Origin of the sequence: Candidatus Hamiltonella defensa 5AT (Acyrthosiphon pisum) (assembly GCF_000021705.1) — a bacterium.
Taxonomy (GTDB): domain Bacteria; phylum Pseudomonadota; class Gammaproteobacteria; order Enterobacterales; family Enterobacteriaceae; genus Hamiltonella; species Hamiltonella defendens.
In genome coordinates, this window is the sequence record NC_012752.1 from 1 (window position 1) to 48,457 (window position 48,457).

Below are 48,457 nucleotides of genomic sequence, written 5' to 3' on the forward strand. Positions count from 1 at the left end.
GTGACTAGAAAAAGTTACGTTTTTAACGCCTCTCCCGTTTTTACCCCGCCTGCTAGCGAGAAGCAACGTCCGGCTTTCATCCGTTATGCGATGCAGTGTGCATCTGATAAAGATGTCGCTCGCAGTGAACTGCTGTATATCTTGCAGGGGACTATCCCTACCCGCTCCCGTCGTCTTAACGAACACCGAGCACGTGCCCTGAGGGCGATGGCGTTAGCCATGCTCTACCATTTTAATATTGCCTCTGGTTTAGTGATGGCGTCGGTGGAGCAACTGTCGGATGAATGTGGTTTGTCGACAGTCTCAGACGCGGGCAATAAATCGATTACGCGCGCCTCCCGTTTACTCACCGATTTTCTAGAGCCCATGGGCTTTGTGCACTGTGAAAAGGTCTGGGATAGAATTATGGAAAGCTATATTCCCAAACTCATTACGCTGACCCCGTTGTTCTTTTTGTTATTTGATGTGTCGTCAGAAAAATTAGAGAAAGCCCAACATCAGCAAATGGGCTGGATTAACAAAGGTCTGATGGAAAAAGGAGAAGAGTCTATTACCTTAGTGGAAGCGCGTCGTCGAGCCAAAGAGCAGCACATTAAGCGCGCGTTTGAATATCGAAAATCTCTTCATGCCATGAATAAAAAACGCAAACTCGCCCGACGTATGGCCAAGCTAGACGAACAGACGGCAAAACAGACCCTTCTTCAAAAAATCATTCAGCGCTATTCCTTGGTTGAACTCAATGAGATGGGGCCTAAAGGGCTGAGAAATCAGGTCAACATGGAATATCACCATCTTCGAAAGGTCGCCAGTACGCCCACGCCGGACATTCCTGTGCATTAAACTGAGTTAATCTGTCCCTTCAAAAAAAATTATCTGCGCGTCTGCGTAGGCTTCCTGACGCTTTAATCCGCCTATTGATTACCATTTCCCCACATTCGGTCAAAAAATCACCTTCAAGAATGACCTCTGGTCATTCAAATTGAACATCAATTCGTTTAAAAACACTTTTTCCACACTTAGATGCAAGTCGATTTTGATGATGGATGCATTCTAAGAGATAAATGCAAAATCACAGTGAATTTTTTTAAAAAGAAAAAAGAAATAAAACGTGGAGAAAATTGTGGATAAGTTGACCTATGTTTTCTTTTTGATTGAAAAGGTAAAAACCCGTCTGGCAGCGAGCGCAAGCGCGGTTCCGTGGGATATAAACATTCAGTAGTTCGCTTCGCTCACGTCTCGGCGGCTGACCTACTGTGTTCCCTGTCACTACCGAGTGCCGCCTTCCAATGCCCTAAAGGGCATTCAACCAAAAAAACAAACCCGAAAGGGTTTTCCATTAAAAATTAAATTAATTATCAATGATTGATATGCCCTTTTTTCTGTCACCTTCCATAAACCCATTGAAATAAAAAACCTCAGCCGTTATATTCAATACGTTGCCTATTACAAATGGCAATCAGGTTTCGAAGCCTGAGTACGAAAGCGGACTACCGCTCAATGCGGTTTTTTTATGTCCGTCGTAAACCGAAGTTGCGTCTTCATTATGGTGGGGCGTAGCGGGGGAGCTGAAAAGCTCGCTGGTTTCTTTCGTACCAGTCTTCGAACCCTGTTACGTCTCGCCACCCGTTTCGAAGCGGCTTGGCGAGGTTTTTAAACCAACGAAAGAGGCCGAAACTATGGCTACCATTCAACTCCGATTTAAATTGACTGATATCGACTGGATTATCACAAGAAACTCCAATACCCCTTCCAGCACAGTCTTATTGACCCTCAATGAACGAAGCCCCTTTTACCTGATGTTCAAGGAAGACAGCCTTCTTTGGGCCGGCCGTAGGCCTATAATGGAGGGGGTCTTATGAGAACTTTTGACTTGAAGCAAATCAAAAAATTCCAAAAGGTCTTTCCAGAGCTGAACACGACAGAGCAGCTTGAAACGGCCATGCTTTTTTCTTTGGGATTAACTAAAAAAGAGATTGCTGCCATGCGGGATGTCAGCTACAGGACGGTAGAAGTGATGTTAGATAACATTAAAAAACGATGTCAGGCTCACTCTTTAAACACGATTATGACTCTATTTCAGGTGCGTTTGGTATTCTTTGCACTGTCTGGATGTACTGTAGAAGATCAATAATCTCTCATTCACTCATTCGAAGTCATAAAAACTCAGTTTTACCTGTTTTACTGGGTTTTTGTGACTATTTCCTGCCATAAAAAAACAACTGACCACTCGGGATTTTCCCGTATGTATTTCCCTCGCGTTATTCTCAATACTTCTTACTCTAATAAGCCGCTCTTTTCAAAAAAAAGAGGATGAGTACGATGAATTTCAATCCAAAAGACATTTTGAACAATCATCTTCATCCCTGCCACATCCGTGACAAAGCCTCTCGTTATGTTTATATGAATCTCGCCATGCGTGAATTATTCAATGTACCCACAGGGGTCCCTATTGAAGGGAAACGGTTATCTGAAATCAAACCGGACATATCGGAATTTTTTGAAAGTCTCCATCAGCAAGAGGAGAGGGTCATACAAAAAGAAACTTCCGTCTCTTTACTGATAACGGCGCATTTTGGAAAAGAAAACCGTCTTCAACCCACCATTGTTGACATTCATCCCTTCTTTGATGAAACAGGTCAGCTTGTGGGGACCCTCGCAGAAGCCAGACAATGTCAATTCTTTTCAGCTTTAGACTATCTCCAGGGCAAATCACCCAAAACATTAACCACTTCACTCCCTAATACGATTTTTACTCAAAATGAACTCCAGATAATTTTTTATGCTTATAATGCTTTAAGTAGCAAAGAAGTGGCCAAATCTTTACATCTTTCTCGTAGAGCTGCGGACAATAAATTGGAGGGAATTGATGAAAAAATGGGGATTCATCACCAGAAAGGATTCAGAAAATATATTCAAGATAGCGGACTGAATAAGTTTATTCCCCAACATCTATTGGCATCGAGTATTCAGGTCATTGATTGAATCAAGCATTCATTCTATCATGTTAAAAAAAGGGCCTGTATGCATGACGTCGCAGATTTCACACCATGATCATTTTTTTAACATACCGACCTGAATGAGGTCAATCCTTGTTGTAGAAGGAGCGGTTGCTCGATATTTCTGTGAATATCTCCGAGTAAAGAAGCCACTTTACGCCGAAACATCATAGCGTTTTTACCCGTGGTCGTTGGCTCTATGATGAAAATAGCCGAGTGGAAAATACTTTTATGATTTATTTTTAATGAGTTAGCCTAGCTAATGCGGGCTGAATATCTATCCATTGTAATAGTTTTTCAGAGGGCGCCTTAATGAATTCAGGACAACAACGCTCAAAATCCGTTAGTAATTGTACCGCCTGAGAGACAGTCCATTCATGAGGCAAAGACTGAAGTTGAGAAGCCACCCAATCAGCAAAATTTTCCAGCAACAGGGTGTCATGCGCTGACAAATAGAGCAATAACTTGGGAATGAGCTTTTGCATATTGTGAGCCCGTAATGCTAAAGAAATCCCCCTGAGCACGGTCGTATCTTTTTCTATGACTAACTCAATACCGATTAAAGTGAGTAAATGTTGATGCCGTTCACAAGCCATCATTTCCGCTTTTTCTAATGTAAATTTGACAGGAATAAGCAGAGGCTGTATTAGCGATTTTTCCGATGGGGGCGTCAACCCGACTTTTTTGAGCAAGCGATCTGCTTCAGGTAATGATAATAAAGCAATGTTGTTGCCATATTCTATCAGGGCATAGCAAGACGAAACAATACTGAGGACTCGCCAAAAATAATGCTCATTGACTTCTCCTAAAATATCTTTTTTTAAAGATGTCTCCTTGTGCTCTGTTCGACTGGTGTCATGAAAAGACAAAGAAGCTTCATCAGTTTGTTTTGTGATAATATCAGGTTCAACATAGGTGTTTCTCCCTGCAGAGGCCCGATTTTCTTTACATATTTTGGGGCTTTCTTTAACAACCGAGTCATTTTGCTCTATATCAGCAGAAGAGTCAGAAGAGGAACAGGCTGAATGACTTAAAGCGTTTGTAATGGCGTGATAAATAAAATCATGCACTAACCTCGTCTGATGAAAACGGACTTCTTGTTTGGTGGGATGCACATTCACATCGATTTGACGCGGATCGATATCTAAATAAAGAACGTAGCTCGGGTTTTTAGGCCCTGTTGAAATGGCTTCATAGGCTTGGCGAACGGCATGATTGACCACGCGATCACGAATAATCCGACGGTTAATAAAAAAATACTGGATCTCGTTCATTTTAGGCCCATTCGCCTCTGCTATCCAACCCTTTAGACTTAAGCCAGAGTGATCGAAAGACAGTGCGAGCGCCTGTTTTAAAAATGGGGCGCCACATAATCGAAGAAGACGCCGTTCCCTTTGTGAACCCGACTGGACCCTGACGTATTGACGTAATAATTTCCCGTTATGCGACAGCGAAATGGACACATCAAACCGAGAGAGGGCAAGACGCCTGACCACCTCATCAATATATTGCCATTCTGTTTTCTCTGTTCGCAGAAATTTTCTTCGAGCGGGCGTATTATAAAATAAATTTAACACCTCAATCGTACTGCCCACAGGATGTGAGGCCGGCTTTATCGTGACATTCATGTCACGCCCCTCTGTGTAGGCTTGCCAAGCGTCTTCTTGTTCAGCTGGGCGGGAAGTTAACTGTAATCGGGAAACAGAGCTGATGCTGGCCAGCGCTTCTCCACGAAATCCCATACTGAGAATGCTCTGTAAATCTTCCAGAGAAGCAATTTTATCGGTGGCATGACGTGCCAGTGCCAAGGGTAAATCTTCTTTACTGATCCCACAGCCGTTATCACAGATCTGGATCTGCTCGATTCCTCCCCGATGAATGTCAATCTCCATTTTTGTGGCCCCGGCATCCAGACTGTTTTCAACCAATTCTTTGACGACAGAAGCAGGCCTCTCTACTACTTCCCCTGCGGCAATTTGATTCGCCAATTCAGTCGGTAAAATTTTAATAGGCATAGACAATTCTCTGTTTGGCACTGTCAGCGTTGAAAGAGGTTTAAATGGTGACAGAGGCACTTTGCAAAATCACGGTGAATGTTTTTAGCAGCGGAGGCAAGCGCTGTCCTGAAGTGTATGAAAGTTCGGTCGCTCGGTTACGCTCACATCTGGGCGCGCCTCTATTAATCTTGCATTCTTAAATAGAAAAATTCCTTTGAAAGAAGGCCATTCATCCATGGCATCATTACTTTTTTTATGGTTAAAAATACCAATACCCTTTATTGATAATCAAGGTTAACTCTGCCAAAAAATCGGCCTCGTTGATGAATTTTATGAGCATGGGGCCCTCAATCGTTCTGTGTCGTGCCAGCACATTCCATGCGTCGGCATGATCTGAGTCAAGCGATTCGCCGTTGACAAAATAGCGGTTGCCGATGTGTAACATACGTAGCCCCATTAAACGGTTCAATCGACTGCCCTTTTGCAATAGGGTTTGAACCTGTGAAACGGAGTACACCTTAGCCGCAGGTGCCTTCGGTAACTCATAGGAGGTTTGAGACATCTCTTGAGCAAACCAGTTTTCCAGATGTTCTCTTTTTTTGAGTAAAAATTGGCTCATCATCTCTTGGAGGGCGGTGATGTCTTGAGGCAGAATTTCGGTGGGGTCGTCACGCAGGAGTAAGTCGGGCGAGGGGGCATACTCAATGCCTCGATGGTTTTCATCTGAAAGCGACTCAGTCCAGTTCCTTATCATGCGAAGACTGTTGTCTGTCCAGAAATTCAGGCAGTAACTCATGGCGGCTTCGGTCGAAGTCGCTTCATGGGGAAAGACCTTTGGGATGTACAACATATCCCCGGCGCTCAGCTCTTCATCCACCATCGCTTCAGAAAAGTCGTTCTGACCATAATCAAAAGCCGGCGATGCCCCTCGATCCCCGACACGCCATCGGCTGCTTCCCATCCCTTGTATCACCAACACGTCAGACGGTCTAGTCTGAGGGCCAATCCCACCGCCGGGTACTGAAAAAAATGTCGTCAATTCTTCTGTGTACCAATCGGGAAAAATACGAAACAGAGACAGAAATTCTTCAGCAGCTCTGTGACAATGGTGGAGTGCTTCCACCCGTAGTGACCAGTTCCTTTGGCCTAATGACCCATACCCATTAAAAGCTTGATACCCTAATTGACATTTTCCGTGACTTCTTTGAATGAGTTGGCATTCGAGCGCTTTTTTTATCACCAGTGTTTCCAGCTCTTCAGGCGAAATCGGGTTCACAAAATCAGAAATCGATTGTTTTAACAAAACAGGCCGCTTTTGCCAGTGGTGGTGTAAAAAATCTTCCCAGTTGATGATGAGATGCATGTACTACAATCTCCCTGTCGATTATAAAAATCAATAAAATACCTCTACCTTCAAAGGTTTTTCAACGGCATCGTATTTCATTTAAAATAATGATACCAAAGAAGAAAATGATTTTCATTTATTATTTATTAACGTCTTACTTAGCGTTACGGGAAATGAAAAAGTCTGTATTAACATCATCGGATGATGTCGCTATGTACCTATCGATTATTGATTCTATCAACCCTATCATTCTAAAATAGTCAAACTGAACTATACCCTATCCTGATGTCAGGCTCTCATCACAAAACTGTCAGAATAGAATCAAATTCTCTATTTATTGACACAAAGAAACAAAGGTTATAGAGTTATCTCTGACACTTTTGGGGATAATTAATGACGGGACAACGTATTGGCTATATTCGGGTCAGTACTTTTGACCAAAATTCAGAGCGGCAGCTCGAAGGCATCACAGTCGATCGCATTTTTACCGACAAAGCCTCGGGCAAGGATATCAAACGACCGGAACTGGAGGCATTGCTGAGTTTCGTCCGTAGTGGCGATACCGTGTTGGTGCATAGCATGGATCGTCTGGCCCGTAATCTTGATGATTTACACCGCCTCGTTCAACTGTTGACGCAACGCGGCGTCCGCATTGAGTTCTGCAAGGAACATCTGAGCTTTACCGGCGAAGACTCACCCATGGCCAATCTGATGTTATCTGTCATGGGCGCATTTGCTGAATTTGAGCGCTCCCTGATCAAAGAACGCCAGCGCGAAGGCATCGCATTAGCCAAACAGCGGGGCGCTTATCGTGGCCGCAAAAAATCACTCTCGGAGAGTGAAATGACCGAACTATATCGCCGCGTTGTTGCCGGCGACAAAAAAGCCCAGGTAGCACGCGACTTGGGTATCAGTCGGGAAACATTATATCAATATTTGAAGAGAGGAGAGTAGACCATGACGGTTTTTAAAGCAGTTGAGTCTATACATTAATTATTTAATGAGTATATTATGAATTTATCTAAATTTTTGATTTTGATTTTATTTCTTTTTTATTTTCGAAATATCAGCATCAACTCTTAAATAACCTACAAACGCTAGTGCTTCTTAAACACCTAAAAATCAGGAAATAAAAGTGATTTTTCCTCGAAATAACAACAAGCCTGAGTGTTGGAACCCCTGAGATATATTAAGAATAAACTTTCAATGAGTTTCTCTTGTCTGCCCCATGAATTGCCCACCTTAAAGATAAAATTGACAATAATAAAAAAACGTAATAACGTGTTATAACTTTATGTGCTGAGTTAAGGAACTTTTTATGTCGACATTTAATACGCGTCAATTTCGTGCAGGAAACTCACAAGCTGTACGTATCCCTGCTAAGATGGCTTTTCCGCCGCAAACAGAGTTAGTTGTTTATCGCGAAGGTAATCGTATTATCGTAGAGCCGAAAGAACGCACTCTCGGCGATATACCTCGAATATTACATACTTTAAATCAAAACTTTATAGGTAGGCGCCCTGAGTTTGAGGAAAATAAAAGGGACTGGTCATGAAAAAGTACATGTTAGATACGAATATCTGTATCTATCTCATTAAAAAATGTCCCCCCGAAATTGTGAAAAAATTCGATAATTATCGAAAGGGAGAAATCATAATTAGTGCAATCACTTGGGCTGAACTGTGTTGTGGAATTAAAAAAGAGGGTAGAGATACTGTTGAGAACTTACTATCGGTTTTGGATGTAGAACCATTTGGAATAAAACAAGCAGATAAATATGGAGAGTTAACCCATTTTTTCCCAAATCGAAAAGCAAACTTGGATAGAATGATCGCCGCTCACGCAATATCGTTGAATGTTACTCTTGTAACGAACAATATTGATGATTTTTGTTCTTATACTCGTGTGGGCCTAAGCATTGAAAACTGGGTTAGCTCTCATAAATAATTTAGCATCTGGAGTCATCAGGGGGGAAGCAAGCAGTAGCAGGCTATAAGACCCCATAGCCCGTACAGCTTTTCTCAGTCACCATTAATTCACAACGGTCAGCGCATTCATTGTGAAAGTCCCTTCGCCTCGACGAGGTAAATCTTGAATTTCAGGAGTAATAGGGATCTAACGCTCAGTGGAACGAAAACTCACGTTAGGCAAGAGTCTGTAAATTTTTTTGTGTAAATAGCCTTAACATCCCAATGATGAGAAATAGAGAACCAATGCAGACTTTTTTATCGATATAGGTTTTTTATTCGACATACCTGCGAGCAACTATAGTCAGTCACTTCAGCAGTTTCTTTAATGCTTGGTTTTTTACCTGTCTGTAGTATATACACTTTTTTGTGTCGTTCTTCGCCAGCTTGCTTACCTCGATATTTACCCAACTTATATGTGCCCGCTCAATTCCTTGATTTTGTCTCTATCGAGGGCTCAACCAGTTTTTATGTGACATTGCGGCCATCAGATCTATCAGCATATTGTTCATATCGGCAATCACGGCACGGGTGATCGGATCGTTCGGTGATGCTTCTAGATCAGACAAGGCTTGCCATGAAGTGGGGACATCCAGGCTGACAATTCGCAGCTCATGTTGCTCAATCTGCTTTTTCAGCGTCATCCCGTGTTGCTCAGTCGAGTCAAGCGGTCTATTTTTTCTACCAGTAAAATATCATTCCGATGACTGTCTATCAGTAATCGTCCTAGCTCCGGTCTGTCGAGTTTTATGCCGCTGACATTTTCCCTGTAATAGCAGGCGATTCTCTGGCCGCGTTCCTGAATAAATTACTCCAGCATCTCTTTTGCTCAATCAGCAAATTGATCTTTCGTTGATGCTCTTAAATAAGCTCTGATGAACATTTTTTCACCTTATTATCGCATTTAAGTTATTTCATAAAACATATCGCATATAGATTATGTCATTATGACCATTCATTCACTTTTTTAATTATTTCATCAGGATATACCCTTAGGCGATAACCTCTAAAGTAAATATCAATCGGCAAAATAATTAATAACGCTCATAATAGTCGTGTAAGGTCGATGTGATACTACTATAGTTGTAGTTTATGACACTTTTTATTATTTATTTAATTACATAAATATTTACTTATTTAAGTATATATTTATACATTAAGATGTAATGATGGATCATAGTTTTTTTGAAGAGTAAAGAATTTATGGTAGGGCAGTATTTTGGCCAACATTCCGCCTATTTCGGCCAATACGACGCTAGTACGTAAAAGGCAAACACGGGTTTGTTGACTTTCTGACATTGATGCCAATTTTTCCCAGAGCGCGCACATCTGATGGGTAAATTCATCGTGTGGAGGTGTTTTTTCAGTGACCAATACCTGTTTTTGATCTCCATAAAATCCGACTGCCGATCCCGAGATAAATACACCTGGTGGATGAATGCTGTTACTAATCAGTGTGCTTAATTGCTCGGTTATTTGCCACCGGCTTTGACATAACCGTTCTTTTTGTTGGGCTGTCCATAGTATGTATATATTTATTTTTTATAAAATTAATATATAATTAATTGCGTACGTACGTAATTACATGCAAAAGGAAGAATTAGTGGGGATTTCGATAGTTATGGAACTGTTAAAAAGGTAAATAAAGTCCTTAAGACACGCGATAGCGAAGAAAGAAAAGAAAGTGACATCAAGTTTATTAAAACTCAAAGCGAGTTTTTTATGTCCTTTTATCTTACAGAAAAAACGTTCAATGGCAGAGCGGGTTTTTTATTTTTCTTTCTTTTTTTTTCAGTCAGGCCAGACAGCTCTATCAGAGCACGGAATGATGGGTTCTTTTTCATTCCTAAGAATAAGGTTTTCTCATTTTGCTAAAATCAACTCCTTTGTCTGCTATCACTACTTTCACTTTTTTCCCAGTTTCCCAGTTTCCCAGTTTCCATAGCCGAGGAAAACCGTTCGTATTGGTCCTTTGACTTCAGGTAGACACTCACTTTTGAGAGCAGGTTGCCGGAAAGTCCAACGTGAATTTTAGTGATCATGGTCATTTAATGTTAACCAACAGTGCTGACCGAATAGGTCAAATTCTTTATGGGGAGAATGGCTCATTACTCTACCGAATAAAAAATCGTACCGAATTTTCAATACCTTTGACCCTTTCTTTAGTAAGAATAAGATATAAATATGTAATTACACATTTACTTGTTTACTTATGCATGTAAATTAGTATTTATTTTTTTGTAAAATTAATGTATATTTAATTACATGTGTACGTAATTACATGTAAAAGGAAAAATTAATGAGGGTTTCGATAGTTAACACGAAAGGTGGTGTTGGAAAAACTACTACTGCTGTTCATTTGGCTACTTATTTGTCCTCGTTGGCATCAACACTGTTGATAGATGGAGATCCTCAAGAAAGTGCGGCCACTTGGGCTGCTTGGCGAAGGGAAAGTTTAGTTAAACGGAGTCGTCACTTATCACTGACAACTACTTGTCTTCATGGTAAAGCCATTTACGATGAGGGGAAATCACTTTCAAAAGGTTTTGTACATACAGTAATTGATGCAGGTGGGAGGGATGCGCCTGGTCTTAGAAACGCGTTATTGCTATCGGAGATGGCGATTATACCTATTGGAGCCTCTAATCTTGATGCTGCAGCTATGACAGATTTATTAGAAGTTTTAGATTTGGCAACGGATTATAATCCAAAATTGAAGGTAAAAGTTTTGTTAAGTCGTATTGATCCTAGGACAAAAGATGCAAAAGAAATGCTTAAATTTTTAAACGAAAATAATTTAGAAGTCCTTTCGGCTCGTGTATGTGAAAGAGTCTCTTTTAGACGAGCCATTGGAGAGGGGAGTACTGTAGAAGAACTTGGTAAGGATAGTGTCGCTATTTCAGAAATGAGCGCCTTTTATAAAGAGGTTTTATTATGAAAAAAAAACCTTCTTTAGATGAATTTCGTAGCGGTGGCGGTGAAATAGTAAAAGAAAAAAGCAATGAAACTTATTCTGTTTCAGAAAGAATGAATAAAACTATTCGCCTCAGAAAAATTTTTGAAAAAAAACTTAAAGAGAATGCTTTTCATCGTTCGATGAAAGAAAATCGCAGAGTCACTGAGTCGGATATTATTGACGAAGCTTTAGAAAAATATTTTGACATTCTCTGAAAATACTACTGAAGTAATTAAAAATTTAAAAAACTCACATAACACTTCTTTTACTTTCTCCATTTTCAAAAAATATTTTCTGGGTTTAGTGAGTTTTATTACTTCAGATATACAGGCAACAAGTCACTGGTTGTTGCACTTCTACTATTAGGTGGAAGTCATTCAATATTAGATCATAAGACGGCTCTTAAGTTGGTTGTCTATTTTCTTAAGAATGATGATGAAGTGTTTTTAATTTTTGCATGAGTAAGTTAAAAATTTTATTAAAATCTGTGTACATTTTTTTCTAAATTATATTCAATGAAATATTGTTCATATGTAGATCATAATCAATTATTGCTAGGCCTTTATGATAGTTAAGCTCATTTAATATTAAAAAATGTAATTAAAATTACAATGTAAAAAAATTTATTTTTTTTAAAGCTTTATCATTTATAAAATGATAAATTTTAATGATTATTTTTCTTTTTTTTATCAGAAATTATTTTCTGGATAGCTTTCAATCCGACTTTTATCCCTGCACTCTCAAGAGCCGATTTAATGTCTTCTGAAACGTACCCTTTATTTAAGGCTAATTTAATGATTTGTGATTTTAAATTTTCTAAGACATCGTCTTTAGTGAATCTTATCTTTTTGAGGTCAGGTAATTCCTCTAGCATCTCTTTTGCTTTTTCAAGTTGTTCCACTGTGTAATATTTCTTAGAAGCCATTTCGTTTATTCCATATTCAAAAAATGTTTTTCATTTTTAGTTTATTTTATTTTTTTCTGCTAAAAATAAAACAATTTAACTGGATAAAAATTTTTATATTACCCGCTTATTTTTATCAATCAAATCATACTCATTTCCCGACTAATTATTTCAATTTCTTCGCTATAAATCTTTTTATTTTTAATGCAGTTTTATCTATTAAATTTAACATTTAAAATGTTTACATAAAACTGATTTAAACTCAATCATAACGACAAAAATTTCACCTGTACAGAAGATATATTTTATACCTTAATGACATTATAAAAAAATTAAGCCATAATATCAAAATTGCTATTTAACAGAAGGACAGGATATGTTTTGTTGAACCGCTTGCAAGCAAGCGTCCCAACAACCGTTCCCTTCGGTCACTAACAACCTGGTCAGGGCGGTGCCCCGACACCCCTGATTGGAAACTCCATGAGCCAAAGCGAAAAACGCCAAAGAACCCAATTATTATTGGGTATCCTATGTACTCCAGAAGAAAAAAAACTCATTCAAGAGAAGGCTGAAGCGTCTGGTTTAAGTGTGGGAGAATTTCTGCGCCGCTGTGCCCTGGGAAGACGCATTACTCCCAAAACTGATGTGAAACTTATCTCTGAATTATCAAAGACAGGACTGCTTCAAAAGCAGCTTTTTAACGAAGGAAAAGGGGTTCATAGCCAAGAGTACTCAGATATATTAGTGGCCTTAAAAAAGGCGATTTTGAAAATTGATTTTAAGGAATAAAGGATGGTCGTTGTCATTCCAAAAAAGCGCCGTGATGGAAAATCAAGTTTTCTTAAACTGGTGTTTTACCTCTCTTTCCGTGAAGATAATCCAGGTGATATTCCCGTGACCGCTGATGCTTTTTTTGACCGTCCTTCCACTTCTAAAATCGCGGTGTTTGATCGTTTAATTGATTATATTGATCGCCATGCTTCCCCTGAATCACAGCAGCTCATCACGCACCTACCCGATGGGAGTCATCGGATTCTTTGTGAAGGCGTTTTATGTCAAACGAACACGTTGAGTATTGAAACCGCCTCCTCTGAAATGAATGCGATGGCCTCGAATAATCGTCGTTGTCTCGATCCGGTTTATCATTTTATTTTGTCCTGGCCTGAGGAAGAAAAGCCGGAAGACAGTCACATTTTTGACAGTGCTTTGTTTTGTTTAAAGGAAATGGGGATGGTTGATCATCAGTATGTTTTTGCGATTCATCGTGACACCGATAACCTCCATTGTCATGTGGCGGCCAACCGTATTCATCCCCTTTCTTATCGTGCAGTGAACCTCTATAACGACGTTAAAATTTTGCACAAAGCCTGCCGAAAATTAGAGCTTAAATATGATTGGAAACCGGATAATGGGTGTTGGAAGAGAGATCAAAATCATCAGATTATTCGAGCTGAATCTCAATATCCCTCGGCTCCGAGAGCATCGACGCAGTTTGAATATCACGAAGATAAAGAAAGTTTTTATTCGTATGTGGTTCGTACGTGCCGAACAGAGTTGACTTCTATTTTAAAAGGGCCGCTTCAAGAATGGGAAGAGGTACACGCTGTTTTTTTAAGGGCCCATCTGGAATTGAAAAAAAAAGGTTCTGGGTTGGCGATTTATGACAAAAATTGTCCGAACAATGTTCCTTTAAAAGCCAGCAGTTTACATCCTCAACTCACTCTTTCGAAATTAGTGCCTCGCATTGGCGAATTTGAAAATGCGCCCCGAGTGATGGAATTTAAAAATGAACAAGGGGAGGTGACCTTAACAAACTATATGGTGAGTTCACATTATGATGATCGACTTCATTTGCGTGATCATCAAGCTCGAATGACTCGCCGATTAGAACGCGCTGAGGCCCGAGAAGAGTTAAAATTGCGTTATCAAAATGACAAAAAAGAAGCGAAATGCCCCTCTTTTGACGCAAAAAATCGTTTCAGAACTCTTTCCATGACCTTTCGTTTCCGAAGAGCCCATGTGTGTGTTGCGGTGCGCGATCCTTTAATGAGAAAACTGGCCTGGCATGTATTGGCTTTTGAGCGAGAAAAAGCGATGGCCGAGTTGCGTTTAAAATTAAAGGAAGAGCGGGAGAACTGGTATCGTTCTCCAGAAAATAGGCGACTGTCTTATCGTGTTTGGGTGGAACAGCAGGCGTTAAAAGGGGATAAAGCGGCGATTAGCCAGTTAAGAGGGTGGGCTTACCAAGCGAAGCGGGATGAGCGCACGGCTTATCTCAGTGATACTGTCATTGAATGTGCCGTTTCAGATGATATTGCGCCGGTTGAGCTCAAAGGCTATACCCATCATATCCACCGTGACGGGGCGATTTTATACAAAAAGGAAGGGGTGACCCAAATGATTGACCGAGGGGAAACCATTGAGATGGCCAGACCGTTTGAAAACGAGGGGGACAATATGGTGGCGGGGTTACGTTTGGCAGAGCAAAAAAGTGGAGAGAAACGGGTTTTCTCGGGTCCGCGGGAGTACGTTGAGAAAGCGTGTTCGTTGGTTCGGGATTTGAATGAAATGGGGGAAACTTCCTTGACGTTAACAGACTCCCTTCAGCAGAAACGGGTCTGTGAAATGCGCCCTCAAGACAACCCCGCTCCTATCTCGTTTGACTCTCCGAATTTGACTCCGTGAGCGCATCGCCCCTTTTTATTTTTATCCTTTGTTGGAAATGGGTTGTTGTTTGTTGATATTTCGTTAAAAATGGGCAGAGATAGCGTATTTATCGGGCGGTATATTTGATAACAATTTGAAAGGATAATTGATGAATAAAACTGAGTTAATTGAGCAAGTCCGAGACAAGTCTGGACTGACGAAGGCGCAATCAACCGAGGCGGTCACCGCTGTTTTTTCGAGTATTATCGACTCATTGGGGAAAAAAGAGCCGGTGCAAATCATCAGATTTGCGACTTTTAAAGTCAGTCATCGCAGTGAGCGAATGTCTCGTCATCCCAAAACGGGTGAAAAAATCAAAACCCCTGCTCGTGAAGTCCCTGTTTTTTCTGCGGGGAAAAGGCTGAAAGCCTCGGTTCATTTACAATCGCCCAAAGAAACTCAAGTGGCTAAAAAATCAAAAAGCGGAGCGAAGAAAAAGTCATCGGTTTGATCAGAGAATAAAAGTTGAAGCCTCAGGGAAGATTTTTAATTTTCCTCTGTTTTTAGCTAGGTTTCTTTCATCTTCCCTTCTCAACGAGCTTATTTTCTGAGGCTATGAAAGAAATCCTGTGCTTCTTAACAGAAGTGGGCTAGTGAAGAGCGCCCACAAAATAAACCTTCCTTGACTCTTTTTTATTCTTCGCTGAATTTTAAGCCTTGAAAGACCCTGTCGCTTAATTCAAATGGGATCCTGTTTTTTTAAAGCGGATGGCTAATCAAGTAATTTGTTTAAACTGTCTTCAGAAAGACCGGTATACATTTTAACCTGTTTGAAAGAAAAGCCATTATTTAAGAGATTTTTAGCAATTTCTTCTCTACCCTCTTCTCTACCTTCTTCTCTACCTTCTTCTCTACCTTCTTCTCTACCTTCTTCTCTACCTTCTTCTCTGCCTTCTCTTTTGAGTTCTTCTGCTATCGTCATCACATTCTCCCGTTGAGTGGTTGAAGAAAGAGCGTCAAAAAACAACATACGATCTGCCGTTTCTCCTTCTTGAAACAAATAATACAACAAACTTTTAAAGAGTTCATCGTTTAACGGAAAAAGCTTATCTAGACGAATAAGATAAGGCGCTATTTCCATCATGTCACGGGTATGAACCATTTTTTGACTCATTTCAAGCCAGGAAATGATCCCGTGCTTCATAATTTCTTCTTCAGGAAGCATGGTAACATCTACCAATGGAAAAGGTTGTGAGTCTAATATCCTCGCGAGTTCTTTTTCGCAAAAGCAATCCCGCCAATCCATGCTATGCGGGTAAGGACTCTTCTGCCCGTGATAGAACAGGACAGGCAAGACCAAAGGTAAGGTGTCGTGACCTTGGTCAAGGTGTTGCTGCATCACCGCCAAGCTGTATTTTTTCATTCTAAAAGCCATCATTTTATCGTCGGTGCTTTGATGCTCGACTACACAGTACAAATATCCCTCCTTTCCCGTGCTGGTTTCAAACGAATAGACCATATCGGAATGAGATTGCTTTAAACTTTTATCAATAAAAGATCCCGGCACCATTTTTAACGAAGGAAAAGAAACGATTTTTAAAATAGAAGAGGGTAGATGGATTTCAAAAAAATTGCGTGCGAGGGCGATATCCCCGAAAAATTTTTTGAACAAACGATCGTGCGGTGTAGAAATTTTCATAAAATAAACGCTCTTTTTTTAAAAAAAATTCATTGAATTAATGGCCTCATCTTTCACAAGGCATCCCCTCTCTATTTTTGTCTCATTGATTCACCCCACACTCATTTCAGTAAAACGTCGCTTCTTCACAGCAGGTCATTTGTTTGCACGTTGTTTTTAAATGACAGGCCCCCTGAGATTTTTTGTCTAAAGGGACGAGCTGCCCTTTACTTTTCTTTATTTTTCTTCATGTTCAGGGTGGTATTCTTTCTGGTTCAGGAAGCGCCCAGACTCCCCTCTTTTTTGATTTTGCTTCAGCCTCTAATAAGAGCCGGCGTGGGTCTGTGCCGTATTGCCGATATATCCAGGCAGACCTTGTTTCACCCTCTCTGCGTTCATCCACAAATCGCCAAAATAAAGATGAGCTACGTATCTTCCATCACGGTCTTTTTGTGGTGACTGAGCCGTGATTTTTTCATTTAACACCCCATCAGTCCTGTTTTTTTCATCATTTCCTTTTGAGTCACCATTGAAACTCGATGATAAAAGAAGTACTCCCCTTTTTCTTGTTAAAGATGTTAGTTTTGCGATCTGTCTCCCAAAAAAATTAACAGGTCCCAAATGACGTTCAAAAAAACGTCTTTGAAAGAAAGTCCCTTAAAAAAATGAATATTAAAATTTTTTACGCCAAAAGTACCCATAAAAAGTAGGTAAATATAAAAACGGGATATTCAATCCTTTTCAATCGATGTTTTTTTTCAAGTCATTGAGTGCAATCTCTTTCGGTTCTTTTTCCATTGTGTATTGGCCCTGGGTCTTTTTTAAGGCGTGCCGTGCGGCTTCAAACAATAATATTCCGCGTTCTTCGGGTGTGTAGGAGAGGTCATTTCTGTTGTCCAAGTTTAAGGCCAATGTGGCGACCGACATTAAAGTTTTGTCTTCCATTCGGGCCTTTTTTTGGGGCGGTTGTTCGAGTTTTTTCAAAATCCCATTGACCTCTTGTTTAAAAGCGGCGCCTTGGTGTCGCAATTCAGGAACAACCTCACATAATGCGTCGAAATCAGGGCGTTTGAGCTCTATAAACCGGTTAATCCGCAGGGGGAGTTTTGAGGACAATTTTTCCTCATCTGGAATAAAAATCGCGGCACTTCTTACCACGGCATCCTGAAATACGATGACGCCCTCCCCCTTGTTGAGGGCTTTGAGTTCCGTGAGTTCAATGTTATCGCGTTCACGAATGTGATGGGTATCGGCGTCTTCATACCGACTGCCACTGAGACTGCCTTTACGCTTAACGGAAGACAGCTCGCTGTAATACCCTTTTCCTGCGGCAGAACGAATCAGATTAAAGGTGTCCTGGGCATCCTCTAAGGCCATAAACCATTTGGTCCGCTGATTGGCGCTCACCGTCAAAAATTCGCGCATCGATTTGTCCATCATGGATTGCACATCCTGTGCGGCTATCATGAGCATGTATTGCAAAGAGCGCATTTGAGCGGCTGTTTTGTCAAGACCTGAGGCAAAATAAGCGCCCAATTCGTCAAAAATAATCGGGTAAGGAAATTTTTGAGCAAATTTTTGGCTGAGTAGCACGTCCTCTCTTTTTCCTTCTAACTGTCCGCCTAAATCTTGACTGAGCGTGTGCGACGTGAAAGTTGCACCACAGAAGTCCCTTGAAAAAGGGTAAGGTTGATCCGAAACCTTATTGCCACTTACTCGGTGCAAGAGGAGTAATTCTCTTGTGCTAAGCGAGAATGAAAGCCTAACTAAAGTATTAAGCTGAATAAGAAATAGGGGCAAGGCAAAACTGAAATGGGTTGAATAAAGTGAATCTCCGTTATTAAAATGTCGTAAGCAAGTAAAACACGAAATCAGATGTGACGTGTTATGGGGAAGTTTAACGACAGTTAGAAACGGGTAAAGAAGAGTGTTCGTTCTTTACGACGGATCCCGTTCCCCGGCATAGAGGAGGCAGCCCACTCAATGTATCTTCATGGTGTGAAACACGGTAACCCCATTAATCTTTTAGTGTTGATGTAAATACTAAGAGACAGTGGGCATAAGACGTTCCAAAAAGCGAAGGCAATCAGCCGAAAGGCAACTGGAAATCATAACAGGATTGATAGAGGTAATTACTTTACTCTGAAAAGAGGCTGACGTGGAACGGGTGACTTACCCATATAATCCTTTACCAAGGTTATGAATTGATTTAGAAGAGTTAGATGCCTATGGCAAACGTAATAAATCAAAACTATGAACAACAACTGGAATGGCATGCTATTAACTGGCGTGTTGTGACAGCCATGATTAATAATCTAAGGCAAAGAATATATAGGGCTTCAGCAACAGGTGACTTAAAGAAAGTCAGAAATCTGCAAAAACTCATGATGAAATCAAGAGCTAACCATCTTCTGGCTATCAGGAAAGTCACTCAGGTCAATCGGGGAAAACACACGGCTGGAGTAGATAATCAGGTAATTAATGACCATAAAGGACGAGAACATCTTTATAAGTTATTAAGCCAAACAACTTCAGAAAAGGTTTATCCAGTAAAACGAGTTTACATAGCAAAAAAGAATGGAAAAAAACGCCCTCTTGGGATCCCAACCATTCTCGACCGCTGTAGACAAGCGATAGTTAAATCGGCGCTGGAACCTTATTGGGAAGCAAAATTTGAACCAGTCAGCTACGGATTTAGACCGGGGCGAAGTGCCCATGACGCAATACAAAAAATTTTCTGTATTGCCAGAGCACGAGGGACACGGCACTGGGTACTAGATGCAGATATTAAAGGCGCATTTGACAACATTGACCATAATTTTCTCATAAAAAAAATCGGGGGATTCCCCGAAAGAAACATGATTAAACAATGGTTACAAGCCGGTGTGCTGGAACATGGCAACTATATACCCAATGTTGCAGGTACTCCGCAAGGCGGGATTATCAGTCCACTACTGGCCAATATTGCACTCCACGGAATGGAGACCTTACTGGGTATTCAATACTGGAAAAACGGCACGCCAAAACAAGGGCAACCTTATGCAGTAGTTCGTTATGCGGATGATTTTGTCGTATTCGGTAAATCCCGTGAAGAGTGCGAAACTGCCAAAATAAAGTTGCAAATTTGGTTAGCTCAGAGAGGGTTAGCTCTTTCTGAAGAAAAAACCAGTATCAAACACTTGAAGGAAGGATTCGACTTCCTGGGATTTAATATACGACATTATGACAATCGCCACAGAAAACGGGGATATATATTGTTAACGAAGCCCTCAAAGGAGTCGATGAAAAGGTACAAACAGCAAATGAGAATGACCTGGAAAGGTATTATCGGTATGCCGACACAAGAAGGAATAAGACAACTGAATGCCAAGATAATAGGATGGTGTAATTACTATCGTATTGGTGCTTCAAAAAGAACATTCAGTGCATTAGACCAATGGATGTGGATCCGCCAACGTAGATATTTGTATCGACGTCATCCCAATAAACACTGGTGGTGGCGAAGAAAACACTACTTAGGCAAGATACCAGGTAGAGAAGACTATTCAGTATTTATGGATAAATCAACCGGTGGATTTCTTTGGAAGCATGCATGGACAAAAATACAGCGTCATTGGCTAGTTCCAAAAAATGCTTCCCCCGACAATCCGGAATTGCGTGACTATTGGCGTAATAGGCAGGCACGTAAACAGCCTTTTATTTACGGTGTCAAAGTTAACCTCTATAAGCGACAGAAAGGTTATTGTCCTCTCTGTGATCAAGAGTTGGACAATGGTGAACAATTGCATGTTCATCATATTCAGCCTAAAGCTGAAGGGGGTGACAACAAGCTGGCTAATCTAAGATTGTTACATGCTAATTGCCACAGACAATTACATAGCAAAAAAGGAAAAATGTTGAAGTGAGTAAGTTGCGTGAGCCGTATGCGGGGTAACTCGCACGTACGGTTCTTGAGGGAGTGGGCACTTGCGGCCTGCTTACCTAATCATTCGAAGCCCTGAAATATACAGTTTTCCGAGGGTCGCCGCTTCTGAGTTCGATAACTCCAAGGCCGGAATTAACACCACGAGAATGCGGTCGTTATGCAATACATCTTTTAAATCGATGTCGCCTGCACCCTGTGGGAACACCTGTCCGTAAATATCATTAAACAGGCTGAGCATCCGTGTGAACTGCTGTATTAGAAATCCGTGTTGTTCCCAGACCGTTTTCGACCATTCCAAGGGGCTGTCGATGAGGGCCATATCAAACCCTGCGAGCGTGTTCAGATAATGTTCGAGCGGTTTGTAGCCTTCTTCATGCCAGCCGTTCTCTTTGGCTTCTTGATAGAGTGTGACTATTTTTCGAAGGGGTAAATAGTCTTGTATGACCCTTTGTGAGAGGAATAATCCGTCTTTTTCTCTTTTGTAGCACAGGGCGTAAATCAAGGCGGCTATCATGGCTTTGGCTTTTTCCTGCCAGCCATTTTCATTGCTGCCGACCTTGGGCAGCAGGCTGTCCATCAGCTGGATGATGAAGGTTTCGGAGGCATTCGCAAAGAGATTGATGGAATTAGACTGGGGGCGTGATTGGTCGCCCTTCACCAAATTTGAAAATTTGCTGTTGCCCGCGGTCAAAAAGTTGAGGACATAAACATCATCTTCCCGCCCAAAACGCCGTGCCAGTGACCAGACGGCAAAGGCCAGTCTGTTTTCCGCTTTCCCATCGGATAAGCACATCCCTCGACCCCAGCAGAGGGCATTGAGATAGACAGACAGGATGGCTTCTGTTTTTCCTGCGCCGGTAGTGGCAATGAGTTGAATATGGCGTAAGGCGTCATCGAGATTGAGCCAGAGTTCACGCGCCAATGATTTTCCGCGGGCGTAACCTAGGCACAGTATGCCGGCAGCTTGTTCACAATGGCGGGTGCGCGTGATAAAGGAAAACAGTCCTGCCCCCCCCTTTCGGGCTTTAAAGCCTTCCCGCTCTGTCGTCAAATCAGGGCCTCCGATGTCGGTCGGGAGCCGTATGGGCATTCGAAACGGCCTGTCACAAAAAATAATCAACAAGATCACGCAAGCCGGTAATCCAATAAGCAAAGTCACCGGCCAGACGCACCCTACGACGAGCGCGATCAAGAACCCCCATTGTACGCCGGTGGGAGAGAGTACAGTATCGGTTAAGCTGGGATTAAAAACAGGGCGATTAATTCGATGGGGATCGAGAGAAGAGGGGCGTTTATTCATCTTTTTTCTCCTGCGGCTCGGCGTTCATAAAAGAAGAGAAAGTGTCCTCGTTTTTGAGCGCGCTGAGTGGAATGGGGCGCCCATCATCTGAAATCAGCTGAGGTGTGCCCCTAAAGCCATAGGCAGAAAAGGCTTTGTTGTTCACAGCCAAGGCTTTTTCGCCGATGTCACAGGAAGCAGAGGGGGTTAAGGGGGGATCATCAAATAATGAATGCCACAATGCTTTTCGATGCTCTGGTGAAGCACAGAGCACAGGGATCACTTGATCTGCGGTGGCTTTTTTTCCTATCAGGCTGACCGGAAAAAGGTCAATATTGACCTTTTTGCCGATGGCCTCCAAGGTGGGTTCGAGGTCCCTGCAATGGGGGCAAAGAGGATCTGAAAACACGTATATCGTCCGAGAATGACCTGTGGTCAATGGCACCGTAAAGATTTTCCGTTGAGCGGCGTCGCGTAAATTGTGGGCTAATGTCGTCAATGCGGGGGAGGGCTCTTGCATCAGACCTTTTTCGATGGCGTTTTCCTCGGGTAAGAGGGGCGCTGAGGCGGAGTCTGCTCTGGCGAGGGGGATGTCGTCTGTTGTGTGAGTTTCAGATAATAATCCGTGGCTGCCAATGGCCAGTAATGCCAAAAAACCCAGGCCGAAAAAGAGGTTTCGCCAGAACAATTTTGTTTTTTGCCGCCGAACCAGGGCCTCTGTCAGCGCATTGAGAAGATGTTGTGCCTTATCCGGCGACTCACTGTCACTGAAGAGAACGAGGTCTTTTTGATGTTTTTGTCGGAAAATCAGACTATTTTGGCGGATAAAAAAATGGGGTTCCTTCCCAAGACTGCATGTAAAAAGCACCGATCCACGGTCAGCATCATCGATGCGAGTCGTCATCAGGTTGCCTATGAGGTGTGTGAAAAATGGTTTTGAGTGCATCAAGTCCCCCCGTGAGAGAATATTTTTTAATTTAAAAATGGATGAGTGAGAGGGTATTTCGTGGGTGTTTTGTGACTATTTTTTAATCCGATCATCGATCACTTTTCCGATGTGGATTAAATCCTTTTCCAATCCTTGTACGGCATACCTCAGCACAGGAGAGGGTAAGGTGACTTTATGTTTAGCCGCTTCTTGTTCCCACTGCATCTGAGTGACGATACCCGCACCTTCTATAAAGGGTTTCGGGCGATCAGATGAACACAGGGCATACCAAAGCGGCCGATCCAGCCCCTTTAGCCAACGAAATCGCGCCGTCGGTAAGTGCAAGTCATTGGCATGTAATGCGGAGAGAGCGGTTCGAGCATAGGGGTGTTTTTTTATCCAGTTTTTTGCGTCTGGATGACCCGAGACTTTTTTAAAGGCCTTGTGGGCTATTGAGAAGACGGGGGTGCCTATTTGGCCCTTATCGCGACGGCTTTTGATCAAACAAGAGCGATTGAGGGTATCGAGCAGTTTTTGTGCCTCTTGACGGTCATTGAAAAAAAATGGCCATCCAAAAATGGCCCATAAGGCCCGTTCATAGGCATTGAACTCAGAGAGTTGGGTGATTTTTCGTCCCAGTTGTTGCGTAAAAACGACCTGGGCCTTTTCATGGTCAAGACGCTGGTTGAGAACCAGGTGATGTTTGTGAGCAAATTCTTCGGGAGAAAGTGCGCTTTGGTGCTCGGGCGGATTGGTATTTAAGAGTTGAGTTTTTCTATCGCCGTAACACAGGGCCGGAATCACAGAGGGAGAAAACCTTGCCATGATTTTTGGGAGGCTGTGAATACTGATTTCCCGTCTGGTTTTATTTGCGGGATGGGTTAAGGTGACATGGATAGCCAGAAGACAGAGCGGTATTAAAAAGAGCAGTACTATGCCCGCCGTTTGGTTCATGACAGCCAGCCAGTGCAGGATGGTCACGTTGTCGGCCCTGTTGGCCGTGTGAGCCAATAAGTTCATCCGCGGCGCGGCAAAAGAATGCATCAAAGGCACATCACAGGCTCGCCAAAGGTGATAGAGCGCGGCACAACTCCAATAAATCACCTCCTCTAAAAAGAACCAAAAAATGACAGAGACGCCTATGAAGGCACTGAGTAAAAGAAATCCGTCATTTTCAGGGGGAGAAAATCGATGTTTGTCCATGATGCTCCTTTGTTTTAAATGAAAGAGAGTACAAATTAAGTATTAATTTGTTATCGTTTCATCAGTGAGTTAAAATAAACTCTGTCTGAGTGAAGATGATGAAGGAGAGAAAGATGCAAAACACCATGTCACAAAAAAAAGCGCGTGAAGGGTTAGGGGCTCCTGAACTGTTTCAGGGCGGAGTATTTGTGACCAAAAATGGGGTGGCCGAGCTTTTTGTTCAGCCTGCTTCGGAGAGGGTGGCTGAGTTGGCTGAAAGAGAAAAAGAACGGCAAGCAAATAGCCTGTTTAAATTAGTGATGATGGCAAGGCAAGACATCGATACTGGTGATATCATGCCCCCAGAAAAGGCGATTGAACGATTACGGGCCGACAGAAAATAATGAGGACGTACTGTGTTAACAGTTTATGTGACTGAATCGGCTTTCAGATGCCTTTCTGATATTGAAGCATTTAAAATGGAATCGATGGGTATTATGGGTATTAAGGAAGCCGCCCATTTTATTGAAGCGCTGTTACTCGATGCGGTCAAGTATTTACAGGAAGCGCCTGAACGTTACCGATTTAATCCTGTTTTAGCTGATTTTGGTTTAAGAGTGAGAGAGCGCCACGACCAAAAAAGAGGGTATAGGATTTTGTATGAAATCAGGGAACACTCTATTTATATCTTGCTTATTCTTCATAAGCGTCAGGACTTATTAACAGCACTCTATCGCCACCAAATGCTAAAGTGATGACATATCAAGTCTGAAGACATCAGCAGGGCAACATCTTAAAGCCCATTTTCTTTGAGAGATGTTTCGTACTGTCTTCCACGTACCCCGGGAAATGATAAGGGTAGTGGTAATTTTGGTTTCGCATCACACACAGCTTTTCATACAGTAGCCAAGCGTTGTTGTTTTGAATATCAATAAACGGGACTTCGGTTGAGTTGAGATACAGTCTGAGTTTATTGTTGCCGGTTAATTCGCATTGACGCCAGTTACTGACATTAAACCCAAAAATATCGATTTCTTTTTTGTTGAATAAACGGATATACAACATAGTGCCGCGTTTAGGGTCAATCCCAAAATAGGCGCTGGAATGCATTTCACGAATTTCATTTTCTGGGGCGGGGTCGTAACTTTCGTCGCTTTTAATGACGGAAAGGATTTTAGCCATGTGGCGGCGTTTGTTGATGTAACTAAGAATGCACCAAGTTAGAGGGATAACGAGAGCTGCTAAAGATAAATTTGCATATAATATATCTCGATCTCTCCAAGGATTTGATATATCACTTGCCATCCAACTTGACATAGCGCCTACAAACAGGAAGAAGGGAATTCCTGCCAATATATAAAAAGCCATAGAAAGAAAAGCCAAAGCTCCACCGACAGNTTTTTTATTTCGCATGGTTGACCTCCTCATTTGTATTCATTAATTATAGCATTAACTCTTTGAGTTTTTAATCAAAACACTTAATTTATTTAATGCCATCTTCTTGATCATGGGCAGTAGGTTTAGGCACGAGTTTCTTTGGTGAGGGCGCTGTTTTTGCACCACTGCCAAAGTTAGCAAACATCCCCTTAATGGATTCGTTCATGCCTCCCAACATACTGGCCCCTTCACGACCTCCTAACCAAGAAATCACGTAATCGGGCATGCTGACCTGCAAGCTGAATGCACTGGAGACAAGGGTGGTGCAAATTCGCGCATAAATCATCAAAACGCCCACAATACTGATTAAACCGGTGATGGAATCGGCTTGTACATTGGCGAGTGCTGAAGCAAATAAAGTATTAAGTAATGTGCCTACTGCCACCACGACCAGACTGGCAAAGAGGAAGCCAAAGACCATCAACATAGGGCGCAACATGACATCAATTAAAAACACATAACCATAGGCGGAGCGGCTTCCTCTGTCTTCCTCACCTCCTAAATGGGTAGCAGCCCATAATGAGCCTGCCGTTGCGCCAATCAGTACGCCCACAATCCAGTTAGTGGCGGCACTGATCCAGTAAATAAAGGGAATAAACGGTAAATAGACTGATAAACTAAAACCGATACTTAACAGTATGAACACCAAAAAATAGACGATGGGTCCTATCGCTTGAAGCAAGCTATCCGCCACATCTCCAGCCCCTGTAATGATATTAATCACATTGCCTGCCAAATTACCTTTACCCCAAGCGGTGAATAATTTAGCACCAGTATAGGCACCAAATATGGATGTAGCACCGCCTAACGTATAATCCCCAATCGCCTTCATTTTTAAAAGTGGATTCATTTGATTGTTTGAATCATTTTTTGAATCGAAATTTGTGTTCACTATTTGTCTTATCGTAGCTTGCCCCCAAGAGCTTGTTAAACCTATTAATAAAGACGAGGCATCTGAAGCCTCACTGACTTTCTGACTATCTTTACTACTCTGTGTGCCTAATGGCGCTGTATAAGTACTGTTCTGAATTTGAGCCCGGTAAGCGACCGTCAATTTTTCGTGATAAGAGCCTACGCCTATCTCACCTAATTTCGACATTCCTGTCACAGTAGGACGCATATTGACGACGGCGTTGGTTTTATTATTCGCGGTGGCAAAGGTTTGATACCAGCTTCCCAATGCCAGCCAACCGTACTGTCTGAGCTGAGCGGCGACCACATCCTGTAATTGGGTTTCATGATTCATTGCGCGGACTTCCTGTCTGATGTGGTCCTCATATTCTCGGGCCGCTTTCTGGATTTGACTTTCCACATCCTCTATTTTCCCTGTGCCGGTGTCGAGTTTTTTCTTAAATTGCTGCACAAACTCATAAGCCGCTTTTGAAAGCTGATTTTGCATGCGATTAAGCGATTGATTTTGTGCCAGGACTAACGGCGCGGTGTTCACGGGCACGCTAAAAAGCGGTGTCCAGTGCGTATTTTTTGGGGTCACAGGGAGGCGGGCCGAGCCACATTGCGCGCTGCCATTGCTGATGATAAAGCCTTCTGGAAGGGTTTTGATGCGCATATAAGGCGTCCCTTTTGCTGGGCCGCTTTCACTGTACATCCTGTGAAGTTCCTCATTGATGCCATACATACACAGGTTCATTTCAAAGATGGCCCGAGAAGCGGTGAGCGTTTGCGGCGCAATGGGTTGCATCACCAGGGAATGCCCTCCTTGAAGCAAAGTCGCCGCTTTATCGGTGATGAGATTAGCCGAACCCACCCCCATGATGGAAGCGGCCCAGAGCACAATCAGCTGTGAGAGTGACCAGCCTGAAGAAGTCGGCACCAGACTGAGAAAACCGAGCAAGACAGTCACAGGATAAAGAGGGCTTCTGCCGCTTCTGAAGACTTGACCTTGATGACCGGCTTGCACCATTTGACGCAAAGTGACGGTAATAAACCAAAAGAGGGCAATGGTGGCAATCAGGCTGTTAAAGACAAAAAAAAGTTCCCCAATCATCGTGGTGTGTGTCGGATGTAAGGGGTTATTCACGATATCCCCAAAAATCATCACTAACATTTGCCGGGATAAATCGCCACTGCGCTTTGCTGCGTCAGATAAGTGTTGAAAATTGACCTCTTCGGCAAAAATTTGCGGGGAACAAACTATCAGTGAAAAGACACTGACGAGACGGAGTCCCTTTTTCATTTTAATGATTCCAAATAAGCGGTGTAAGTGGATGTACTGAACTCATTAAATGAGTCAATGAGATGAAAAAAAGGCGTGATTTTGGGTATTCGTGAACCCCTTCAGCGCTTTATGTTCAGGGTTTTTTTGATCCACGCCGTTTCTTCTAAAAAAGCCCGAAATTCTCCCCGTTCTTCTTTTGAGACGCGTTTTTCCCGTAACTGCCAGAGGCGGTATTCGCAGATAAGGGCCCGCACAAATCCCAATGCTGAGACAGCCATACCAATCAGGGCAAAAAAGCTGGCCTTTATCCATATCATCATAGGTAGCGTGTGAGCATTGAATAACAGCGCCCCCATCAGGAGCACTAACAGCCCCATCGGGAGGATAAAAACACAAACCCACCGATATTTTGAGGCGCGATACTGTTGTTGGAGTTGAGCCGGCGTGAAACCACTGTCCCGGACGGCGTCTTGCCAGGACAGGGATAGGGTCACCTGTTTGTTTTCTGATTTTTGGGGATACAGCCCCTGTATTCGGTTCATCAGTGTCATCCAAGGTCGGATTGACACCTGTGCGATACGACGCGTTTCCGACAATGGCAATAAGATATTCAAAAAATAAGTGCTGGCTTTGAGCCCGCGTTTTAACCGGCTGTCGGGTTTATTCATTTCGACTCACTCCTGCGCTGATGTGTTGGCGTTTTTGGTGCAATAAAGGCCGAAATTCCTGTACTGCCTGAAGGCCCAGTTGCTGACCCTGGAGAATATTGCCCTCCTGAAGCTGTTGTTTGATGCCGAGCAACAGCCAGTTTTGAAGGTTCTGGATGCGTATCGATTCACGTATCAAATTATCCCCTGACATCGATTGCAGGTCGGTCAGGTAGTCTGTATTGGCGTAACGCCGCCCGACTTCAAAAAACTCGAATTCTCTTTGAGAGAGGTTTTGAGTTCTTTTGGCTTCCGGTGAGGCCTGTTGCTCAAAATACGCGGCCGCCGAAGGGGTTTGCAGGGTTTCTCTTAACACCGCTCGGGTCTGTGGACTGGCCTGACTGGCGGCAATGAGGGCGCGTTGCGGATGGCTGGCCGCAGAGACGATGGCCTGGTATTGATGGAGGAGTCCCTGATATTGCTGACCCGAAGCCGTGTTGAGTTCGCCTTTTTTGAGGGGGTCTCCGGCCGATCTCTGGGCGGTATTTTTCAGGTACATCATGGCCGCATCCGTCTGTGCCTGAGTCAAGGTGAGGGCAGGGTCGCTGCCCACTTTGCCCGCCCCCGAGAGCACGGAGCGTAATTCGATATCGCCATTGGGCAGCTCGGAGATTTTTTGACATAGAGGCGCACCGCCGGAAGCGGCATATTCTTCTGCACTGCAATAGTCGGCATGGATTTTGGCGGCGCGAAACTGTTCCTGCTCTACAGGCTCTGCTGAGGTTTTGATGGCCGTTTGAATATGTCGATGAGCCATCCCGTTTCCTTTCGCCAGATGGCTTTGTGTGGCCGTCGCGTTTGCAGCGACTTGAGTGGCCATCCCTGAGGCCGATTCACTGCAAATACTCTTGGGGACGGTATAACTGCGACGGGCGGCTTCGAGCCGCTGCGTTTTTCGAATAAAGGTGTCCTGATCCCGCTGATTTTTGGCCGTTTCTGCCAGCATGGAAGCCAATTTATTGCTGTTTTGATTGATGGCGGTGCCAATCTGAAATTCGGTGGCGGCGATTTGCGCTAACGTGGCATTGATGGCTGAGAGCGCAGGGACCACTTGGGTGCTGATGGGGAGACTGTGCGTCACTTCGACCGGCATGGCCAAGGCATGGCCAGCTAAGAGTAAGGTGCCGGTCAGGAATATTTTTTTCATGGGATGGGCTTCCTTTTACCATCGGGAGCCTCTGCTGGACATCAGCTCATCGGCCAGTTGTCGAATGATGTTGGTGCTCTCTTGTTCTCCCGCCTGTTTTTGTCGGTGTTCGATGATTTTTTCTGCACTGCCTGTGGGAAAATGTTCCGCTAAAATATTTCGAGCCGTGCGGCCATCGAGTTGTTCGTACAACCTGTTTCTCAGGGCACTGTCTTTGGGGGTGGAATTGAGCGCCCAGAGTTCTCTGGGCCCCACGGTGTTTTTCAGAATGTGCACAATGCGGCCTATTTTGGTGCGAAAGACGGCCAAAAAGCAGGTGCCGCTGCCATCGGGGGCGGCCCCTTTGCTCAGGCTCATAAAACGCCGGAGGGTGGCCGCGGGCACCTGAAAATGCTCGGTGAGTATTTTGGCGTCTTCGGGCCTCACGCGCATCAGATACAGAGAGTTCGCCGATTTGAGTAAATCCGGCGGAAAATCGCTCAGATATTGGGAAGAGAGCAGGGTTCGGATCCCAAATTTTCGTTGTTCCCGGTCCTGGGTTTCCAGCGCGCTAAAAATGAAAGGGACTTTTCGGGCATTGTGCAATTCATCGTACACCTTGGTTTTCATTTCTTGATCAAGTTGTTCTAACCGAGCCAGATGAAAATTTCTATAGCGCGGATCGATTTTGGCCAAGAGCTCTTCCCGATGTTGAGGCAAACTATACTCTCCGCCCGCCACCTGTCCTGCAAACAGATAGAGGATCCCCGTGCGTAATTGCCCTTCATTCGTGTTATCCCCCATCACGTTATTGAGATCGAGGGCGATCACCCGCGTATTGGGATCGAGTGAAAACTTCGTGCGTCCTGCCAGCAGGCGATATTCTGTGCTGGCCTGGGTCAGGCACCGTGAAAGGGTTTTAAGCAACTTTTCCTGCGATCCGTCTCGATGAATATCCCCAAAGGCATGACGGACATCTTCGTGATTGAGGGCACTTTGCAAGTCCGTCAGCTCTGGGACGGCCTGGTATTGCGCCAGGGTGGCCTCCTTGATATGACCTGTTTCAAACAACCTGTCTCTGACCTCATACCAGGAAAAACTCTCCCATTCTTCAGGGGAGTCGATCTCTGATAGTGCGGTATCTACTTCAGGCACCAAAGTCGGGGCATATCGGATCGGGTTTTTTTCTGCATTGTTGCGATACACCTCATCAATCACGCGGCTTAAAATCTGCTGGGTGTCTTTGGCATTAGGGGGATGGCCTGTCGTAGGATCGGTACACAGGGCGGTACACAGCTGGATCAGCCAACTTCGCTCTGTGGTTAATGGGAATCGGGCCCCCAGCTGGATATCAAAAGGATTGCGGCACTGCTGGTCGTCATTTTGTAAAACGATCCCGATCACTTCATTTCGGCGCTCCGGTGGCAGGGCATCCCGGATCAATCGGATGAGACCTTGCGCGCTGTAGCCTTTGTCGATGATGCTCAAAAAAGGCAACTGGCTCTGTCCATGGCTGATCACCACTTCGTTGAGGACATTGAGTAAGACCGATTTACCAGATCCGGGTTCTCCCGTCACCATTTCTGTACATTTTTCTTGAAGAGCGCTCCCCAGCCGCACAGGAAAGGGTTTCCCATCGATGGTTTGAAAGACCACACTGGCTTCATTGGGCCAGGGTGTGGCAGGCCGGTTCAACGGCATCATGGCCAGTGCCGCCGACAAGGGCGGAAAAAGCAAATGCACCCCACCGGCAGAAGAAGCGGCTAAAATAGTAGACGTCCAAGCCCGTAGGGGATCCCCAAAAGTTCGAGTGACCTCGCAGACGCCCCAGGATTGGACCGCTTTTTGGAGCATGGTGAGGTTTCTTTTGACGCCCTGGGGATCATCCGCCCAGGTACTGGCTGTGATGGTCATCACACAGGTCGGATCTCGCTCATTATTTTTCGCCAGCCACTGGACAGAATCATAGAGTGGGCGCAATGAGGGGATCACGGAGAGAAACTCTAAGGCAGTGCGNTTTTTTCCTAACACGTCATGGCCGCAGGGCATCAGATCCCATCGTATCCGAAAGGGGACTTTGCGATGAATTTTGTGAAAAAGTTGGGTGAAGGTTTCCGGTTTTTGGGGCCCCAGGGTTAAGGCCAGGCTGCTGTGCCAAAGCCCGTCGATTTCAACCAAAGCTCCGTGGGTGTTCACTTCTTGTGAAAACAGCTGAAAATTTAAGTAAGGCGGCACCATGGTACTGTGATCGTCGCCTTTGGGTCTCCCATGGGGAAACAGGAGATCTCCGGGCAAGAGAGGTTGCCAGTCACGGGATGTGCCATGGCGATCCGTTTCTTCCCGGATATGGAATCCCACTTCATGGGCTTCCATCAATCTCAGTAAAACGCCTTGACCGTCCGTCGAAAAATCCTGTTCTATTTTACTCAGGAGGGCATCATGCCGAATTTTAAGTCCTTCCAGACGCAAATGTTCGGGATCTTGTCCAAAACGCGCGACAGGGGCCCCATTGAGTCGTGTTTGAAGGCGTTGTTGCTCTTCTTTAAGCTCTGAGGCCGGCAATACTGTACGCCCTGTATACACCACCATAAAAGCGCGTTCCCGTGCCATAAAGGGCACCGAGTGTTCTATTTTTTCTTGCAAAATATCTTCGAGAGCGAGGCCACAACGTCGGATGGCACGACATTGGGGGGCCATCAGCTGAGTTAATTCTTCTCTGGCTTTATGGGGATCGCGCTCAAAGACAAAGCTGAGTTTATGGCCCCAACTTTTAAAATCGCTGGCCAGCGCTGTATGTAATCGCGCAATATAATCCCGAAAAGACTCTGGGTCTTCTTTTTGAACCCGCTCGTTAAAGGTGTCTTTTTCATCGAACTCACAAAAAGCCCCCTGTATCTCGAAGACACTGGCGTAATCGCCTGTGTGGGTGACAAAAATGTAAGGGGCTTGCAAGGCAGGTCGAAGCATTTTGTCTTCTTCTGTTAAACCAATCACGGTACGCAGATCACAATAAGCAGTGAAATCTTTCCCTAAGGTGTAGCGAGAGACGGCGGCGAGTGCAGATTCAATCTGTGTGAGGATTTTTTCAATCATGGTGATAATCCAATCAGAGATAATAAAATTCATTGTTTCGTGTAGCGATACGAGATACTATATAAATATGATAATTAGTTTCCGACACAAGGGCCTTGAGACGTTTTATCGTACGGGTTCAACCAGAGGTATACAGGCCAAGCATGCTGTTAAGTTGAATCGCCTCTTAGCTTCCCTGGACGCGGCTAGCCTGCCAAAAGAATTGAGTTATCCAGGCTACAAACTGCATTCACTGCAAGGGACGTTGAAAGGATATTGGTCTGTATGGGTGAGTGGTCATTGGCGGCTCACCTTCCGTTTTGTTCATGGTGATGTAGAGCTTATTGATTATCTTGACTATCACTAAAAGAGGAGAGTTTTATGATGAAAAATCATCCCCATCCTGGTGAGATACTGCGTGAAGACGTGTTATTACCACTTGGCATCGAAGTCACTGAAGCCGCTAAACGGTTAGGTATAGCGCGGACGACTTTGTCGAGAGTGATTCACGGTCATGCGGGTATCAGTCCTGATTTGGCGATCAGATTAGAGCTTGCTGGTGTGGGCACGGCCCGTTTTTGGATGACACTCCAAACTAATTTTGAGCTATCTCAATCAAGAACTCGCATTCAGCCTAAAGTCATTCCTTTACAATCGAACGTAGCTTAAGGATGACCTTGAAAACAGAAATTATCTAAAAGTAAAATCACTGTAATCTATCGTGGCTCAGAAAACCTTGATAGATCTCAGCCCATTGTCTTGTGTCGGATTCAATCCCCTGTTCAGCAAAGAACCCCTTCCCTATGAATTTTTTGGGGGGCAGTATCAGGGCCAGATGTCGCCATCGATGTTGATACTGCGCGCGTTGTTCCTCACTCGCTTGCTGGAGCGCTTGCGCAAAGGCTTTTGGCTGCGAAGTGCCCCAACATGCCTCCACCTCTTTTTTATGCTCTGCCAGCCAATTCATCACCGATTTGCCTGCCTCACGATAAACGGGGTCTGGGGATTGCAGCGCAAAAAAAGCGGCCCGCTGCAAGTGATTGACGTCTTCAGGCTTCATTTCGGGTAGATAAGCGACAAAGCCTTCGTCAACTTTAAGAGAATCCAGGTTTTGCCATGCTTCGCATAAAGGATCGACCCACCTGAGAGGGTCTTTATCGTGATTGAGGGGATGGCTCTCCCCCTCCTGCCGCCGATTATTTTTTGAGAGGTAACCACNAAAAAAGCACGGCGCCTCGCTGTTTTTATCCGTGTTCNTTTTTTGTGATGGGGGGCCGTCTTTTGGGCTGAGTATAGAAAAAACCAGCATGAGTGATCCTCCATTTATTTTTTCAAAAATCAGCTCAGGTTGACCGGTCTGAGTCCGGCCTGCTTTTGTCCTCGACTGATGAATTGATCGAGGGCGATTAAAATGCAGCCAATGCCAATCAATATCGCAATACTGGACCCTTTGATATGGGGGTCANTTTTTTTACGTAACCACAAAAAAATCCCCGCCAGCACGCACCCGACGCCGGCCACTTGCGCCGCCTTCATCAGCCCTGATTGAACGCTGGCGATCCCTTGTGTGATATGGTTGACCATCCCCGCAATGTCCTCATCAGCAGAGGCGCTCTGGGTCACACACAGGCTGAGCAGGGCTATCAGGACTTGCCCTGTTTTTTGGCGCAGGCGATTAGCCCAGAGAGACAGATGGACGTAAAAAAACAAAATTTTGTCGTGAAATGAACGCATTGAAAATTCCTTAAAAAAGTGACATGAAAAAATGAGCTCTGACTTGATTACCAGACGATATTGAGGGTATTTTTGAGTGCGGTGAGAAAATAAGGATTGCAGATCAGCAGGGTGCCTATCAGTACTTTGACCACGCCATGAGAGACATCTTCTCCTGCGCTGAGGCCGGTATGGCCGTCGATTAACGATCGTTTCATGCGCCGGATGCCCTGGTAGAAAAAAATGACCCCTAACAGACGCAACAGAGTGAGAACGGCATTGAGGGCTTCTGCCGCGGGGCCATACCGAGAGGGGGAGACATAAGCAATGGCATCAAAGGTGACATCACCAAATCCCAGTTGATGCGAAGAGGCATTCATGATTTGCCTTAATGAGATGAGTCCTCCACACATCATCAAAAACAGCACCCCCTTTCCCAGGGAAAATCCGCCCCCTTGTCGATGCGTTTTAGGGCGGGCCAATCGCACACAATAAACCGTCGCACTGAAGATCCCCATCACCACAGAGAGACTCATGACCAGGTTGATCCCCGATTTCGTGAGCGTGTTGGCCAAATGACCCAACATTTGGATAAGGTCGGTATTCATAGGGTTTCCTTATTTATTGGATCACCCCCGCAGAGGTGTCGATTTGACGTTTTGCTGTGTCAATTTGATGAATTTTTATTTTTCCCAATGTGTCGCCTTCGCGCACCGCATAAGTGCTGCCTTGATAAGCGATCCACGCCATGCCCTGTGACAGGCTATGAAGGCGATAGCCGGTTGTTCCTGAGGAAGGTCGAGGTCTTTTTTGATCGGGTTTTGGGGCCCTTTTTTTATCCGGGAGGTGCTTTTGGGTTTGCTGGCTTTCGAAACGGATGGCCATGTCCCCGAGTTGTTGCTTGAGCTGCTTGATCTCTTGATTTTTGGCATCGAGGCGAGCGGATAAAGCCCCAATGGCTTCCCTGTTTTCCTCAGCAAAAAGACGGCGGGCTTCGAGAATGAGGGCCATTTCTTGTTGAAAGCGGGTGAATGCCTCAGACAGAGCCGCGTGGTTTTGCGTATTGACATTCCATGAGGGGATGGCTTTTTCCTCTGAATCTTTTTTAAAAAAAGCAGAGGGCTCATACACCGACGGTGAAGAGGCAAAACGCGCGAAACCGGTTTGCTCTGAGGGAGACGGCCAAAAAATAAAGGCACCTCCAAGAACCGTAAAACAAGCGAACATCCCCAATTCCTTTGACCCTAAACCCCAAAAAATCTTCTTTTTTGAAGGGAATTCAGGGGGGGGTGTGGGCTCTGTAGAGAGGTTGGAGGCCTCATGATGATCTGAGCCTCTTTCATCAAAATCAAACCGATCTTTTGTTTCGTTCATGGTATTTTTTCCTTTGATGGAAAGGTCATTTCGCTCTTTCTGATTTGAGACGAAGATTATCTTTTTCATAAACGCCGCCCATAAACTGGATGGCGATGATTTGTCCCCGGTGAAGAGTGACCTGTTGGATGGGTAATCGCGCGGCATCATGGGTCATGACCTGAGCGGCCTGTTGGCCTATCCCCCCGACGATCGTGCCTGCAATGGCCCTGCCATCAGGATTCGAGGCGCGAGTTTGTATCACCGTGCCTTGAGGTGTGATCGTATTTTGAGTGTTGGCTTGCTCAAACAGTTGCCCTGCGCGACCCATTCCCATCGCCACCGCAGGTAAAATAATGCGAGAAAAATAACGATGATTGACTGTACTGGCGACAGAGGATTGCAAGGTTTTTTCATCGAGGGCGTAGGCCTCCACGGCGTAGGTCTGTCCGCGCCAACTCATGCGCTCAAAGTGAATGCTGAGGCCGTCACCCACTAATTGAACGCGTTTTGCCTGTAATTGCGCCCCGGCATAAGCGCCTGTGGGAATTTTTGCCAGTACCTGCGAATCAGGATTATCCGAATCGACGGCCGTTTCAATCACCGCAGGCACACGGGTATAGGGGGCAACAATGGCTTTCTCAGTGATGTCATTGCCTGTCAAAGGCAGAGGGGCCGTCGATTGTTGGGCTACACTGTCTGTCCATGTGCCTTCAGAGACCGCTTCTCCTCCTTCAATGAGAGGGGCCAATTGAAAGGCCACGGGTTGCCATTGCGCATTTAACTCCTGGAGCAAGGTGTCGATGGCTTTTCTTCGGTGTTCATTGGCGCCGGTTTCCGTGAATGCGCTTCCTTTTTCCTGCTCCGTGACAGGAGGGGGCGCATACCGATTTTCGTCTGGAAGAGAGGCCGGGGACGGTTTTTGATTTTCTTCTGTCCCTTCCCTGATGCGAGCCACAAAGCTTTGGCCTTCCTCTCGGGCTTTTTCTGATTCAGTCCTGTTGTATTTTTCTAACAGTGCCCGGTATTCGGCGCTTTCTTTGGTTGGTCGGCCTGTCTGTGAGGCGACACTGTCAATCTGGACGATCGATTTCGTTTCAATGGGGGTGTCTGTCCATTGGAGGATCAAATAAATCAACACAGCTAAAACAACAATGCAGATCATCAATAATATCAATGATTTCCCCGCCTCCCTCGCGAGCTCTTGTTCAATTTTCATGATTTACTCCAGCTCAATGATCAACGGCTCTGTCTTCCCCATCACAGAAAAATGCACGGTGGGCGTGAGGGGTAATTTCCACAAATGCGTGCCATCGAGGGAGGAGAGCGTTTGTTCAAATTCGTCTCTGATGTCACTTTGGGTGCGAATATAAAGATGCTCCCCCCATTGCCAAACGGTGGTTGAGGGCACCTGACCCCGGGTACGAAGTGGTTTGGCGTCAAGTGGGGGTACGCCATCCAGAAAAGCTTGAAGCAGATTGTTGTACAAGGCGATTTGACTGTCAGGGGGCGCGCTGGGTTTGGCATTGGGGCCTCTCTGTGGGATCCGCAAATCCAGACGACTGTCCATGATCTGGGTTTGAGCTCGGCTCTGTGGAGATCCGCTGGTGAGATGGATCACCACGGGGACATGCAAACCCTCCAGGTAGACGGTGATATTGCCGGTGTCATAGCGGCGCAATGCCTGAACGGCGATGAGCGCGCTGCTGGGGATATAACTGACCTGAAAGCCTTTATGATTGGAGTTCAGGGGCGGGGCACCGAGTGTCCATGGCGCCCCAGTACTGTCAGAAAAAGTGAGACTGCTGGTTTGATTGGCCGCCGTTCGTAAAATCGGGATGCTGGCTCCAGGCGATAAATTGACGGTTAATGTGCTGATACGAGGGACGATGGTCCTGGGCTGATAGGCCCGTCCACGACGAACTTCATCGGCCCCCCGACTGAGCGCCTCAATTTCAGGTCCTGATAAAGGAAGCGCCTGCTCCTGGGCATAGCTCAGTGCGTCGGAGGGCAGAGGCAAGGGTTTGTTCTTTTTCGAATTTTGATTATTTTTTCGCTCAGATCTTGAGGGCTCTTCTGTGGTTGATGATGCAGAATGGGCGGGCGTCCACTGGCGCGGTTTGTCGGACGCCCTGGCGTCTGTCAATACCACACTGAGGACTAAAAAAAGAAGCCGTAATGTCATGATAAATTCGCCTGTTGATGGGTCAATAGATATTTTTTTCATTTCGCATCAAAGGTGACTAATTGAGTCACTTCCAGTCCATTGGGTTTTTCTCTCAGATCGGCGCGTTGCAGAAAGAGAGAAAAAATAAAGCGTTGCTCGGGTAGAGACAGCGTCTGTCCTGAGAGTTTTAATGTCACGGGATACTGGATTTCCCACGCATAGACGCCATTGGACAAAGGCCCTTTTTGGCGAACGACGCCGGGCGCTAACATGACGGCCAGATTCATTTTTTTGTCTCGAACGGCCGCTAAGACGTTCGATTGTGTCAACGCCTGGTAATAACTTTTAAATCCTTCTTCTGAAAAATAAGCTGAAACCCGGCTCATTTGCTCCTTAAAATGCACAAAATCCATGGTGAAGGCTTCCCGGATGGTGTGAGCGCCAAAATCTGACACTTGAGATACCGTCAACACCGGTTGATGTGTTGGGATGAGTGGGATCACTCGTCCTTCCTGTGTCGCAAAGTATTTGACGGGGGGATGCGCCACTGTCCAGCCTAAATAGCCATTGAGCAGAAGCGACACGATGAGACACAGGCTGGTTGTCAGGCAGAGTGTTAATGTGGTTCGGGCAAATTGAGCCCCCAGTTGATTTTGATGATGGAGCTCAAGAGCCGCTTTGTAAGGAGCATTGTCCTTATTATCACCCAGGTCGGAATTTTTTTTCATCGCGTTCAGCCTCAGACTGTGCCGTTAATTGAGCGTAAAAGGAGATCCCTTTTTTGGCTCAGGGACCATCATTTGTGAAGCGGAGACCGTTTTTTTGGGGATTGAATAGTCCGCCACTGTCCATTCTTCCCAAGGATTGATGTGGCTCGGGATAACACGGGAGATTTTTTCTCGACCCGCCGCACAGACCTTGTCTTTAATGCCATTCAAGAGGCTCGACAGGTCAGGAAAGGTCGGGACGGTGAGCGAGGTACTGAGGCTGCCTAAACATTGCTGTAATGCGGTGGTGGCGTACTGTTCCCGTTTTTCCCAGGCATCGGCCGCTTTTTTGGCCTGCTCATACCCCATTTGACTGCCGATTTGAGCCGCTTGATGTGCGCGACAGGGCTCGGCTTGAGTGAAGAGGCTGATCATCCATAGACCCGTGCCCCCTAAAAGGTTTTGAGTGTTTTCATCGCCATCTCCTTTATGGTGCGGGACTGGGGGGATCCTGTTGATCGGGTTTCGGTGTTTCCTTGACTCTTAAGAGATTGTTTTCTTCAGGTGACTTTGTCATAGGGGGATATGGTGCTTTAAATCCCCATTTTTTATTAAACTCGACTGTCTTCTTTTCTGGCTTCTCCATCTGAGCGATGACGGGGTCTTTTTCACCTTCGAGACGAAAAACAAAGCGGTTCGTCTTCGAGAGGCCATCCCCCTGATTGAGGGCATGTCCGTATCCCATCGGGCGGACTCCCCCCTCATCCACGACATTGAGCCTCAAATAGGGCGCGCCGCTGGCTTTTTGACAGAGCACGCCCAGAGCATGCCGATATGCTCCCTGATGCCAAACCATCCCCTGCACAGAGTCTCCCTGTCCCTGCACTAAATGCAGTCTCATTTTTCCCTCAGGGGAATGCGCTGTCATCACCGTTTTGCCTGAATCTGGGTGAGTTGTCGGCAGTACCCCCCTGTCTGGATGGCCTGTCTTTGTCGTGCCCTTGCCATCGGGTTGCACCCATAACCCATCGGACTGATGGGAGGGCAAAGGCACTGTCATTCCTGTTTTTGTGAGAACGGCTTGTTGTATTTTATTAAAGGTGGCTCTGTCGTAGGCCATCAGCGCCGAAGGGAGAAAGGCGTCTTTTTCGTCTGCCACCAAAAGACGAGGATCGATGGCGGAGGCGATCTCCCATTGAGTTCGATGCCCTTCTTTTTTTTCCCAACGAACGAGGTTTCCCTGCGCATCTTTGATGGGGATGTTCAGGGTCAGAGGCTTCTTCCCCAGGCAACGAAGGGTGATCAACTCGCCTGTCTTCATACCACTGTCATTTAATGCCCCCTCCAGTTCCTTTCCCCATATCACCTTTTCCCCTTCCTTTGTGCGCATTCTCACAAAATAACTCATGCCTTTTTCTGCCTTAAATTGATAGGGCGCGGCTCGGTGTTCGAGTAATTTTCCAATTAATGGCACCTCCATTGAGGGCTCTGGCGGTGCAGTGCTGGATGTTTTTTTGGGTGTGACCGTTTCCCTGTTTGCCACAAGGGCCTCGGTTTGGGCGGGTTCTGTCGATTTGGCTTCTTTGTCTTGATGTAAACGCTGCATGGCCCTCTCGAGTTGATGTTGCTGCTGAGAATTTTTCAAGACGACCTCAAGGCGATGCTCTGCAATTAAATCAATGGCTTTTTGTTTAAAGGCGTCACTGCCCGTGAATTCGATTTTTCCATGATAATGTTGCTTTGCTACCCACAGCGCGGCCAACACCATCGTATTATTTTGGCTGGCTTGCGGAGACGCCATCGTTATTTGCTGCCCGTGATCGACAAAAGCGCGTTCTCCCTGATGAAAATACACCACCGTGCCATTTTCATAGCGATGAGTGATATTTTGCATGAGTGTATCTATGTTAATCGGGGTGACCTGAGGCCCTTTTTCTGCCTTTTCAGAGAGGATGGGCTCAATTTCGATGCGGTTTTCTACATGAGAGGGCTCTTTTTTATCCGGCCTCTCAACCTGCCTCTCAACCTGAGGGGCCTGTTCATTTTGAATGGGGGTCTGTGATGTTGGCCTCACTACTGATTCATTGTTCTCAACGGGAGGGGCGGGATTGACCTGCGGCGCACTCTTCTTAACTTCCGACTCTAAATAAGGCGCTATCTGTGATGTGACCGCTTTGATGCCTTGAGATTGCTGCACATCGTTAAAATCGGTCAAATTTTGCTTTATTTCTGCTTCGGTAAAGACCGGCACAATGACGGTGCCCTGGGTCAGCTCTGCGGCTTCCTGCGCTTTTTGTACTCCTTTATTGGTGGCATTTTTTCGATCGTCATCCGCTAAAAAAAAGTGTGCATGATCAGGGTAGCGCTGCGCTAGAGACTGCGCCACCTTTGGCATATTCCCCGCATCGACGGTCATCACGACGGGCAACCCCGTCGCCTGTGCAATGCTGGCCGCAGTGGCATAGCCTTCGGCGTAGAGTAAAGGCTGTCCCGCTTTAACGGTCCCTCCCACAACAAAGAAGCCGCCTGTTTTTTGAGCCCCCTTTTTCAGCGATTTAAAGCCGGTTTTGTCAATCCGTTGAATGGTTCTGATGTCGCCTTCGGCATTGCGCAAGGGAATGACCAACCTGCCCTGTCTGTCCTGTCTGTCCTGTTTGATGCCTTGGGTGAGCGGTATCCCTTTTCGCCGCAAGTAAGGATGTGAGGCCTCGGCTTGGGGCAATAAGGCAAAAAGTTGACGAACCCGAAAGGCATGGTGCTGATGTTTGCGTGCCTGCTCCGCCTCTCGGGTCTGTTTTTTTTGTGCCGCCAGTGCCCGAAGGTGATGTTGAGCGGGTTTATGCACTGATGATGACGATAAAGAAGATTTCCATTTGATGGGGTCACTATGGAGTCGGTGATTTTGATACCAACCTGCAGGAGTCCCATCCAGATAACCGGTATAGGCCCCTGTTTTTTGACCTGATTTGTCCTCGCTGGTTTTCACCCGATGCAGCTGCCCGTCCATTTCTGGCGGGCCGTCGAGTTCAAATCCTGCCTCTATTAATACCTGCGCAAATTCGTCTCTGGGATCGCGTTTTGTGGGCGCTTGAGACATCGGATCGGGCAGCCATCTCTGTAATGCGGAGAGATTGGCCCCCGGTTTGGCAAACCAGAGTTTTAAATCTTTATCGAACCCCAGGGCATTTTCGCCCTGCGGTAACTTTTTGGCCGCCTCTTTGGCGAGCGAGAGCTCGTCATAAGGAATGACCAGCCACGTCTTTTCCGTTGCCATCATAGGCCTGTCTCCCGTTATTCAACAAATTTTCGAATCCACCAGGGACGCCCCAGGACAGGATTACCTCGCATCAGATGCAGCCCTCTTTGGGTTAACACAGTGAGCGTGACGCCAAAAAGGGAGAGCCCTTTAAAAAATAAAATCAGGGCGGTACAAATGGCGAGCGTCAGCAAGGTAGGCCAACGAAACCAGGCAAAATAAATCGGTAACAGCAGCGCTGGAATACCCAAAATCGTGAGAGGCCGTGAAGCGTCTCTCCAGGGGGATAACGTCATCGCATTTCCTTTTGTGAGATTAAAAAATGAAGAGGATTAGAAATAAGACATCTTTGAGTGTTCAGAGGGTATTTTTCTTTCTTCCTTCCCTTTCGCTGTGGCTCATGACGGTGAGGAGCTCTTCGTCAGCAATCCGGTCTTCCTGATATAATTGCCATGCTTTATCAGCCAAACGGGCTTTTTGCGTTTTTAAACGTCGGTTAATCCATGCGCTCCATTGGGTGTAATTCAACTCAGAGAGCGCTTGTCGCACGGCGTCATCAAAAATGAGATATTCACGAATGGCCTGGCGTTGGCCGTCTGTGGTGCGTAATAACTGCTGCACGACAATGACCTGTAATATTCCCAGCAAATCGTGCGCGACGGCTTCCCGCCTGTCTGGGGGAAACATCAAGACCGCTCGGGGAATGGTTTCAGCGGGAGAATGGGTGTGCAAGGTAGACAAACACAGATGCCCTGACTGACCGCAGGCAATGGCCCCCATCAAGGTCTCCCCATCTCGAATTTCTCCCACCCCAATGACATCAGGCGCCTGGCGTAGCGCCAGTCTCAGTCCTTCCGAAAAGCTGCTCACGTCACGCCCAATTTGGGATTGGGTCGGAGGCAAACGATTTTCTGGCGTGCCGAGAATATATTCAATGGGATCTTCGAAGGTGACGATTTTTCTATCGGGATACACCCGCCCACAATATTGATAAATGGCCGCCAGTAACGTTGATTTCCCCGAGCCGGTTTCGCCACACACCCAGATTAATCCCTTATGGGGCAACAGGTTTTTGAATAACTCAGGCTCGATGGCCAAACTCTCGAGTGTCGGGATTTGGGAAGGAATGAGCCTTAATGTCACCGCCATGGTTAATTCCTGACGTCCCGCCGTGGCTTGAATAAAATTGGCCCGAAACCTCAGGCGTTCTCCTCGTGGTAATCCGTAGCGTCCATTCGCATCGCCCTCGAGCTGGAGTGCCCGATCAACGCCCTGCCCTGATTTCACCATCGCCTTGATTTCTGGCGTAAAGATTTCATCGATTAATTTCGTTAATTGCGCCTCTTCCAGGCGAAAGGCACTGGCTTTGATCAATCGCCCGTAACGGCCGACCATCATGGGCGCGCCGCCCTGGAGATGAATGTCGGTGACCTGGTGACTCGCACACCAGGCGAAAAATCGCCGCAGGGTGTCTGCCGTTAATCCCGCGCTGAAATCAAAGGGTGGCAGGCTATTTTCCGTCATTTGATTTTTTCTCCGTCGTGATGATGGGCTGCCAATCGAGGTGATCGATGTTGAATTGAGCGCGTTGTTTTAAGCGCTTTATTTTATCGCCTAAAATCAGTTGATCTGGGGTCCCCACGACCGTTTGTTGCTGCTCTGTGACCCTCGGGGGTGTCACCATGCCTTGTTGCAACAGGGTGGAATATTGCAGCATGCCTGTATAATCCCGGGTTAAACGATGAAAATTGGCTTCTAAAATCCGGTCTGCGCTTTCCCGTCCTTCTGACCAGCCTTTTTCTATCGCTTTTCGCCAAACGGTGCGTTGTTCGCCATTTTTCGGTCGTACCGCGTTGTCAGGCAGCGCCGTGGTGGTGCTTAACCCTGCCATCAGATACGGACGCCAGCAGGGCGGATGGCTCACAAATCGTTCTGGAGACAGGATATGGTAGATGCGGCTGGCAGAGCGTATTTGATCGTCTGTGATATGAGCGATGTCTTGAGACGAGACGATGACCGGGGGCAACCACCCTTGGGGGCTGATTAAGGTTCGAAAATCATAGAGGGTACTGAGGATGTTTTCTTTGTGTCTCAAAGCCCCTTGCAGTTCCCATGCCCGCTGCGCTTTTCCGCCTCTAAATCCTAAGGTGTGCCCTGCTTCTGTCAGCATTTGATGCACCGTCTCACTCATGCCTTTGTGTGGGTGTGAGGGATTAAGGTAAGCGGTGATATCCGGCGGGGGTTTTTTTTCTGGCTCTTGAGCCCAGGCCGACCCAGTGAGGATGAGTAGCCACAGCATCAGCCCTGATTTTTTCATCTGTGTCCTGCCTTTTCTGGGAGAGAAAAAAACAGATGCAGACTATGGGGGTGTCTTTTGAGTGTCGCCCGACAGCTGATTTGGGTTTCAATCTGGCGAAGGAGCGCGTCAAATCTCATCTCCTGCACGCTGACATTGACCGGAAGAGGGAGCCGGTGGCCACTGCAGGCAAAGGTGAGCCCTCTTTGACGCGCTAATTGAGCCAATAGCGTCAGCGCATCTCCCTGCCAATCCAGGTTCACTCTGTTGTCTTCACTCAGAATGGGCTGAGCAAACTGCGATCGTTTTTGGTGTAAAGCCCCCGATTGATGGAGATTTACCTGCTTCATTGAAATAGAACGCGCGGCCTTCTCAAAAGCGGGATTTGCCGGTTTCCCTGTTTTGGGCATTTGACAGCCAGACAGCAGCAAACCTGTTAAAAACGCGATGTTTTTTTTCATGGGGATGTCCGTTAAAAAAGGGTTTGGGTGGATGCTCTCCGTCACTTGAGCCACAAAATCATTGCCTTTATGGACGCTGACTCCGCAATTGCTGATACCGCCGATACACCTGTCTGGCATATTTTATCCGGCGGTGTTGGTTATTTTTGGCAAAACCCGCGTTGTAGGAGCCTAAGCACGACCAGTGATGCCCGCAAATGTTGAGATGTCTGGCCAAAATCCAGGCGCCTGTCTGAACATTCAGACAGGCGTTGCTCAGCAAGTCTTCTTTTGACCTGATGACGCCCAGTGTTTTTAAGGTTGGAATGTGAAGGGAGTTGATTTGCATCAATCCAAAATCGGTACTCAATACCTTTCCCGCTTTATTTTTATTGTGATTGATCGCTCTGGGATTAAGACCACTTTCCTGTATTGCCATCGCCTTCAGCAACAAAGGATCCAGTTGATAACGGAGTCCTGCGGCTTGAAAGCATAACGCGGCAGCAGGGCCAGAGAGTGTGAGCAGCAAAAATAACAGCCCTGTTTTTTTCATGACGATGACTTGAAAGAGAGCCCGCTTTCACCTTTCAAAAAATCAGATAAAACCATTCATCAAGAAAGAAAAAAGCAGAAAGGGAATAAAGGGGAAATGAGGTTGTCGAAAAACTGACCCGTATAACAACGCCAGTAAAATAGACAGACCGGCCACCATGACCGCCGTCGTTTTATCTAACCATAAGCCGATGGACAGGACGATATAGATATCTCCTGAGGCAAACACCCAGATTTTTTTTTTGAGCCAGCTGAATCCATTGATGACGATAAAAGGAAAAACAAACAGGCCCGTGGCCATGAACGCTTCTTCCGGTGAAGGGCCTATTGTGCCGGAAGCGACACCATAGACGCTGACGCCACTGAACAAAAAAATCACACTGTCTGGCACCCAACGCCGGACGATATCGATGTAGCTTGAGACCGATAACAAAAAAAGCCCCCCCGACAAATACCCCTGTTCAGGATTAAACCAATAAAAGACCGGGGCAATATTAAATAGGGCGACGGCGGCCAGCGGATACATCGGCGGGGTCGTTTCACGGGATGGTTTGAGGTCGTCGCACTGTGAAATGACGTTTTTTTCCACTCTGACAATGATGTTAGGGAGGGAAACGGCCATCACCAAGGCGCTGAGCGAGGACAGCAAAAATAACAGCATCATCGTCATCTCATGTAGACAAGGTGGTTTTCAGGGATAAACGGCGGCTTTGGGATTTGGCCGGACAGCGTGATGAGATGATGCTCATCGGTGACCCCCATCAGGGAGGAATGGTCCGTGGCGCTCATTAACCCGGCATACAGGCCCGCTTGATTGGGCATATCAACATAACCGATGCCATTTTCAATATGCATTCTTATCTCCGGTTTTTTGCCTAACCAAGGGGGAAGTAAGCCATCAGCATTGACCGTACCGGTATACGCAGGATGATTTTTTTTAAAGGTCGACAACCTGTCTGCATACAGTAGAAAGGTCGTGGTGAACAGACTGTCTGTCACCTGTGATGTGACCTCGGCGTCTTTTCCCTTCAGGGTATTGAATAAATGAGTACTCAGAAAAATGAAAAAAACCACTAACACGCGATTGAGATTCAGCATGATGTCCTTCCAGGGTGATTTCAATGAAACAAGAGTGTAGAGGGGGACGTTAATTCGACAGATCGATTCTGATATCACTGCTCAGGTGGTAATGGGCTGAGCTCAGTGCCACGCGGAGGTGATCGCCCTGGGCTATTTTTAAACGATACTGTTTTTGTACGACGCCCACGGTGTCGTAGCCCCAGTAGTGGCCACCCCCTCCGGTTTTTCTGACATTTAATCCGTTCGTGATCTGTTCCCTCACTCTGCCATTGAGCGACAGGGTAAAGTTCGCCCTCGCGGTGTGTGAGCCGTCGACCGCAAAAAATCTCGATGAAATGGAGACCAGGACAAAATGAAAATCGCCTGTGGACTTTACCGATAATGCATTCACTCCGGCGCGTGACAGGTTGCCTCCCCCTGCTCCCTTCCATACCCCAGATTGACAAGACAGTATGGCCCCACTGGCATCACGGCTCAGTAAACCATCCTCGTTACATTTTTCTTCCGCATCCGAGATTTCATCGAGTTTCACATAGCCGCCCCGCACGGTGCCTGTGGTATAAATCGATTTCCCTTTATAGGCCTTAATCCACGTTTCATCGGTCATATGCCAGCCCCCTTTTCCTTTTTCGGAATACCATCCTTTATCTCCCTGGGTGATCAACCAGCCGTCTGTGGTGATATCGTCGCCAGAACGAAGGGCACCTTCAATGTGCGCTGAGCCTGTGGCGTGCAAGGTATTGGTTTTGACTTTATTCGCATTGACTGTATTGACCGCGTTAATGTCGTTCTTATCCATATCGAGGGCCGTTTTCATCGTATTGAGTTCCGACTGACCCGGCACCGCATGGCGATACAAATAATCATTTTTGCCTGAGCCCTGAGAAAAAAATCCGGCGATGACCACATGACCCTCTCCGGGGTGATAACCGCCAAAGGCAGAGAGGGATTCAGTCCAGCCCCCCATCACCCCTTTGGCTAACCCGCCCTCAATGTAACCGCCGCTGCCTCCGATTCTCATCGCCATTTTCCGGGCGGCACTCAAACTCAGCGGAGCCCCGCCTGTCAAAAAAATCATATGATGAAATTTTAACGGGGCCGGTTGAACAATGCGGGTGTGATAACGCTGTGAAAAAAGATTGGTCTCTGAAAAGCCGGCCGGTAAATACCCCGCCTGTATCAGCTCTGGTACACCCAGAATATAAGGAGACGTGGCCGTGGCACGGCTTCCAATCCTCAACGCGTTATCCATCATGTATTTTTGCGTGGCTTTTTCTACTCGCAGGGCATGGCTGGCCGCCGTGCTGTATTGCTGGTCTTTGTTAAACTCATAGACCAAAGGCACCACGATCAAAGCAAAGCAAAATAATCCCACGCCCAAGCCTATGGAGGCATCGGAGATCTGCCAGATGCCCTTCTTTAAAGATGTCATTGTTCTCTCTCCTATGAGGAGCCGGAAGGTTGTCTTAATCTCTGGTGATCAATGCTCGTCGAATGCTCAATGAGTGAACGCAAGATATCAATCAAAAAAATCCGTCTCTTTGAGCCGTGATTGAAAAGACATGAAGTGCCTTACATATGCGTGGTGAAGGTGACCGTATTGTTTTTACCGACAGTGCAAGCCGCCGAGGCCTGTGCGGGGGAAATTTCGCCCACCATTGCCGAGGCACTGTTGATCCGAATGGAGGCAATATCGCCGTTACCCAGCGTGGTCGCTAATTTCATACAATCTTTCTCATTAATCGCACTCGTTGAAATGGCAAAGCCGATCCCTTTGCCTGTGACGGTGATGGCCCCGCCGCTGGCATTAAAAAGCGTGTCTCCCACAATCGAAATGCCTTTAGGGATGGCCCCTGAGCGGATGAGCGCAGGGACCAAATTGACCGTGCCATAACCCGTAGAGCTGCGCAGCGATTTGGTTTCGTTGAGCAGGGTGTTGATACTACTGACGGCTGAAGTCGAATAGACTTTGACATACAACCCCATCCCCGCCGCCGCGACCATCGCCAACCCCACAAAGGCCATCCCCCAACCGATACTGGCATCACTGATATTAAAAATACCTTTTTTTAACGAGTTCATTTTTTTTCCTTTAAAAGTGGAAGGCGATTTCAATCAAGCTGTACATAATGCCCACAATGCCGACCGTAGACACAGCGCCTCCAAACATACTGACTAATTTAATGACATTCCCTTGCCGTTCGACCTGCATTAAGGTGGTTGCTAACAATCGCTCTCCAAATCGCTCTAACGACCCTTCCTGATTCGAGGTCTCAAACACACTGTGCATTTTGATGATCGCGTCCTCGCTGGGGAACTCATATCCCGCTGTATCTAACGCCGCGCCTAAATTTTCTTCCCCATCGGCGAGACGCGCTAATGCCGCATTGATTTTTTCTATTAACCAGGGGGATTGGGAGAGGTCTCTCATTTTTATCAGGGCATTTTTAACCGGGATGTTGGAGGACATTAAGGCGCTGACACTGGTGACAAAAGTCGAGCCCTGTATTCCCTTGTAAAAGGAGTACGGGGGAAATTTGTCCGCATAAAACCGCCTTTTCCCGACCCAGCG

50 protein-coding genes and 2 pseudogenes are annotated in these 48,457 nt (G+C 45.8%); 18 read left to right on the forward strand and 34 right to left on the reverse strand.

Going from position 1 to position 48,457, the window contains the following annotated elements; genetic code table 11:
• The 4 genes from repA to HDEF_RS10535 all read left to right on the forward strand — a co-directional run bounded on the left by repA (position 1) and on the right by HDEF_RS10535 (position 2,982).
• The gene (repA, locus tag HDEF_RS10520) at positions 1-840 is read left to right on the forward strand and encodes a plasmid replication initiator RepA (protein ID WP_012738240.1); all 840 of its coding nucleotides are present in this window, start codon (positions 1-3) and stop codon (positions 838-840) included.
• A 670-nt stretch (positions 841-1,510) separates the two neighbouring features.
• Positions 1,511-1,654: a hypothetical protein gene (locus HDEF_RS12680; protein WP_171770503.1), complete on the forward strand. Its 144-nt coding sequence runs from the start codon at positions 1,511-1,513 to the stop codon at positions 1,652-1,654.
• 201 nt (positions 1,655-1,855) lie between these two features.
• Complete coding sequence (locus HDEF_RS10530) at positions 1,856-2,131, forward strand: helix-turn-helix transcriptional regulator (protein ID WP_044612605.1); 276 nt, start codon at positions 1,856-1,858, stop codon at positions 2,129-2,131.
• Positions 2,132-2,319: 188 nt separating this feature from the next.
• Positions 2,320-2,982 (forward strand): PAS domain-containing protein, encoded by a 663-nt coding sequence (locus HDEF_RS10535; protein WP_044612606.1) that lies wholly within the window; start codon positions 2,320-2,322, stop codon positions 2,980-2,982.
• 256 nt (positions 2,983-3,238) lie between these two features.
• Here HDEF_RS10535 and mutL read toward each other — a convergent pair whose 3' ends face one another.
• Positions 3,239-5,011 carry a DNA mismatch repair endonuclease MutL gene (gene mutL / locus HDEF_RS10540; RefSeq protein WP_012738242.1) on the reverse strand — a complete coding sequence of 591 codons (1,773 nt, stop codon included), beginning with the start codon at positions 5,009-5,011 and terminating at the stop codon, positions 3,239-3,241.
• Positions 5,012-5,055: 44 nt separating this feature from the next.
• Between mutL and HDEF_RS12685 the strand changes: the two genes are divergently transcribed.
• Positions 5,056-5,193, forward strand: coding sequence for a hypothetical protein (locus HDEF_RS12685; protein WP_171770504.1), 138 nt, complete (start codon positions 5,056-5,058; stop codon positions 5,191-5,193).
• A gap of 59 nt (positions 5,194-5,252) precedes the next feature.
• Here HDEF_RS12685 and HDEF_RS10545 read toward each other — a convergent pair whose 3' ends face one another.
• The gene (locus HDEF_RS10545) at positions 5,253-6,356 is read right to left on the reverse strand and encodes a JmjC domain-containing protein (RefSeq protein ID WP_012738243.1); all 1,104 of its coding nucleotides are present in this window, start codon (positions 6,354-6,356) and stop codon (positions 5,253-5,255) included.
• Positions 6,357-6,731: 375 nt separating this feature from the next.
• Between HDEF_RS10545 and HDEF_RS10550 the strand changes: the two genes are divergently transcribed.
• The 3 genes from HDEF_RS10550 to HDEF_RS10560 all read left to right on the forward strand — a co-directional run bounded on the left by HDEF_RS10550 (position 6,732) and on the right by HDEF_RS10560 (position 8,285).
• On the forward strand, positions 6,732-7,292 hold the full coding sequence (locus tag HDEF_RS10550; protein ID WP_012738244.1) for a recombinase family protein: 561 nt from the start codon (positions 6,732-6,734) through the stop codon (positions 7,290-7,292).
• Positions 7,293-7,656: 364 nt separating this feature from the next.
• Positions 7,657-7,893, forward strand: a complete 237-nt coding sequence (locus HDEF_RS10555; protein ID WP_015874453.1) for an antitoxin — start codon at positions 7,657-7,659, stop codon at positions 7,891-7,893.
• The gene (locus HDEF_RS10560) at positions 7,890-8,285 is read left to right on the forward strand and encodes a type II toxin-antitoxin system VapC family toxin (protein ID WP_012738245.1); all 396 of its coding nucleotides are present in this window, start codon (positions 7,890-7,892) and stop codon (positions 8,283-8,285) included. Before HDEF_RS10555 ends, HDEF_RS10560 begins: the two co-directional genes overlap by 4 nt.
• A gap of 278 nt (positions 8,286-8,563) precedes the next feature.
• Here HDEF_RS10560 and HDEF_RS11230 read toward each other — a convergent pair.
• Together HDEF_RS11230 and HDEF_RS10570 are read right to left on the reverse strand one after the other, a co-directional pair.
• Positions 8,564-9,188, reverse strand: a pseudogene (locus HDEF_RS11230) (recombinase family protein).
• 326 nt (positions 9,189-9,514) lie between these two features.
• A pseudogene (locus HDEF_RS10570) lies at positions 9,515-9,826 on the reverse strand (TIGR01777 family oxidoreductase); the annotation flags it as partial.
• A 778-nt stretch (positions 9,827-10,604) separates the two neighbouring features.
• On the opposite strand from HDEF_RS10570, the gene HDEF_RS10575 reads away from it, so the two are divergent.
• Both HDEF_RS10575 and HDEF_RS10580 read left to right on the forward strand, forming a co-directional pair.
• On the forward strand, positions 10,605-11,243 hold the full coding sequence (locus HDEF_RS10575; protein ID WP_012738246.1) for a ParA family protein: 639 nt from the start codon (positions 10,605-10,607) through the stop codon (positions 11,241-11,243).
• Positions 11,240-11,476, forward strand: coding sequence for a hypothetical protein (locus HDEF_RS10580; RefSeq protein WP_012738247.1), 237 nt, complete (start codon positions 11,240-11,242; stop codon positions 11,474-11,476). The genes HDEF_RS10575 and HDEF_RS10580 overlap by 4 nt, the downstream gene beginning before the upstream one ends.
• A gap of 449 nt (positions 11,477-11,925) precedes the next feature.
• On the opposite strand, the gene HDEF_RS10585 is transcribed toward HDEF_RS10580, so the two are convergent.
• Positions 11,926-12,186, reverse strand: coding sequence for a hypothetical protein (locus HDEF_RS10585; protein WP_044612607.1), 261 nt, complete (start codon positions 12,184-12,186; stop codon positions 11,926-11,928).
• Positions 12,187-12,645: 459 nt separating this feature from the next.
• Between HDEF_RS10585 and mobA the strand changes: the two genes are divergently transcribed.
• From mobA to HDEF_RS10600, 3 genes are all read left to right on the forward strand, one after another.
• Entirely contained in the window at positions 12,646-12,954 is a 309-nt protein-coding gene (gene mobA / locus HDEF_RS10590) for a plasmid mobilization protein MobA (protein WP_012738248.1), read from the forward strand.
• Positions 12,955-12,957: 3 nt separating this feature from the next.
• The gene (traI, locus tag HDEF_RS10595; RefSeq protein WP_012738249.1) at positions 12,958-14,850 is read left to right on the forward strand and encodes a TraI/MobA(P) family conjugative relaxase; all 1,893 of its coding nucleotides are present in this window, start codon (positions 12,958-12,960) and stop codon (positions 14,848-14,850) included.
• A gap of 130 nt (positions 14,851-14,980) precedes the next feature.
• On the forward strand, positions 14,981-15,322 hold the full coding sequence (locus tag HDEF_RS10600; protein WP_012738250.1) for an HU family DNA-binding protein: 342 nt from the start codon (positions 14,981-14,983) through the stop codon (positions 15,320-15,322).
• Positions 15,323-15,583: 261 nt separating this feature from the next.
• Here the strand turns inward: HDEF_RS10600 and HDEF_RS10605 are convergent, their stop codons facing one another.
• The 3 genes from HDEF_RS10605 to HDEF_RS10615 form a co-directional block, all read right to left on the reverse strand.
• Complete coding sequence (locus tag HDEF_RS10605) at positions 15,584-16,510, reverse strand: Rpn family recombination-promoting nuclease/putative transposase (protein ID WP_012738251.1); 927 nt, start codon at positions 16,508-16,510, stop codon at positions 15,584-15,586.
• 300 nt (positions 16,511-16,810) lie between these two features.
• Positions 16,811-17,110: a hypothetical protein gene (locus HDEF_RS13940; protein WP_048901593.1), complete on the reverse strand. Its 300-nt coding sequence runs from the start codon at positions 17,108-17,110 to the stop codon at positions 16,811-16,813.
• A gap of 120 nt (positions 17,111-17,230) precedes the next feature.
• The gene (locus HDEF_RS10615; protein ID WP_238526193.1) at positions 17,231-18,214 is read right to left on the reverse strand and encodes a type IV secretory system conjugative DNA transfer family protein; all 984 of its coding nucleotides are present in this window, start codon (positions 18,212-18,214) and stop codon (positions 17,231-17,233) included.
• Positions 18,215-18,711: 497 nt separating this feature from the next.
• On the opposite strand from HDEF_RS10615, the gene ltrA reads away from it, so the two are divergent.
• Positions 18,712-20,394 carry a group II intron reverse transcriptase/maturase gene (gene ltrA / locus HDEF_RS10620; RefSeq protein WP_012738021.1) on the forward strand — a complete coding sequence of 561 codons (1,683 nt, stop codon included), beginning with the start codon at positions 18,712-18,714 and terminating at the stop codon, positions 20,392-20,394.
• 72 nt (positions 20,395-20,466) lie between these two features.
• On the opposite strand, the gene HDEF_RS10625 is transcribed toward ltrA, so the two are convergent.
• From HDEF_RS10625 to HDEF_RS10635, 3 genes are all read right to left on the reverse strand, one after another.
• Positions 20,467-21,714, reverse strand: coding sequence for a type IV secretory system conjugative DNA transfer family protein (locus tag HDEF_RS10625; RefSeq protein WP_238526195.1), 1,248 nt, complete (start codon positions 21,712-21,714; stop codon positions 20,467-20,469).
• Positions 21,707-22,597, reverse strand: coding sequence for a DsbC family protein (locus HDEF_RS10630; protein ID WP_238526197.1), 891 nt, complete (start codon positions 22,595-22,597; stop codon positions 21,707-21,709). Before HDEF_RS10630 ends, HDEF_RS10625 begins: the two co-directional genes overlap by 8 nt.
• A 117-nt stretch (positions 22,598-22,714) precedes the next feature.
• On the reverse strand, positions 22,715-23,824 hold the full coding sequence (locus HDEF_RS10635; protein ID WP_012738254.1) for a secretion/conjugation apparatus DotM-related subunit: 1,110 nt from the start codon (positions 23,822-23,824) through the stop codon (positions 22,715-22,717).
• A 113-nt stretch (positions 23,825-23,937) separates the two neighbouring features.
• Here HDEF_RS10635 and HDEF_RS10640 point away from each other — a divergent pair, with 113 nt between their 5' ends.
• Complete coding sequence (locus HDEF_RS10640; RefSeq protein ID WP_044612608.1) at positions 23,938-24,207, forward strand: hypothetical protein; 270 nt, start codon at positions 23,938-23,940, stop codon at positions 24,205-24,207.
• Between the two features lie 12 nt (positions 24,208-24,219).
• Positions 24,220-24,558 carry a type II toxin-antitoxin system RelE/ParE family toxin gene (locus HDEF_RS10645; RefSeq protein ID WP_044612609.1) on the forward strand — a complete coding sequence of 113 codons (339 nt, stop codon included), beginning with the start codon at positions 24,220-24,222 and terminating at the stop codon, positions 24,556-24,558.
• A 22-nt stretch (positions 24,559-24,580) separates the two neighbouring features.
• Here HDEF_RS10645 and excA read toward each other — a convergent pair whose 3' ends face one another.
• The 5 genes from excA to HDEF_RS10670 form a co-directional block, all read right to left on the reverse strand.
• A complete protein-coding gene (gene excA / locus HDEF_RS10650) occupies positions 24,581-25,231 on the reverse strand; it encodes a plasmid IncI1-type surface exclusion protein ExcA (protein ID WP_012738257.1) in 651 nt (216 codons plus the stop codon).
• 55 nt (positions 25,232-25,286) lie between these two features.
• The gene (locus tag HDEF_RS10655; protein WP_012738258.1) at positions 25,287-27,434 is read right to left on the reverse strand and encodes a DotA/TraY family protein; all 2,148 of its coding nucleotides are present in this window, start codon (positions 27,432-27,434) and stop codon (positions 25,287-25,289) included.
• Positions 27,435-27,535: 101 nt separating this feature from the next.
• On the reverse strand, positions 27,536-28,084 hold the full coding sequence (gene traX, locus HDEF_RS10660; RefSeq protein ID WP_015873073.1) for a conjugal transfer protein TraX: 549 nt from the start codon (positions 28,082-28,084) through the stop codon (positions 27,536-27,538).
• On the reverse strand, positions 28,077-29,270 hold the full coding sequence (gene traW / locus HDEF_RS10665; RefSeq protein ID WP_015873074.1) for a conjugal transfer protein TraW: 1,194 nt from the start codon (positions 29,268-29,270) through the stop codon (positions 28,077-28,079). The genes traX and traW overlap by 8 nt, the downstream gene beginning before the upstream one ends.
• A 15-nt stretch (positions 29,271-29,285) precedes the next feature.
• Complete coding sequence (locus HDEF_RS10670) at positions 29,286-32,342, reverse strand: ATP-binding protein (protein WP_044612611.1); 3,057 nt, start codon at positions 32,340-32,342, stop codon at positions 29,286-29,288.
• 67 nt (positions 32,343-32,409) lie between these two features.
• On the opposite strand from HDEF_RS10670, the gene HDEF_RS10675 reads away from it, so the two are divergent.
• Together HDEF_RS10675 and HDEF_RS10680 are read left to right on the forward strand one after the other, a co-directional pair.
• Complete coding sequence (locus HDEF_RS10675) at positions 32,410-32,688, forward strand: type II toxin-antitoxin system RelE/ParE family toxin (protein WP_044612616.1); 279 nt, start codon at positions 32,410-32,412, stop codon at positions 32,686-32,688.
• A 14-nt stretch (positions 32,689-32,702) separates the two neighbouring features.
• Positions 32,703-32,990, forward strand: a complete 288-nt coding sequence (locus HDEF_RS10680) for a HigA family addiction module antitoxin (protein ID WP_015873077.1) — start codon at positions 32,703-32,705, stop codon at positions 32,988-32,990.
• Between the two features lie 669 nt (positions 32,991-33,659).
• On the opposite strand, the gene HDEF_RS10690 is transcribed toward HDEF_RS10680, so the two are convergent.
• The 18 genes from HDEF_RS10690 to HDEF_RS13945 all read right to left on the reverse strand — a co-directional run bounded on the left by HDEF_RS10690 (position 33,660) and on the right by HDEF_RS13945 (position 48,355).
• Positions 33,660-34,055 (reverse strand): DUF6750 family protein, encoded by a 396-nt coding sequence (locus tag HDEF_RS10690; RefSeq protein WP_015873079.1) that lies wholly within the window; start codon positions 34,053-34,055, stop codon positions 33,660-33,662.
• Between the two features lie 47 nt (positions 34,056-34,102).
• On the reverse strand, positions 34,103-34,642 hold the full coding sequence (gene traQ / locus HDEF_RS10695; RefSeq protein WP_015873080.1) for a conjugal transfer protein TraQ: 540 nt from the start codon (positions 34,640-34,642) through the stop codon (positions 34,103-34,105).
• Between the two features lie 13 nt (positions 34,643-34,655).
• A complete protein-coding gene (gene traP / locus HDEF_RS11065; RefSeq protein WP_048901594.1) occupies positions 34,656-35,477 on the reverse strand; it encodes a conjugal transfer protein TraP in 822 nt (273 codons plus the stop codon).
• On the reverse strand, positions 35,434-36,606 hold the full coding sequence (traO, locus tag HDEF_RS11180) for a conjugal transfer protein TraO (protein ID WP_015873082.1): 1,173 nt from the start codon (positions 36,604-36,606) through the stop codon (positions 35,434-35,436). The genes traP and traO overlap by 44 nt, the downstream gene beginning before the upstream one ends.
• Before the next feature lie 3 nt (positions 36,607-36,609).
• On the reverse strand, positions 36,610-37,572 hold the full coding sequence (locus HDEF_RS10710; protein ID WP_238526191.1) for a DotH/IcmK family type IV secretion protein: 963 nt from the start codon (positions 37,570-37,572) through the stop codon (positions 36,610-36,612).
• A 38-nt stretch (positions 37,573-37,610) separates the two neighbouring features.
• On the reverse strand, positions 37,611-38,282 hold the full coding sequence (locus tag HDEF_RS10715) for a DotI/IcmL/TraM family protein (RefSeq protein ID WP_015873084.1): 672 nt from the start codon (positions 38,280-38,282) through the stop codon (positions 37,611-37,613).
• 24 nt (positions 38,283-38,306) lie between these two features.
• The gene (locus HDEF_RS10720; protein ID WP_015873085.1) at positions 38,307-38,696 is read right to left on the reverse strand and encodes a hypothetical protein; all 390 of its coding nucleotides are present in this window, start codon (positions 38,694-38,696) and stop codon (positions 38,307-38,309) included.
• 52 nt (positions 38,697-38,748) lie between these two features.
• Positions 38,749-41,538 carry an LPD7 domain-containing protein gene (locus tag HDEF_RS10725; RefSeq protein WP_015873086.1) on the reverse strand — a complete coding sequence of 930 codons (2,790 nt, stop codon included), beginning with the start codon at positions 41,536-41,538 and terminating at the stop codon, positions 38,749-38,751.
• A gap of 14 nt (positions 41,539-41,552) precedes the next feature.
• Positions 41,553-41,813 carry an IcmT/TraK family protein gene (gene icmT / locus HDEF_RS10730; RefSeq protein ID WP_015873087.1) on the reverse strand — a complete coding sequence of 87 codons (261 nt, stop codon included), beginning with the start codon at positions 41,811-41,813 and terminating at the stop codon, positions 41,553-41,555.
• Between the two features lie 61 nt (positions 41,814-41,874).
• The gene (traJ, locus tag HDEF_RS10735; protein ID WP_015873088.1) at positions 41,875-43,041 is read right to left on the reverse strand and encodes a plasmid transfer ATPase TraJ; all 1,167 of its coding nucleotides are present in this window, start codon (positions 43,039-43,041) and stop codon (positions 41,875-41,877) included.
• The gene (locus HDEF_RS10740; RefSeq protein WP_015873090.1) at positions 43,028-43,834 is read right to left on the reverse strand and encodes a type IV secretion system DotC family protein; all 807 of its coding nucleotides are present in this window, start codon (positions 43,832-43,834) and stop codon (positions 43,028-43,030) included. The genes traJ and HDEF_RS10740 overlap by 14 nt, the downstream gene beginning before the upstream one ends.
• Positions 43,831-44,274, reverse strand: a complete 444-nt coding sequence (locus HDEF_RS10745; RefSeq protein WP_015873089.1) for a DotD/TraH family lipoprotein — start codon at positions 44,272-44,274, stop codon at positions 43,831-43,833. Before HDEF_RS10745 ends, HDEF_RS10740 begins: the two co-directional genes overlap by 4 nt.
• Positions 44,275-44,341: 67 nt before the next feature.
• Entirely contained in the window at positions 44,342-44,806 is a 465-nt protein-coding gene (locus HDEF_RS10750; RefSeq protein ID WP_015873091.1) for a lytic transglycosylase domain-containing protein, read from the reverse strand.
• 42 nt (positions 44,807-44,848) lie between these two features.
• The gene (locus tag HDEF_RS10755) at positions 44,849-45,469 is read right to left on the reverse strand and encodes a prepilin peptidase (RefSeq protein ID WP_015873467.1); all 621 of its coding nucleotides are present in this window, start codon (positions 45,467-45,469) and stop codon (positions 44,849-44,851) included.
• A 2-nt stretch (positions 45,470-45,471) separates the two neighbouring features.
• Positions 45,472-45,903: a type IV pilus biogenesis protein PilM gene (pilM, locus tag HDEF_RS10760; RefSeq protein WP_015873093.1), complete on the reverse strand. Its 432-nt coding sequence runs from the start codon at positions 45,901-45,903 to the stop codon at positions 45,472-45,474.
• A 49-nt stretch (positions 45,904-45,952) separates the two neighbouring features.
• Positions 45,953-47,317: a shufflon system plasmid conjugative transfer pilus tip adhesin PilV gene (gene pilV / locus HDEF_RS10765; protein WP_015873094.1), complete on the reverse strand. Its 1,365-nt coding sequence runs from the start codon at positions 47,315-47,317 to the stop codon at positions 45,953-45,955.
• Positions 47,318-47,457: 140 nt separating this feature from the next.
• Entirely contained in the window at positions 47,458-47,967 is a 510-nt protein-coding gene (locus tag HDEF_RS10770) for a type 4 pilus major pilin (RefSeq protein WP_015873095.1), read from the reverse strand.
• 10 nt (positions 47,968-47,977) lie between these two features.
• Positions 47,978-48,355: a type II secretion system F family protein gene (locus tag HDEF_RS13945; RefSeq protein WP_425475053.1), complete on the reverse strand. Its 378-nt coding sequence runs from the start codon at positions 48,353-48,355 to the stop codon at positions 47,978-47,980.
• Positions 48,356-48,457: the final 102 nt, after the last annotated feature.

What these genes read in the sequence shown, in the direction of transcription:
- HDEF_RS12680 (WP_171770503.1), top strand. Translation starts at nt 1,511, where the DNA reads ATGTCCGTCGTAAACCGAAGTTGCGTCTTCATTATGGTGGGGCGTAGC.
- HDEF_RS10530 (WP_044612605.1), top strand. Translation starts at nt 1,856, where the DNA reads ATGAGAACTTTTGACTTGAAGCAAATCAAAAAATTCCAAAAGGTCTTT.
- HDEF_RS10535 (WP_044612606.1), top strand. Translation starts at nt 2,320, where the DNA reads ATGAATTTCAATCCAAAAGACATTTTGAACAATCATCTTCATCCCTGC.
- mutL (WP_012738242.1), bottom strand. Translation starts at nt 5,011, where the DNA reads ATGCCTATTAAAATTTTACCGACTGAATTGGCGAATCAAATTGCCGCA.
- HDEF_RS12685 (WP_171770504.1), top strand. Translation starts at nt 5,056, where the DNA reads ATGGTGACAGAGGCACTTTGCAAAATCACGGTGAATGTTTTTAGCAGC.
- HDEF_RS10545 (WP_012738243.1), bottom strand. Translation starts at nt 6,356, where the DNA reads ATGCATCTCATCATCAACTGGGAAGATTTTTTACACCACCACTGGCAA.
- HDEF_RS10550 (WP_012738244.1), top strand. Translation starts at nt 6,732, where the DNA reads ATGACGGGACAACGTATTGGCTATATTCGGGTCAGTACTTTTGACCAA.
- HDEF_RS10555 (WP_015874453.1), top strand. Translation starts at nt 7,657, where the DNA reads ATGTCGACATTTAATACGCGTCAATTTCGTGCAGGAAACTCACAAGCT.
- HDEF_RS10560 (WP_012738245.1), top strand. Translation starts at nt 7,890, where the DNA reads ATGAAAAAGTACATGTTAGATACGAATATCTGTATCTATCTCATTAAA.
- HDEF_RS10575 (WP_012738246.1), top strand. Translation starts at nt 10,605, where the DNA reads ATGAGGGTTTCGATAGTTAACACGAAAGGTGGTGTTGGAAAAACTACT.
- HDEF_RS10580 (WP_012738247.1), top strand. Translation starts at nt 11,240, where the DNA reads ATGAAAAAAAAACCTTCTTTAGATGAATTTCGTAGCGGTGGCGGTGAA.
- HDEF_RS10585 (WP_044612607.1), bottom strand. Translation starts at nt 12,186, where the DNA reads ATGGCTTCTAAGAAATATTACACAGTGGAACAACTTGAAAAAGCAAAA.
- mobA (WP_012738248.1), top strand. Translation starts at nt 12,646, where the DNA reads ATGAGCCAAAGCGAAAAACGCCAAAGAACCCAATTATTATTGGGTATC.
- traI (WP_012738249.1), top strand. Translation starts at nt 12,958, where the DNA reads ATGGTCGTTGTCATTCCAAAAAAGCGCCGTGATGGAAAATCAAGTTTT.
- HDEF_RS10600 (WP_012738250.1), top strand. Translation starts at nt 14,981, where the DNA reads ATGAATAAAACTGAGTTAATTGAGCAAGTCCGAGACAAGTCTGGACTG.
- HDEF_RS10605 (WP_012738251.1), bottom strand. Translation starts at nt 16,510, where the DNA reads ATGAAAATTTCTACACCGCACGATCGTTTGTTCAAAAAATTTTTCGGG.
- ltrA (WP_012738021.1), top strand. Translation starts at nt 18,712, where the DNA reads ATGCCTATGGCAAACGTAATAAATCAAAACTATGAACAACAACTGGAA.
- HDEF_RS10625 (WP_238526195.1), bottom strand. Translation starts at nt 21,714, where the DNA reads ATGAATAAACGCCCCTCTTCTCTCGATCCCCATCGAATTAATCGCCCT.
- HDEF_RS10630 (WP_238526197.1), bottom strand. Translation starts at nt 22,597, where the DNA reads ATGACGACTCGCATCGATGATGCTGACCGTGGATCGGTGCTTTTTACA.
- HDEF_RS10635 (WP_012738254.1), bottom strand. Translation starts at nt 23,824, where the DNA reads ATGGACAAACATCGATTTTCTCCCCCTGAAAATGACGGATTTCTTTTA.
- HDEF_RS10640 (WP_044612608.1), top strand. Translation starts at nt 23,938, where the DNA reads ATGCAAAACACCATGTCACAAAAAAAAGCGCGTGAAGGGTTAGGGGCT.
- HDEF_RS10655 (WP_012738258.1), bottom strand. Translation starts at nt 27,434, where the DNA reads ATGAAAAAGGGACTCCGTCTCGTCAGTGTCTTTTCACTGATAGTTTGT.
- traX (WP_015873073.1), bottom strand. Translation starts at nt 28,084, where the DNA reads ATGAATAAACCCGACAGCCGGTTAAAACGCGGGCTCAAAGCCAGCACT.
- traW (WP_015873074.1), bottom strand. Translation starts at nt 29,270, where the DNA reads ATGAAAAAAATATTCCTGACCGGCACCTTACTCTTAGCTGGCCATGCC.
- HDEF_RS10675 (WP_044612616.1), top strand. Translation starts at nt 32,410, where the DNA reads ATGATAATTAGTTTCCGACACAAGGGCCTTGAGACGTTTTATCGTACG.
- HDEF_RS10680 (WP_015873077.1), top strand. Translation starts at nt 32,703, where the DNA reads ATGATGAAAAATCATCCCCATCCTGGTGAGATACTGCGTGAAGACGTG.
- traQ (WP_015873080.1), bottom strand. Translation starts at nt 34,642, where the DNA reads ATGAATACCGACCTTATCCAAATGTTGGGTCATTTGGCCAACACGCTC.
- traP (WP_048901594.1), bottom strand. Translation starts at nt 35,477, where the DNA reads ATGAAAAAGATAATCTTCGTCTCAAATCAGAAAGAGCGAAATGACCTT.
- traO (WP_015873082.1), bottom strand. Translation starts at nt 36,606, where the DNA reads ATGAAAATTGAACAAGAGCTCGCGAGGGAGGCGGGGAAATCATTGATA.
- HDEF_RS10710 (WP_238526191.1), bottom strand. Translation starts at nt 37,572, where the DNA reads ATGACATTACGGCTTCTTTTTTTAGTCCTCAGTGTGGTATTGACAGAC.
- HDEF_RS10715 (WP_015873084.1), bottom strand. Translation starts at nt 38,282, where the DNA reads ATGAAAAAAAATTCCGACCTGGGTGATAATAAGGACAATGCTCCTTAC.
- HDEF_RS10720 (WP_015873085.1), bottom strand. Translation starts at nt 38,696, where the DNA reads ATGATCAGCCTCTTCACTCAAGCCGAGCCCTGTCGCGCACATCAAGCG.
- HDEF_RS10725 (WP_015873086.1), bottom strand. Translation starts at nt 41,538, where the DNA reads ATGATGGCAACGGAAAAGACGTGGCTGGTCATTCCTTATGACGAGCTC.
- icmT (WP_015873087.1), bottom strand. Translation starts at nt 41,813, where the DNA reads ATGACGTTATCCCCCTGGAGAGACGCTTCACGGCCTCTCACGATTTTG.
- traJ (WP_015873088.1), bottom strand. Translation starts at nt 43,041, where the DNA reads ATGACGGAAAATAGCCTGCCACCCTTTGATTTCAGCGCGGGATTAACG.
- HDEF_RS10740 (WP_015873090.1), bottom strand. Translation starts at nt 43,834, where the DNA reads ATGAAAAAATCAGGGCTGATGCTGTGGCTACTCATCCTCACTGGGTCG.
- HDEF_RS10745 (WP_015873089.1), bottom strand. Translation starts at nt 44,274, where the DNA reads ATGAAAAAAAACATCGCGTTTTTAACAGGTTTGCTGCTGTCTGGCTGT.
- HDEF_RS10750 (WP_015873091.1), bottom strand. Translation starts at nt 44,806, where the DNA reads ATGAAAAAAACAGGGCTGTTATTTTTGCTGCTCACACTCTCTGGCCCT.
- HDEF_RS10755 (WP_015873467.1), bottom strand. Translation starts at nt 45,469, where the DNA reads ATGATGCTGTTATTTTTGCTGTCCTCGCTCAGCGCCTTGGTGATGGCC.
- pilM (WP_015873093.1), bottom strand. Translation starts at nt 45,903, where the DNA reads ATGCTGAATCTCAATCGCGTGTTAGTGGTTTTTTTCATTTTTCTGAGT.
- pilV (WP_015873094.1), bottom strand. Translation starts at nt 47,317, where the DNA reads ATGACATCTTTAAAGAAGGGCATCTGGCAGATCTCCGATGCCTCCATA.
- HDEF_RS10770 (WP_015873095.1), bottom strand. Translation starts at nt 47,967, where the DNA reads ATGAACTCGTTAAAAAAAGGTATTTTTAATATCAGTGATGCCAGTATC.
- HDEF_RS13945 (WP_425475053.1), bottom strand. Translation starts at nt 48,355, where the DNA reads ATGTCCTCCAACATCCCGGTTAAAAATGCCCTGATAAAAATGAGAGAC.